35 protein-coding genes and 1 tRNA gene are annotated in these 43,259 nt (G+C 72.0%); 29 read left to right on the top strand and 7 right to left on the bottom strand.

The genetic code is table 11. The features are described 5' to 3' along the window. On the bottom strand, positions 1-1,808 hold a 1,808-nt coding region (locus LEL83_RS16040), incomplete at its 3' end, for a TPM domain-containing protein (protein ID WP_308009916.1). 284 nt (positions 1,809-2,092) lie between these two features. On the opposite strand from LEL83_RS16040, the gene LEL83_RS13745 reads away from it, so the two are divergent. Both LEL83_RS13745 and LEL83_RS13740 read left to right on the top strand, forming a co-directional pair. Beyond that, complete coding sequence (locus LEL83_RS13745; protein WP_198656034.1) at positions 2,093-2,296, top strand: hypothetical protein; 204 nt, start codon at positions 2,093-2,095, stop codon at positions 2,294-2,296. A 72-nt stretch (positions 2,297-2,368) separates the two neighbouring features. Continuing rightward, positions 2,369-2,905: a 4'-phosphopantetheinyl transferase family protein gene (locus LEL83_RS13740; RefSeq protein WP_225559231.1), complete on the top strand. Its 537-nt coding sequence runs from the start codon at positions 2,369-2,371 to the stop codon at positions 2,903-2,905. On the opposite strand, the gene map is transcribed toward LEL83_RS13740, so the two are convergent. Continuing rightward, the gene (gene map / locus LEL83_RS13735) at positions 2,889-3,656 is read right to left on the bottom strand and encodes a type I methionyl aminopeptidase (protein WP_225559230.1); all 768 of its coding nucleotides are present in this window, start codon (positions 3,654-3,656) and stop codon (positions 2,889-2,891) included. The genes LEL83_RS13740 and map overlap by 17 nt on opposite strands. A 32-nt stretch (positions 3,657-3,688) precedes the next feature. Between map and LEL83_RS13730 the strand changes: the two genes are divergently transcribed. Further along, positions 3,689-3,958 carry a helix-turn-helix domain-containing protein gene (locus tag LEL83_RS13730; RefSeq protein WP_225559229.1) on the top strand — a complete coding sequence of 90 codons (270 nt, stop codon included), beginning with the start codon at positions 3,689-3,691 and terminating at the stop codon, positions 3,956-3,958. On the opposite strand, the gene LEL83_RS13725 is transcribed toward LEL83_RS13730, so the two are convergent. The 4 genes from LEL83_RS13725 to LEL83_RS13710 all read right to left on the bottom strand — a co-directional run bounded on the left by LEL83_RS13725 (position 3,955) and on the right by LEL83_RS13710 (position 10,283). Further along, a complete protein-coding gene (locus LEL83_RS13725) occupies positions 3,955-5,298 on the bottom strand; it encodes a M1 family metallopeptidase (protein WP_225559228.1) in 1,344 nt (447 codons plus the stop codon). The genes LEL83_RS13730 and LEL83_RS13725 overlap by 4 nt on opposite strands. Before the next feature lie 26 nt (positions 5,299-5,324). After that, a complete protein-coding gene (locus LEL83_RS13720) occupies positions 5,325-9,209 on the bottom strand; it encodes a Pls/PosA family non-ribosomal peptide synthetase (RefSeq protein ID WP_225559227.1) in 3,885 nt (1,294 codons plus the stop codon). Positions 9,210-9,486: 277 nt separating this feature from the next. Beyond that, positions 9,487-9,558, bottom strand: a tRNA-Arg gene (locus tag LEL83_RS13715). Positions 9,559-9,713: 155 nt separating this feature from the next. Beyond that, on the bottom strand, positions 9,714-10,283 hold the full coding sequence (locus tag LEL83_RS13710) for a hypothetical protein (RefSeq protein WP_225559226.1): 570 nt from the start codon (positions 10,281-10,283) through the stop codon (positions 9,714-9,716). Positions 10,284-10,390: 107 nt separating this feature from the next. On the opposite strand from LEL83_RS13710, the gene argS reads away from it, so the two are divergent. The 9 genes from argS (at position 10,391) to prmC (ending at position 22,554) form a co-directional block, all read left to right on the top strand. Continuing rightward, positions 10,391-12,013: an arginine--tRNA ligase gene (gene argS, locus LEL83_RS13705; RefSeq protein ID WP_372454464.1), complete on the top strand. Its 1,623-nt coding sequence runs from the start codon at positions 10,391-10,393 to the stop codon at positions 12,011-12,013. Positions 12,014-12,293: 280 nt separating this feature from the next. Further along, positions 12,294-13,052: a DUF2993 domain-containing protein gene (locus tag LEL83_RS13700; RefSeq protein WP_225559225.1), complete on the top strand. Its 759-nt coding sequence runs from the start codon at positions 12,294-12,296 to the stop codon at positions 13,050-13,052. 55 nt (positions 13,053-13,107) lie between these two features. Continuing rightward, on the top strand, positions 13,108-14,598 hold the full coding sequence (locus tag LEL83_RS13695; RefSeq protein ID WP_225559224.1) for a diaminopimelate decarboxylase family protein: 1,491 nt from the start codon (positions 13,108-13,110) through the stop codon (positions 14,596-14,598). A 42-nt stretch (positions 14,599-14,640) separates the two neighbouring features. Continuing rightward, positions 14,641-15,948 carry a homoserine dehydrogenase gene (locus LEL83_RS13690; protein ID WP_225559223.1) on the top strand — a complete coding sequence of 436 codons (1,308 nt, stop codon included), beginning with the start codon at positions 14,641-14,643 and terminating at the stop codon, positions 15,946-15,948. 72 nt (positions 15,949-16,020) lie between these two features. Next, complete coding sequence (gene thrC / locus LEL83_RS13685) at positions 16,021-17,100, top strand: threonine synthase (RefSeq protein ID WP_198656024.1); 1,080 nt, start codon at positions 16,021-16,023, stop codon at positions 17,098-17,100. Between the two features lie 110 nt (positions 17,101-17,210). After that, positions 17,211-18,125 (top strand): homoserine kinase, encoded by a 915-nt coding sequence (thrB, locus tag LEL83_RS13680; RefSeq protein ID WP_225559222.1) that lies wholly within the window; start codon positions 17,211-17,213, stop codon positions 18,123-18,125. A 182-nt stretch (positions 18,126-18,307) separates the two neighbouring features. Further along, a complete protein-coding gene (gene rho / locus LEL83_RS13675; RefSeq protein WP_225559221.1) occupies positions 18,308-20,578 on the top strand; it encodes a transcription termination factor Rho in 2,271 nt (756 codons plus the stop codon). A gap of 3 nt (positions 20,579-20,581) precedes the next feature. Beyond that, on the top strand, positions 20,582-21,664 hold the full coding sequence (prfA, locus tag LEL83_RS13670; RefSeq protein WP_198656022.1) for a peptide chain release factor 1: 1,083 nt from the start codon (positions 20,582-20,584) through the stop codon (positions 21,662-21,664). Positions 21,665-21,756: 92 nt separating this feature from the next. Continuing rightward, complete coding sequence (prmC, locus tag LEL83_RS13665; protein WP_308009915.1) at positions 21,757-22,554, top strand: peptide chain release factor N(5)-glutamine methyltransferase; 798 nt, start codon at positions 21,757-21,759, stop codon at positions 22,552-22,554. Positions 22,555-22,597: 43 nt separating this feature from the next. Here prmC and LEL83_RS13660 read toward each other — a convergent pair whose 3' ends face one another. Continuing rightward, a complete protein-coding gene (locus LEL83_RS13660; RefSeq protein WP_225559220.1) occupies positions 22,598-23,260 on the bottom strand; it encodes an HAD family hydrolase in 663 nt (220 codons plus the stop codon). A gap of 25 nt (positions 23,261-23,285) precedes the next feature. Here LEL83_RS13660 and LEL83_RS13655 point away from each other — a divergent pair, with 25 nt between their 5' ends. The 17 genes from LEL83_RS13655 to LEL83_RS13575 all read left to right on the top strand — a co-directional run bounded on the left by LEL83_RS13655 (position 23,286) and on the right by LEL83_RS13575 (position 43,236). Then, positions 23,286-23,960, top strand: a complete 675-nt coding sequence (locus LEL83_RS13655) for an L-threonylcarbamoyladenylate synthase (RefSeq protein ID WP_198656020.1) — start codon at positions 23,286-23,288, stop codon at positions 23,958-23,960. After that, positions 23,957-25,183: an MraY family glycosyltransferase gene (locus LEL83_RS13650; protein WP_198656019.1), complete on the top strand. Its 1,227-nt coding sequence runs from the start codon at positions 23,957-23,959 to the stop codon at positions 25,181-25,183. The genes LEL83_RS13655 and LEL83_RS13650 overlap by 4 nt, the downstream gene beginning before the upstream one ends. Continuing rightward, on the top strand, positions 25,180-25,671 hold the full coding sequence (locus LEL83_RS13645) for a Cg1360 family ATP-synthase-associated protein (RefSeq protein WP_225559219.1): 492 nt from the start codon (positions 25,180-25,182) through the stop codon (positions 25,669-25,671). The genes LEL83_RS13650 and LEL83_RS13645 overlap by 4 nt, the downstream gene beginning before the upstream one ends. Positions 25,672-25,775: 104 nt before the next feature. Then, positions 25,776-26,636, top strand: a complete 861-nt coding sequence (gene atpB, locus LEL83_RS13640) for a F0F1 ATP synthase subunit A (RefSeq protein ID WP_225559218.1) — start codon at positions 25,776-25,778, stop codon at positions 26,634-26,636. Positions 26,637-26,697: 61 nt separating this feature from the next. Continuing rightward, positions 26,698-26,934 (top strand): ATP synthase F0 subunit C, encoded by a 237-nt coding sequence (gene atpE / locus LEL83_RS13635; protein WP_027465781.1) that lies wholly within the window; start codon positions 26,698-26,700, stop codon positions 26,932-26,934. A 9-nt stretch (positions 26,935-26,943) separates the two neighbouring features. Continuing rightward, positions 26,944-27,498, top strand: coding sequence for a F0F1 ATP synthase subunit B (locus LEL83_RS13630; protein ID WP_225559217.1), 555 nt, complete (start codon positions 26,944-26,946; stop codon positions 27,496-27,498). A 2-nt stretch (positions 27,499-27,500) separates the two neighbouring features. Next, positions 27,501-28,295 (top strand): F0F1 ATP synthase subunit delta, encoded by a 795-nt coding sequence (locus tag LEL83_RS13625; RefSeq protein WP_198656017.1) that lies wholly within the window; start codon positions 27,501-27,503, stop codon positions 28,293-28,295. A gap of 108 nt (positions 28,296-28,403) precedes the next feature. Further along, on the top strand, positions 28,404-30,032 hold the full coding sequence (gene atpA, locus LEL83_RS13620; protein ID WP_198656016.1) for a F0F1 ATP synthase subunit alpha: 1,629 nt from the start codon (positions 28,404-28,406) through the stop codon (positions 30,030-30,032). Next, on the top strand, positions 30,033-30,935 hold the full coding sequence (locus LEL83_RS13615) for a F0F1 ATP synthase subunit gamma (protein ID WP_198656015.1): 903 nt from the start codon (positions 30,033-30,035) through the stop codon (positions 30,933-30,935). Positions 30,936-30,982: 47 nt separating this feature from the next. Further along, positions 30,983-32,437, top strand: coding sequence for a F0F1 ATP synthase subunit beta (atpD, locus tag LEL83_RS13610; protein ID WP_065959250.1), 1,455 nt, complete (start codon positions 30,983-30,985; stop codon positions 32,435-32,437). A gap of 1 nt (position 32,438) precedes the next feature. After that, positions 32,439-32,702 (top strand): F0F1 ATP synthase subunit epsilon, encoded by a 264-nt coding sequence (locus LEL83_RS13605; RefSeq protein ID WP_027465776.1) that lies wholly within the window; start codon positions 32,439-32,441, stop codon positions 32,700-32,702. Next, complete coding sequence (locus LEL83_RS13600) at positions 32,699-33,469, top strand: YaaA family protein (RefSeq protein ID WP_308009917.1); 771 nt, start codon at positions 32,699-32,701, stop codon at positions 33,467-33,469. The genes LEL83_RS13605 and LEL83_RS13600 overlap by 4 nt, the downstream gene beginning before the upstream one ends. A gap of 110 nt (positions 33,470-33,579) precedes the next feature. Beyond that, positions 33,580-34,137, top strand: coding sequence for a hypothetical protein (locus LEL83_RS13595; protein ID WP_198656014.1), 558 nt, complete (start codon positions 33,580-33,582; stop codon positions 34,135-34,137). Between the two features lie 25 nt (positions 34,138-34,162). Further along, positions 34,163-34,999 (top strand): FHA domain-containing protein, encoded by an 837-nt coding sequence (locus LEL83_RS13590; RefSeq protein WP_225559216.1) that lies wholly within the window; start codon positions 34,163-34,165, stop codon positions 34,997-34,999. A 3-nt stretch (positions 35,000-35,002) separates the two neighbouring features. After that, entirely contained in the window at positions 35,003-35,824 is an 822-nt protein-coding gene (locus tag LEL83_RS13585) for a PP2C family protein-serine/threonine phosphatase (RefSeq protein ID WP_198656012.1), read from the top strand. Between the two features lie 129 nt (positions 35,825-35,953). Further along, positions 35,954-37,366 carry a serine/threonine-protein kinase gene (locus LEL83_RS13580; RefSeq protein ID WP_225559215.1) on the top strand — a complete coding sequence of 471 codons (1,413 nt, stop codon included), beginning with the start codon at positions 35,954-35,956 and terminating at the stop codon, positions 37,364-37,366. Further along, the gene (locus LEL83_RS13575) at positions 37,339-43,236 is read left to right on the top strand and encodes an Ig-like domain-containing protein (protein ID WP_225559214.1); all 5,898 of its coding nucleotides are present in this window, start codon (positions 37,339-37,341) and stop codon (positions 43,234-43,236) included. Before LEL83_RS13580 ends, LEL83_RS13575 begins: the two co-directional genes overlap by 28 nt. Positions 43,237-43,259: the final 23 nt, after the last annotated feature.

The following is a 43,259-nucleotide window of genomic DNA, read 5'->3' as shown; positions in this document are numbered from 1 at the left end:
TAGCTGCCGCCGCGGCCACCGAGGAGTCCGCCGAGGACGAGTCCGGTCACGAGGCCGCCGAGCTGCGCCCCGCCACCACCGCCGGCGCCGGGGCCACCGCCCCAGCCGCCCATGTCGTCGTTCGCCGCGTCCATCGCGGCAGCGGCGTACTGTTCGGCGGCGCGGGCCGCGTTGAGCGCCTGACCCGGGTCGGTCGCGGCGAGTTCGACGGCGTCGTCGTAGGCGCGCTGCGCCTCGGACAGCCGGGTGCGGGCGGTCGGGCCGATGCCACCGCGGTGCAGCGACACGTAGTCCCGCGCCTGGCTGATGCGGGTGCGGGCGTCGCGCAGGGTGTGGTCGAGGGCCTGGGTCGCGCGTCGGCGCTGCTCCTCGGCGCCCCGCGCGGCCGCGAGGGCCTGGTCGATCTCGGTGTTCGCACGGGTCAGGGCGTCGACGGCGGCGACCGGGTCCTGCGGATCCAGCCCCTGCCGCAGCACGGCCTCGGCCCGGGTCACCGCGGCGGCGAGGTCCGGACCGCCGCTGCGCAGGCTCCGGGCGGCGGCGACGTCGCCCTCGATGTCGATGCGCATGGCCTCGGCGCGGGCGGTGGCCTGGTCGAAGGACGCCTCGGCGGCGACGGCGCCGTCGGTCAGCTGCTGGACCTGGGCGAGTGCGTGCTGGGCGTCGCGGACGGCCACCACGGCCTCGCCCTTGTCGCCCGCTGCGATCGCGGCGGACGCGGCGTCCGAGCGCTCGGTCGCGAAGGCGAGCACCTGGTGTGCCTGGTCGACGTTGTCGGCGACGGTGGCCAGGGTCCGTCCGCGGTACCGGTTCCGGACGCGGTCGAGCGCTGCTGCGGCGGCGCCGACGGAGGCCGGGGCCTCGGCGACGGCACGGGCCAGCGACGCGGCGGCGTCCTCGACGCCGTCCTCGAGCGACCGGAGCTGGTCGAAGGCCTCGGTCTGCTCCTCGATCGCGGCGTGGGCGCGCTCGCAGATCGCGATGATCTGGTTCGCCCACTCGGCGCGCTGCTGCGGGGTGTCGGGGATCTCGTCGTCGAGCTGCTGCCGGATCGCGAACGCCTTCCGGACCTCGCGCTGCGCGGCCTGCACGGCGTCGGCGAAGGGCTTCGCGGCGTCGGGGCCGAACTGGGCGCTCGCGAAGCCGACCTCCTGCTCGGCGGTGCGGAGTTCGTCGTCGATGGTGACGAGCGCGCCGCCGGCGGTGCGTTCCAGGTCGGCGAGGGATGCCGCTCGCGCCCGGTCCGCCTCGGCGGTGCGCCGCTTGTTGCGGGTGCGGACGACGAGCACGACCACGACGAGGCCCACGACGACGACGAGCAGCAGGATCCACAGCCAGGTCAGGTCGACCGGTGCCTGCGACTGGGTCAGCCCGTCGGCGAAGGCCACGGCGGCACCGCCCCAGTCGCTCTGCTTGAGCTCGGGGAGCAGGGAGTCGTCGACGGCGCCCTGCACGTCGGACTGCGAGATCGCGGTCTCGTTCGTCTGCTGGACGTCGTAGTTGCGCTCGTCGACCGCGACCGACAGCAGGATGCCGTCGGTGTCGATCTGGTTCCGTTCGAGCACGGTCCTGCCCCACTCGGTGTGGTCGGTGGGATCGGTGAAGGACGGCACGAACACGACGAACAGCTGCGTCTGGGTCTCGGCGTACAGGTCCTGCACGGCCTGCTCGACCCGGGCCTGCTCGGACGACGACAGCGCGTCGGCCTCGTCGAGGACGTACGCGCCGCCCAGGTCGACGGGAGGCGTGGCGTGGGCGGTCGCCGCCGGAGCCAGGACGATCAGCGCCGCGACGAGGGCCGCCGTCACACGGCCCCACAGCCGTCTTGTCCCCCTGCGCCCGCTCGATCCGTCCGTGCCCGATCCGTGCTGGACCGCTCGCATCCGTCCTCCGTCCGTCGCCGGCCGGTACCCCCGCGGTACCGCCCGGACCGCACCACCAGGGCGCTGTCGCCCGGAGTCTATCCAGGCCGGACAGGGGATCGGACAGACTCCCGGGGAACCCCTGGGGCCGTGCTTCCTGTGAACGCTTTGTCCCCCGTACCGGGGTATGCTGACGGCACTGTTCGACGATGAACGGAAGGGGAACAACGATGGAGCGCACCACGAACACCGAGGTCGTCCCGCTCGAGGACGGCTACCACCGCGTGTCGACGCCCGCGACGGGAGTCATCGGCTTCGTGCGCGAGCACGACGGACGCTACGAGGTCCTGCGTGGGCGGGTGCGTCAGGCGACCCGTTCCGAGGGGAAGTACAGCACGATGAACGTCGCGCTCATCGCGCTGACGCACGCCTGATCCGCCCTGGGCGCGACCATCCGACCGGCGGGCGTGGCCCGCGGTGGTGGGCCGCGCCTCCAGACCGTCACGGTGACCCTGCGGACGCCGGGTCGCGACCGCGCCACCGACCGGGAGGCCCTGGTCGCCGCCGTCGCGTCGGCGACGGGTGTCGGGACCGACGCGGTGCGCGCGGGGCGCGTCTGTCCGCACTGCTCCGCCACCGACCACGGTCGGCCGTGGGCGACCGTGGGTGACGTCCCCGTCGAGGTGAGCCTGTCCCGCGCCCCCGGCGTGGTCGCCCTGGCGGTCGGCCCCTCGTCGCTGGGTGTCGACGTCGAGCGGGTGTCGCGGGTCGCTGCTGCCCCGCTCGACGCGTTCACCGTGCGGGAGCGGGCTCGGGCACGGGGTGACGGCACGAGGCTCGCCGCGATGTGGGCCGTCAAAGAAGCGGTGCTGAAGCGCGACGGTCGGGGGCTACGGGTGGATCCGTGCGCGGTCGAGGTGGACCTGGACCGCGCCGTCGCGGTGTTCGAGGGGACCGAGCACCCGGTGATCGTGCTGTTCCCCGCCGCCGACACGGTGCTCGCGGTCGCTGCGGACGGGATCACGGTCACCGTGGCAGCGTGAGCACCTCGGCGCCGTCGTCGGTGATCGCGATGGTGTGCTCCGTGTGGGCCGTGCGTGCTCCGGTGGCGCTCCGCAGCGTCCAGCCGTCGGCGTCGGTGACCAGGACGTCGGTGTCCGCCATCACCCACGGTTCGAGGGCGAGCAGGAGTCCGGGCCGGAGCGTGTAGCCCCGACCGGGCCGACCGGTGTTCGACACGTGCGGGTCCTGGTGCATCGTCGAGCCGATGCCGTGCCCGCCGAACTCGACGTTGACGGGGTAGCCGGCCGCCTCGAGCACGGTGCCGATCGCGTGCGACAGGTCACCGATGCGCGCACCGGGGCCCGCGGCGGCGATGCCGGCGGCGAGGGCGCGTTCGGTGGCGTCGATGAGGGCGGTGTCCTCGGGCCGCGGGGTGCCGACCACGAAGCTGATCGCGGCGTCGGCGGCGATGCCGTCGAGCGACACCGCGAGGTCGAGGGTGAGCAGGTCGCCGTCCGCCAGGACCCGGTCGTGGGGGAGCCCGTGCAGCACGGCGTCGTTCACGGCCGTGCAGATGTGGTGGCCGAACGGGCCGCGGCCGAACGAGGGGGCGTAGTCCACGTAGCAGGAGTCGGCGCCGGCGGCCTCGATCATCTGCTCCGCCCAGCGGTCGATCTCGAGCAGGTTCGTGCCGACCCGGGTGCGCTCGCGCAGGGTCTGCAGGATCGTGCCGACGAGGGCACCGGTGGCGCGGGCCCTGTCGACCTCGGCCGGGGTCAGGATCTCGATCACGCGGATGATCATACCGGTATTACTATGTGGTCATGGTCCGTCTCCCGCTCCGCCCCGACGAACTCGCGCGGGGTCGTCGCCTCGGCGCAGTGCTCCGCCGTGCCCGGGGTCCGCGGTCGATCGTCGACACCGCCCTGGCGGCGGGGATCTCGCCGGAGACGCTGCGGAAGATCGAGACCGGACGCATCGCGACGCCGGCGTTCTCGACGATCGCGTCGGTGGCCGGTGTGGTCGGACTGTCGCTCGACGCGGTGTGGACCGAGGTCAGCTGCGAGCCGGCCGACGGCGAACTGGCGGGCTAGCCGGCCGGCGGCGCAGACTGCTGGCCAGCGGGCAGCGTCGGCACAGCGGCCTCGTCGATCCACGGCCCGGTGACGGCGCGGACGGCCTCCACGGACCGGCCGGACGCGTCCGCGAAGGCGCCGAGCACGTCGGGCACGGTGACCGACCCGTGCCGGTGCTCCTCGGTGATGCGCCGGAGTCCGGCGAAGAAGGCGTCGTCGCCGACGGTGCGGCGGACGGCGTGCAGGGCGAGCGCACCGCGCTTGTAGACGCGGTCGTCGAACATGTCCCGCGCGCCCGGGTCGCCGACCACCAGGTCCTCCGGCTGGTCGAGCAGCCCCTGCCGGTACCGATCCGCCAGGGCGTCGGCGGTGTCGGCGCCGCGCTCCTCGGACCACAGCCACTCCGCGTAGCAGGCGAAGCCCTCGTGCAGCCAGATGTCCCGCCAGCGGGTGACGGTGACGGAGTTGCCGAACCACTGGTGCGCCAGCTCGTGGGCGATGAGCCGGTCGGTGCCGTGCTCGCCGTCGACGTGGTTGCGCCCGAACACCGCCAGGCCGTGGGCCTCGAGCGGGATCTCGAGCTCGTCGTCGGTCACGACGACCCCGTAGGCGGCGAAGGGGTACGGGCCGAACCGGTCGCCGAACAGCGCGAGCATCGCCGGCACCTGCCCGAAGTCGGTCTTCGCGGCCGCGGCGAGGTCGGCGGGGTGGTGCAGCGTGACGGGGACGTCGCCCGACCGGAGCTTCGTGGTGCGGTACCGGCCGATCTGCACCGTCGCCAGGTACGTCGCCATCGGTTCGGTCGTGGCGTAGGTCCACCGGGTGCCGACGCGGTCGCGTTCCTTCGCGAGCAGCTCGCCGTTCGCCAGGACGTCGTAGGCCGCCTCGGTCGCGATCTCGACCCGGTAGGTGGCCTTGTCGTCGGGTCGGTCGTTGCAGGGGAACCACGAGGGCGCCCCGGTCGGCTGCGCGGCGACGATGACGCCGTCGGTCAGTTCCTCCCAGCCGAGCGGTCCCCAGGGGCTCCGCACCGGCCGTGGGCTGCCGCGGTACCGCAGGTGCACCGTGAACACGGTGTCGGCGGCGATGGTCGCGGCCGGGGTGACCGTCACCTTGTGCGTCGACGAGGACACCTTCTTGGCGCGGTGCCCGTCGACGTCGACCCGGTCGACCGTCAGCCCGTGCAGGTCGAGCACGACCCGGTCGAGCGGTTCGAGGGCCCGGGCGGTGATCGTCGCCGTGCCGTCCAGGCGGTTCGTGGCGACCCGGTAGTCGAGCCGGAGGTCGTAGTGCTCGGCGCTCCACCGTCGGTCGCCGCTGTGCGGGGTGTACGGGTCGTCGTCGTCGGTGGTCGGCACGGAACCAGTCAACCGCATGGGGCCGGTCAGTCCGTCGAGGCGGTCGGACCGGCTGTCCACGGAGCGATCGGGTTGCCCGACCACCGGGACCCGGGCGGCACCTGTTCGCCGCGCATCACGAGCGACGACGGTCCGACGGTGCCGCCGGCGCCGATGCCCGCCGCGGGCAGGACGACACTGTGCGGGCCGAGGGTCGCGCCGGCGTCGAGCCGCACGGTGTCGAGCTGCATCACCCGGTCGTGGAACAGGTGCGTCTGCACGACGGTGCCCCGCGCGACCGAGGCGCCCGGCCCGATCGTGACGAGGTCGGCCTCGGGCAGCCAGTACGTCTCGAGCCAGGTGCCGCGGCCGATCGTCGCGCCGAGGCTCCGCAGCCAGACGGCCAGTGCGGGGGTGCCGGTGGCCTGCTCGGCGAACCACGGCCGGGCGACGGTCTCGACGAAGGTGTCCTGCACCTCGTTGCGCCACACGAACGACGACCAGAGCGGGTGCTCCCGAGCGGTGATCCGGCCGACGAACGCCCACTTCGCGATCGTCGACACCACGGCCGCGACGGCCCCGGCGGCGATGAGCACCGGCCCGGCGAGGAGCACCGTCCACCCGATCCCGACCGCCGACCACAGCGCAAGCAGTGCTCCGGCGACGCCGAGGGCGACGGCGCCGGAGACCATCGGCGCGACCAGGCGGAGCAGCTCCCAGCAGCCGCGGGCGACCTTGAGCCGCCGGGACGGGCGGAACGTGCGCGCCTCGTCGAACTCGGTCGTCGCGCGCCGCAGCCGCACCGGGGGCGACCCCAGCCACGACGACCCGCGCTTGGCCTTCTTCGGCACGGCGGACAGCACCGCGACCAGGGCCTCGCGCGGCACCGAGCGTCCCGCGCCCGTCATGCCGCTGTTGCCGAGGAACGCGCGGCGACCGACCTTGGACCGGCCGATCCGCACCCGTCCGCCACCGAGCTCGTACGTGGCGACCATGGTGTCGTCGGCCAGGAACGCCCCCGATGCGATCTGCGTCAGTGCCGGGATGAGCAGGACCGTCGAGATCTCGGTGTCCCGACCCACCCGGGCACCGAGCAGCCGCAGCCACACCGGCGTCACGAGCGAGGCGTACAGCGGGAACAGCAGCGTGCGCGCCGCGTCGAGCACCCGCTCGGTCGACCACACCTGCCACCCGATCCGCGACCGCACCGGGTGTCGGCCCTCGTGCAGACCGATGCCGAGCAACCGCACCGACGCCACCACGAGCAGGGCGTACACCGCGCCGGCGACGACCGTCGCCAGGGGGACGGTCGCGAGCGCACGGAGCACCGCGTCACCCAGCGTCGGTGCCCGCCCGACCAGGGCGACCGCCACCAGCAGCCCGACCGCGACCCCGACCACCGGCAGGCCGGCCACGGCCAGGGACCCGGCCCCGTACGCCAGCAGCCAGCGCCGACGGGCCGGGGGACGGGCCTCCCGGTCGTCACGAGCCGACCCGATGCGTTCCGCAGGCGCACCCGCCCACCGCTCGCCCGCGGTGACCGGCCCGCCGACGGCGGAACCCGCGGTGACCTCGGCACCCGCACCGACGTGCGCGCCGGGCAGCAGCGTCGTGCGGCTGCGCACCACGGCGTCGTCGTCGATCCGCACGTGCCCCAGGTGGAAGACGTCACCGTCGAGCCAGTGCCCGGCCAGGTCGACCTCCGGCTCGATCGACGCCCGCTTGCCGATGGTGAGCATGCCCGTCACCGGGGGCAGGGTGTGCAGGTCGACGTCCTTGCCGATCCGCGCCCCGAGCGCCCGCGCGTAGTAGCTGATCCACGGCGCACCCGCCGTCGAGGGGCCGTCGACCGCCTCGGCGATCCGCTCCGCTAGCCACACCCGCAGGTGCACCGGACCACCCCGGGGGTACGACCCCGGCCGCACCCCGGCGAGCAGCAGACGCGCGAGGACCACCGTCAGCGCCATCTTGCCGATCGGCGTCACGAACACCAGCACCGCGAGCACGAGCACCGGCCAGGGCAGCACCGGCAGGAACGGCAGCGTCGTCGCCTGCAGCACCGCAGCCACGACGGCCGTCCACGTCAGGACCCGCAGCCCCCGGAGCACCTGCACGGGCAACCCGAGCAGCGTCATGAGCAGCCCCGTCGCCGGGGGGACCGGAGCGACGTCCCGCGCCGACGCCGCCACCGGACCCGACTCGTCGAGCGCCGCCGCCAGCGCACCGATCCGCGGGTGGTCGTACACGTCCGCCACGGTCGTCGACGGGAACCGCTCCCGGATGGCCGACACCAGCTGCGCCGCCGTCAACGACCCACCACCGTGGGCGAAGAAGTCGTCGTCGACGCTCGCCACCGGCACCCCGAGGATCGCCGACCACCGCTCGGCGATCCACGCCACCGTGTCCGGCAGCATCGCCGCGTCCGACGCGCCGGGCAACGGCCACGGCAACGCCGCACGGTCGACCTTGCCCGACGTCCGCGTCGGCAGGGCGTCCACCACCGCGACGAGCGGCACCAGCGCCGCCGGCAGCTCCTCGCGCAACCGCGCGTTCGCCGCCGCCACGTCCACCGTCGCCCCGGCCACGGGGGCCACGTACCCCACGAGCACCTGGTTGCCCGCCGGGGTCCGCTGCACCACCGCCGCACCACCGGCGACGTCGTCCAACGCCTGCAGTGCAGCGTCGATCTCCCCGAGCTCGATCCGACGGCCGCCGAGCTTCACCTGGTCGTCCGCACGCCCCTGGAACACCAGCCCCTCCGGCTCGTACCGCACCAGGTCCCCGCTCCGGTACGCCCGCTCCCACCCGAGCTCGGGGAACGGCGCGTACTTCTCGGCGTCCTTCGCCGGGTCCAGGTACCGCCCCAGCCCGACACCACCGATCACCAGCTCACCGACACCCCCGGGGGCGACGCGGTTCCCCGACGCGTCGACGACCGCCAGGTCCCACCCGTCCAAGGGCAGCCCGATGCGCACCGGCTGGCTCCCGTCGAGCAGGGACCCGCACGCCACCACCGTCGCCTCGGTCGGCCCGTACGTGTTCCACACCTCACGGTCACGACTCGCGATGCGCGCCGCCAGCTCGGGCGGGCACGCCTCGCCACCGAAGATCACCAGGCGCACCTGCTCCAACGCGTCGTCCGGCCACAGCGCCGCGAGCGTCGGCACCGTCGAGACCACCGTGATCGTGTGCGCGATGAGCCACGGTCCCAGGTCCACCCCCGTCCGCACCAGCGACCGGGGAGCGGGCACCAGCGCCGCACCGTGCCCCCACGCCAGCCACATCTCCTCGCACGACGCGTCGAACGCCACGCTCAACCCCGCCAGCACCCGGTCGCCCGGCCCGATCGGCGCGGCCTGCAGGAACATCCGCGCCTCGGCGTCCACGAACGCGGCAGCGGACCGGTGCGTCACCGCGACGCCCTTCGGCACACCCGTCGACCCGGACGTGAAGATGATCCACGCGTCGTCGGTCTCGCGGGGGACCTCGGCGCTCGCCGCAGGGTCCGTCACCGGGAGTTCCGCACCGTCGCGGTCCCGCAGGACCCCGCCGGCACCGATCACGCCGACCACACCGGCCTCGCCGAACACCAGGGTGGCGCGTTCCTCGGGGTCGTCGGCGTCGACGGGCACGTAGGCGGCCCCGGCGGCCAGCACGGCGAGGATCGACAGGTACAGGTCGGGTCCGCCGGAGGGGATCCGCACGCCGACCCGGTCACCCCGCCGGACGCCGCGTCGGGCGAGGTCGTCGGCCTGCGCCCGCACCAGGTCGAGCAGGGCCGCGTAGTCGACGGTGCCGGCGGGGTCCTCGAGTGCGGTCGCGTCCGGGTGCGTCGCGGCGGTGGCTGCCAGCACGTCGAACAGGGTCCGTGGTGCGGGGGCGTGCCCGCCGCGCGCGAGTTCGTGCTGCGGGTTCCCGGTGGCGGTGGTCATCGAGGCCTCTTCCCGGTCGCGTGCGGGACGACCGGCCCGTGATCCTAGGGGGTGCACGTGACGTGTCGGGAAACTCCGGCGGCTCGGCAGCGGGGCACACTCCGTGCGCAGCTCGCCACCCGACCAGACGCGCCCACGAAACGCGCGACGATCCACATCGTCCACGACCCACGCCACGATCCCGGAGAAGCCTCAACGGGAGAAAGTCGCCGCAGGCGACATCGCGCGCAGCTGACTGAGCGAAGCGAAGACAACTGCTTGCGCGGAAGTGTGACAGTGCCCCCAGGAGGATTCGAACCTCCGCCCCTGCCTCCGGAGGGCAGTGCTCTATCCCCTGAGCTATGGGGGCCGAGGGGTGTCACCAACCGTAGCAGGTCCGGCGGGCGGTGCCGGACAGCGCGTGTCGCGCTGTGGAGGCGGCCGCCTGCGGACGGGAGGCCCGGGACGGCCCCGCACCGTGCCTCCCGTCCGTCTCGGCGCGTCCCGTGCGCCGGAGCGCCGGTGTCAGCCCGTCGGCGTGGCGGAGGCGGTCGGCTGCACCGCGGCGCGCACCGCGTCGACCACGGGCTGCGCGCCGCCCGGCTCGGTGAAGAGCGTCGACTCGGCGGTGATCCAGTACGGGTCGGCGAAGGCGTCGGCGCGACCCTGCTCGCCGTCCAGCGCGAAGTACCCCTCGACGTCGTACGTGGGGACGGACCCGCCCCGCTCGTACAGGGCGTCCTTCAGGTTGGTGAGCGACTTCTCAGGCAGGTGGGCGACGGCGACCGTGACGGTGGTGGCGTCGGCGTCGGTGCTCACGTACCGGCAGACACGGCCCCGCTGGTCGGCGATCGTGGCGGCGGGGGAGCCCTCCGCCGGGGTGAACGCGTCGTCGAGCGCGAACGTCTGCCCGTACACCGACAGGGCGTCGGGGGGCAGGAGTTCGGCGCAGCGCTGCGACACGGGGGTGCCGGCGGGGGTCGGGCTCGCCGAGGGCGTCCGGTCCCCGCCGCCCGCGCACCCGGTGAGCGCGAGGGCTGCTGCGGTGGCGAGTGTGGCGACGGTGCGCGCCCGGGTCCGGCTGCGTGGGGGCATCACGACATGATCCAGCACCGACCGGAAGGGACCTGAGCGTCCCGGTAGACTCGTTCCCCGTGACTCCTGCCGAACTCTCCGCTGCGTACCTGTCGATCCTGACCGGGATCGTCGAGCGACGAGGCGCGTCCGACACCGTGACGATCGGGGAGTCCCACGTGGCGCTCGAGCGGCCGAAGAACCGCGCGCACGGCGACTGGGCCTCGAACGCCGCGATGCAGCTGGCGAAGCGGCTCGGCACGAACCCGCGCGAACTCGCGACCGAGATCGCCGGCGAGCTGACCGAGCTCGACGGCGTGGCGTCGGTCGACGTCGCCGGCCCCGGCTTCATCAACATCACGCTCGAGGCCGCCGCCGCCGGCGAGATCGCGCGGACCATCGTCGAGTCGGGCAGTGCCTTCGGCGCCGGCGACCTGTACGACGGCGTGCGGATCAACCTGGAGTTCGTGTCCGCGAACCCGACCGGACCGATCCACATGGGCGGTGTCCGCTGGGCGGCCGTGGGGGACAGCCTGGCCCGCGTGTTCCAGACGCAGGGCGCCCTGGTGACCCGCGAGTACTACTTCAACGACCACGGCGCGCAGATCGACCGCTTCGCCCGGTCCCTGGTGGCGAGCGCCCTCGGTGAGCCCACGCCGGAGGACGGCTACGGCGGCGCCTACATCGCCGAGATCGCCGCCCGGGTCATCGCGACCCTGCCCGCGACGACGGACGTGCGCGACCTGCCCCGCGACGAGGCGCAGGAGCTGTTCCGCCGCGAGGGCGTCGACTTCATGTTCGCCGACATCAAGGCGTCGCTGCACGACTTCGGCGTCGACTTCGACGTCTACTTCCACGAGAACGCGCTGCACGAGTCGAAGGCCGTCGAGCGCGCCATCGACCGGCTGCGGTCGGCCGGCGTGATGTACGAGGCCGAGGGTGCCGAGTGGCTCCGCACCACCGACTTCGGCGACGACCGCGACCGCGTCGTCATCAAGTCCGACGGGGAGCCCGCGTACATCGCCGGCGACCTGGCGTACTACCTGGACAAGCGCGAGCGCGGGTTCGAGCGCAACCTCATCATGCTCGGCGCGGACCACCACGGCTACGTCGGCCGCATGATGGCGATGTGCGCGGCCTTCGGCGACGAGCCGGGCACGAACCTCGAGATCCTGATCGGGCAGATGGTCAACCTGCTCAAGGACGGCGAGCCGATGCGCATGTCGAAGCGCGCCGGCACGATCGTCACGATGGAGGACCTGGTCGACGCCGTCGGCGTCGACGCCGGGCGGTACTCGCTCGTCCGGTTCGCCAGCGACACCGCGATCGACATCGACCTCGACCTGCTCGTCAAGCGCACGAACGACAACCCCGTGTTCTACGTGCAGTACGCCCACGCCCGCACGCAGTCGGTGGCCCGCAACGCCGAGGCCGCCGGGGTCGACCGGTCGGTGTTCGACGCCTCGCTGCTGACGCACGACTCCGAGGGCGCGCTCCTCGGGGCCCTCGCCGAGTACCCGCGCGTGGTGCGCCAGGCCGCCGAGCTACGCGAGCCGCACCGCATCGCCCGGTACATCGAGCAGCTGGCGGGGCTGTACCACCGCTGGTACGACTCCTGCCGCGTCACGCCCCTCGGCGACGAGCCCGTGACCGACCTGCACCGCACCCGCCTGTGGCTGAACGACGCCACGGGGCAGGTCGTCCGCAACGGCCTGGGTCTGCTCGGCGTGAGCGCCCCCGCCCGCATGTAGCCGAGCCCGCTCGAGCGGCGCGGAACACCCCCGCACAACCGGAGTGAGCCCGAGCCGCGCAATCGCGCGGTTCGGGCTCACTCCGGTTGTGCGCAGGGCGCCGTCGCGCCCCCGCACGGTCATCGCGCCCCGGTGAGCCGGGGCGCAACGACCGTGACGGGGCGCGACCGAGCGCGCGCGCCCGCCGTCGCGCGCCTCGACCCCGGCGCGACCGAGCGCGCGCGCCTCGGCGCCCGCGCCTCCAGGCGGCCTGCCGGGACGGGCTGGCAGGGTGGGACGCATGTCCCTCGCCGCCGACCGCCCCCGCGCCCGCCGCCGCCGCTGGCCCGTCGTCCTGCTCGTGGTCGTCGTCGTGTTCGCCGCCCTCGTCGTGATCGCCGAGTTCGTGCTGCGCGGCGTCGTCGACCGGGTCATCACCCAGCAGGTCGAGCAGTCGCTGCCGGACGGCACGACCGGGCAGGTCGACGCCCACGCCGAGGGCGTCGTCATCCCGCAGCTCGTCAGCGGCACGCTCGACCGCGTCGAGATCTCCTCGGCCGAGCTCACGGTCGACGGCATCCCGCTCGCCGCCGACGTCACCGCGCGAGACGTCCCGGTCGACGGCCAGGGCGAGGTCCGCGACGTCGAGGGCACCGTCACCCTGGCGTCCACGAGCGTGAAGGACCTGGCGAAGTACAGCCCGCTGTTCGACCGGCTGACCCTCGTCGACGACGGCGTCGAGCTGTCCGGCTCGACCGCCGTGCTCGGGTACGACATCACCTACGCGGCGAAGGGCGGCGTGGTCGCACAGGACGACGGCCGCGGCATCACGATCACCCCGGAGAGCGTCCGGATCACCAACTCGGACCTCGGGCTCAAGGTCGACTCGATCCCCGGCGTCACGGGCGTCCCGGTGCAGGTCTGCACGGCGCAGTTCCTGCCCGAGGCGCTGCGCGTGCGCTCGCTCGACGTCTCGAGGTCGGACGCGACGGTCCGCATCACGGCCGACTCGCTGCCGCTCACCGAGGACGGCCTGCGCACCGTCGGCAGCTGCGGGTGACCCCGTCGCGTCACACGGCCGGGAGGCGCGGCTCGCGTCGGTAGGATCGGGTCCCGTGAGCGAGAACCCCCTTGCACCGCCGCGGCTGCGGTTCCCGACGGACGCCTCCGGACTGGTGGACCGCATCTGGCCCGCGTCCGCGACGCGGACCGACGACGGCACGATGGCGATCGGCGGCGTCAGCGCGACGGACCTCGTCGCGCAGTTCGGCACGCCGCTGTACGTCGTCGACGAGCGCGACGTGCAGTCCCGCGCCGTCCGCGTGCGGAACGCGTTCGCCGAGGCGTTCGAGCGCATCGGCAGCCACGCGCACGTCTACTACGCCGGCAAGGCCTTCCTGACGACGCAGGTCGTGGCGTGGATGGCCGAGGCGGGCCTGCGCGTCGACGTCTGCACCGGTGGCGAACTCGCGGTCGCCCTGGCCGGCGGGATGGACCCGGGCCGGCTCGGGTTCCACGGCAACGACAAGTCCGACGCCGAGATCGCCCGCGCGGTCAAGGTCGGGGTCGGCACGCTCGTGCTGGACAGCCACGAAGAGGTGGGGCGCGTCGCCCGGGCAGCGGCCGAGGCCGGTGTGGTGCAGCGGGTGCGCATCCGCATCAACAGCGGCGTGCACGCATCGACCCACGAGTACCTCGCCACGGCGCGCGAGGACCAGAAGTTCGGCATCCCGCTCACCGAGGCCGTGGCGGTGGCCGAAGCCGTGCGCGCGGAGCCCTCGCTCGCCTTCGTCGGACTGCACTCGCACATCGGCTCGCAGATCTTCGACGAGTCCGGGTTCCGCGAGGCGGCTCGGCGCCTGATGGACGTGCACGCGACCCTCGTGGCCGCCGGCCCGGTGCCGGAGCTCAACCTCGGCGGTGGCTGGGGCATCGACTACACCGAGGCCGACTCGGCGTTCGAACCCGAGGACGTCGCCGAGGCCCTCGCCACGATCGTCGCCGAGGCCTGCGCGGAGCGTGGCATCCCGGTGCCCGACATCGCGGTGGAGCCCGGCCGGTACATCGTCGGTCCGGCCGGCATCACGCTGTACTCGGTCGGCACGATCAAGCCCGTGACGCTGGAACTCGACCCGCCCGTGTCCGACGGGACCGAGCAGGTGCTCGCGACCGAGGACCACGCCCTCGCCGCCGACGCGCCGACCGCGAAGGCCGCCACCCGCACCTACGTGTCCGTCGACGGCGGCATGAGCGACAACGCCCGCCCGGCGCTGTACGGCGCCGACTACACGGCACGGCTCGCCCGGACCTCCGACGCCCCCGCGGTGCTGACCCGCGTCGTCGGCAAGCACTGCGAGAGCGGCGACGTCGTCGTGAACGACGAGTACCTGCCCGGCGACGTGCAGCGCGGCGACCTGCTCGCCGTGGCCGCGACCGGTGCCTACTGCTGGAGTCTCGCGAGCAACTACAACCACGTCGGTCGCCCGCCGGTCGTCGCGGTGGCCGACGGCGCAGCCCGTATCCTCGTGCGGGGCGAGTCGATCGACGACCTCCTCGCCCGTGACACCGGGGTCGTGCCCGTGCCCCTCGACGGCAGCGGCCACTGACCCCCGACCCGACGGGCCCGGCCCGATGACAGGAACCACCAGATGATCGAATACCGCAACGTCCGCGTCGCGCTGCTCGGGGCCGGCTCGGTCGGATCCCAGGTCGCGCGGCTCCTCCTCGAGCACGGCGACGAACTGGCCTCGCGAGCCGGTGCCGGCCTCGAGCTGGTCGGGATCGCCGTGCGCGACGTCGACGCGCCCCGCGACGTCGAGCTGCCGAAGGAGCTCTTCACCACGGACGCCGAGTCGCTCATCCTCGGCGCGGACATCGTGGTCGAGCTCATCGGCGGCATCGAGCCGGCGCGCACCCTGGTGCTGCAGGCGCTGCAGTCCGGTGCGGACGTCGTCACCGGCAACAAGGCCCTGCTCGCGACCCACGGCCCGGAGCTCTTCGCCGCCGCCGAGCAGGTCGGCGCGCAGCTGTACTACGAGGCCGCCGTCGCCGGTGCGATCCCGATCATCCGCCCCCTGCACGACTCGCTCGCGGGGGACCGCATCGTGCGGATCATGGGCATCGTCAACGGAACCACGAACTTCATCCTCGACCTGATGGACCGCGAGGGGGCCACGTTCGAGGACGCCCTGGCGACCGCGACCGAACTCGGGTACGCCGAGGCCGACCCGACCGCCGACGTCGAGGGCTACGACGCCGCGCAGAAGGCCGCGATCCTGGCCTCGCTGGCGTTCCACACCTCGGTGCCGCTCAGCGCCGTGCACCGCGAGGGCATCACGTCGGTCACGATCGACCAGGTCCGCGCCGCACGCAAGGCCGGCTACGTCGTGAAGATCCTGGCGACCGCCGAGCGGCTGACCGACGACGACGGCCGTGAGGGCGTCAGCGCCCGCGTCTACCCGGCACTCGTGCCCGAGGCACACCCGCTCGCGAGCGTGCACGGCGCGAAGAACGCCGTCTTCGTCGAGGCCGAGGCCGCTGGCGACCTCATGTTCTACGGCGCCGGCGCCGGCGGCGTCGAGACGGCCTCCGCGGTGCTCGGCGACCTGGTGTCCGCCGCCCGTCGCCACGTCATCGGCGGTCCCGGCGTCGCCGAGTCGACGCAGTCGGAACTGCCCGTCTTCCCGATCGGCGCGGTGCGCACGAGCTACCAGATCACGCTGCACGTCGCGGACGCCCCCGGCGTGCTGTCGACGGTGGCCGGCGTGCTCGCGAAGCACGGCGTCAGCGTCGAGACGGTGGAGCAGACGACCACCGGCACCGCCGAGGGCACGGCCACGCTCGTCATCGGCACGCACCTGGCGCGCGAGGCGGACCTCGCGGACACGGTCGTCGCCCTCGGCGACGAGGACGTCGTCCTGGACGTCACCAGCGTCCTGCGGATCGTCGGCGCCTGACGCGCCCACGGGCCTCCAGACCGCACACCGAGCCCCACCCAGACCGAACCACCGGACAGAGAGAGAAGCCTGATGGCCCACCAGTGGCAGGGAGTCCTGCGCGAGTACGCCGACCGACTCGACGTGACCGAGGCGACGCCCGTCGTCACGCTCGGTGAGGGCGGCACGCCGCTCATCCCCGCCCGGCGCCTGTCCGAGCGCACCGGCGCGGACGTCTACGTCAAGTTCGAGGGCATGAACCCGACCGGGTCCTTCAAGGACCGCGGCATGACGATGGCGATCTCGAAGGCCGTGGAGCACGGCGCGAAGGCCGTCATCTGCGCCTCGACCGGCAACACCAGCGCCTCGGCCGCCGCGTACGCCACGCACGCCGGCATCACCGCCGCGGTGCTCGTGCCCGAGGGCAAGATCGCGATGGGCAAGCTCAGCCAGGCCGTCGCCCACGACGCCCAGCTGCTGCAGGTGCAGGGCAACTTCGACGACTGCCTCGACATCGCCCGCGACCTGGCGGCGAACTACCCGGTGCACCTCGTCAACTCGGTCAACAACGACCGCATCGAGGGGCAGAAGACCGCCGCGTTCGAGGTCGTCGACGTGCTCGGGGACGCCCCGGACTTCCACTTCCTGCCGGTCGGCAACGCGGGCAACTACACCGCGTACTCCCGCGGGTACCGCGAGGACGTCGCCGCCGGGCGCAGCACCAAGCTGCCCCGGATGTTCGGGTTCCAGGCCGCCGGCTCCGCGCCGATCGTGCGCGGCGAGGTCGTCCGCCACCCGGACACCATCGCCTCCGCGATCCGCATCGGCAACCCGGCGTCGTGGCAGTTCGCCCTCGAGGCCCGCGACGAGACCGACGGGTACTTCGGCGCGATCTCCGACGAGGCGATCCTCGCCGCGCACCACATCCTGTCGGCCGAGGTCGGCGTCTTCGTCGAGCCCGCGTCGGCCATCGGTGTCGCCGGTCTGCTCGAGCGCGCCGACGCCGGCATCGTGCCGAAGGGCGCGACGGTCGTCATCACCGTCACCGGCCACGGCTTGAAGGACCCGCAGTGGGCCCTCCGCACGCAGGACGGCGGCGAGGTCACCCCGACGAGCGTGCCGGTCGACACGAAGTCGATCGCCGACGTGCTCGGACTGGTCAGCGAGCAGTGAGCGCCGACCGCTCGTCCGGACCGGGGGAGGGCATCACCGCCCACAGTGCTGTACCGGCCGGACGGGCGGTCCACGCTGACCGGGCGCTCCCGTCGGGGAAGGCGGTGCGCGTGCGCGTCCCGGCGACCTCGGCGAACCTCGGCCCGGGCTTCGACTCCCTCGGCCTTGCGCTGTCGCTGTACGACGAGGTCCTGGTGCGCGTGCGCCCGGAGCCCGGCGCGACGGTGACCGTCGACGGCGTCGGTGCCGGCGAGGTCGCCACCGACGACACGAACCTGGTCGTGCGGGCGATCCGTCACGGCCTCGAGCACGCCGGCGTCCCGCAGCCCGGGCTCGAGCTGCACGCCACCAACGCGATCCCGCACGGTCGGGGCCTCGGGTCGTCCGCGGCGGCGATCGTGGCCGGCCTGATGGCGGCGCGCGGACTGCTCGACGGTGTCGCGGACCTCGACGCCTCGACGCTGCTGACCCTGGCCACCGAGATGGAGGGGCACCCCGACAACGTCGCCCCGGCGCTGTTCGGCGGCCTGACGATCGCGTGGATGACGGCGGACGGCCCCGCGTACAAGCGGCTGCTGGTGCACCGCGGTGTCGCGCCCGTGGTGTTCGTGCCGACCTCGACCCTGTCGACGAAGCTCGCCCGCTCCCTGCAGCCCGAGCAGGTCCCGCACGCCGACGCCGCGTTCAACGTCTCCCGGTCCGCCCTGCTCGTCGCGGCGCTCATCCAGAGCCCCGAGCTGCTGCTGGCCGCCACCGAGGACCGCCTGCACCAGGCGTACCGCGCGAGCGCCATGCCGGAGACCGACGGCCTGATCCGACTGCTCCGACAGCACGGGCTCGCCGCTGTCGTGTCCGGTGCTGGGCCGAGCCTGCTCGTGCTCGGCAGCGACCCGGCGCAGCGCCTGACCGCGGCCGACCTGGTGCAGCGACACGCCGAATCCGACTGGCGGCCCCTCATGCTGGCCGTCGATCTCGGTGGTGCTACAGTGGCAGCGCACTCGGCGCTCGAAGCCGAACCCGCGTAACCGTACGGATTGCTCGTCCTCCAGGACCGCTCCGACGACGTCGCAGGGTCCGGTGCGCGAGTGTGCATCTCTTTCTGATCACCGAATCCCGATCCGTCGTCTGAACGGCGGTCGATGCTCACCGGAGCATCCGGGACGGTGGAAACTCTCCGCGTTCTGCGGTTCGAAAGGAAACACCGACCTTGACCGACAACAACTCCGCCCAGGTGGAGATCCCCAGCGATCTGCGCGCCCTCCGTCTGCCGGAGCTCCAGCGCATCGCCTCCTCGCTCGGCATCACCGGGCTCTCGAAGCTCCGCAAGGGCGACCTGATCGCCTCCATCGAGGACAAGCGCCCCGTCGCCGACGAGACCCCGGCACCCGTCGCCGAGAGCCCCGCCGAGCCGGCCGCCACCGCGCAGCCGACCCTGCCGGAGCCCGCCGAGACCCCCGCGCAGCCCGCTGCCGAGGCACCCGTCGCCGACCCCGAGGCACCCGCCGAGTCCGCAGCCCCCAGCCGTGCCCGTCGTTCGCGCCGCGCGTCGTCCGGTGGCACCGTGAACGCCGCGCCGACCTCGGCCGCCGAGCACACCAACCACGGTCAGACCGGCACCGAGGACCTGCTCGCCGGGCTCGACCAGGTCCGCGCCGAGAAGGACGCGCAGGAGGCCGCCCAGACCGGTTCCCAGCGTCGCGGCCGCGGTCGTGGCAACGCCGACCAGCAGGCCCAGCAGGCCCAGCAGTCGCAGCAGGCCCAGCAGTCGCAGGCGCCGGCCCAGGCCGAGCAGCAGGACGCGCAGGCCCCGACCTCCGCTGCCCAGTCCGACCAGTCCGAGCAGGACCAGAACGACTCGGGCGACCAGAACGCCGAGCAGGGCGAGGGCGGCTCGCGCCGCGGTCGCCGCAGCCGCGGTCGCGGTCGTGGTCGTGGGCAGAACGCCGAGAACGGCGAGCAGCAGAACGGCGACCAGAACGCCGGTCAGCAGAACGCCCAGCAGAACGGCGGCCAGCAGAACGGCGGCCAGAAGCAGAACGGCCAGCAGAACCAGCAGAACCAGCAGAACGGCCAGCAGAACCAGCAGGCCGAGCAGCAGAACGGCCAGGCCAAGCAGGCCGAGGCGAAGCAGGACGACAAGGCCGACCAGAAGCAGAACGGCGGCCAGAAGCAGCAGCAGACCAGCGGTCAGCAGAAGCAGCAGCAGCAACAGCACGCCGACGAGGCCGAGAGCGGCCGCAGCCGTCGTCAGCGCGACCGCAAGCGCGGCCGTGGCGGCCAGAACGACGACTTCGAGCCCGAGGTCACCGAGGACGACGTCCTGATCCCGATCGCGGGCATCCTCGACGTCCTCGACAACTACGCCTTCGTCCGCACCACCGGCTACCTGCCCGGCCCGAGCGACGTCTACGTGTCCCTCGGCCAGGTGAAGAAGTACCACCTGCGCAAGGGCGACGCGGTCGTCGGGTCGATCAAGCAGCCGCGCGACGGTGAGCAGCAGAGCCGCCAGAAGTACAACGCGCTCGTCGCCGTCGAGTCGATCAACGGCCAGACCGCCGACGAGGCAGCGGCCCGCGTCGACTTCACCGACCTGACCCCGCTGTACCCGAACGAGCGCCTGCGCCTCGAGACGGAGCCCGGCAAGCTGTCGACCCGCATCATCGACCTGGTGTCGCCGATCGGCAAGGGCCAGCGCGGCCTCATCGTCTCGCCGCCCAAGGCCGGCAAGACCGTCGTGCTCCAGGCCATCGCCGACGCCGTCGCCAAGAACAACCCCGAGGCGCACCTCATGGTCGTCCTCGTCGACGAGCGGCCCGAAGAGGTCACCGACATGCAGCGTTCGGTGAAGGGCGAGGTCATCGCCTCGACCTTCGACCGTCCCGCCGAGGACCACACGACGGTCGCCGAGCTCGCCATCGAGCGTGCCAAGCGCCTGGTCGAGCTGGGCCACGACGTCGTGCTGCTGCTCGACTCGATCACCCGTCTGGGCCGTGCGTACAACCTGTCCACGCCGCCGTCGGGCCGCGTGCTCTCCGGTGGCGTCGACTCCGCCGCGCTCTACCCGGCGAAGCGGTTCTTCGGCGCCGCCCGCAACATCGAGGACGGAGGCTCGCTGACCATCCTCGCCACGGCGCTCGTCGAGACCGGCTCCAAGATGGACGAGGTGATCTTCGAGGAGTTCAAGGGCACCGGCAACATGGAGCTCCGCCTGAACCGCCACCTCGCCGACAAGCGGATCTTCCCGGCGGTCGACATCAACGCCTCGGGCACCCGTCGCGAGGAGCAGCTGCTCTCCGCCGACGAGGTCACGATCACGTGGCGGCTGCGTCGTGCCCTCGCCGGGCTCGACACGCAGCAGGCGCTCGACGTCGTGCTGCGGAACCTCAAGGAGACGCAGTCGAACGTGGAGTTCCTGGTCCAGATCCAGAAGTCGGTGCCGGCGACCAACGGTCACCACGGCAACGGCCACCAGGAGTAACGCGTGTTCGAGTCGGTGGCAGGGCTGCTGGCGGAACACGAGGACCTGACGCAGCAGCTGTCGGACCCCGCGCTCCACGCCGATGCGGCCCGGGCGAAGAAGGTGAACCGGCGCTACGCCGAGCTCAACCAGATCAAGTCGGCGTACGAGTCCTGGCAGGCGGCGGGGGACGACCTCGCCGCCGCCCAGGAACTCGCACGCGAGGACGAGGCGTTCGCGGACGAGGTCCCGGCGCTCGAGGAGCAGCTGGCGGAGCGCCAGGAGCGCCTCCGGCGGTTGCTCATCCCGCGCGACCCGGACGACGGCCGTGACGTCATCATGGAGATCAAGGGCGGCGAGGGCGGCGAGGAGTCGGCGCTGTTCGCGGCCGACCTGCTGCGCATGTACTCGCACTACGCCGAGACGAAGGGCTGGAAGGTCGAGCTCCTCGAGCGCACCGAGTCCGACCTCGGCGGCTACAAGGACGTCCAGGTCGCGATCAAGTCGAACACGACCGATCCGTCGCAGGGTGTCTGGGCGCACCTGAAGTACGAGGGCGGGGTGCACCGCGTGCAGCGGGTGCCGGCGACCGAGTCGCAGGGGCGCATCCACACCTCGACCACCGGCGTGCTGGTGTTCCCCGAGGTGGACGAGCCCGAAGAGGTCCAGATCAACCAGAACGACCTGAAGATCGACGTCTACCGGTCCTCCGGGCCCGGCGGGCAGTCCGTCAACACGACGGACTCCGCGGTCCGCATCACCCACCTGCCCACGGGCATCACGGTGGCGATGCAGAACGAGAAGTCGCAGCTGCAGAACCGCGAGGCCGGCATGCGCGTCCTGCGCGCCCGCATCCTCGCGCGCCAGCAGGAGGAGCTCGACGCCATCGCCTCGGACGCGCGCAAGTCGCAGATCCGCGGCATGGACCGCTCGGAGCGCATCCGCACGTACAACTTCCCGGAGAACCGCATCGCGGACCACCGCACCGGGTACAAGGCGTACGACCTGGACCGCGTGATGAACGGTGCGCTCGAGCCCGTCGTCCAGTCCGCCATCCAGGCGGACGAAGAGGCACGTCTGGCCGCCATCGGCGACCAGGACGCCTAGGCCTGGAGGCCCGGATCACCGCCGACACGCCCGTCACCTTCGCCGCGGACCGACTCCTCAGGGAGGCGGCCGCGGCGCTCGGTGCGTCCGGGGTGCCCACCGCGCAGGTCGACGCCGAACTGCTCCTCGCCTGGGCGACCGGCACGTCGCGCGGAGCCGTCCAGGCACGCGCGCTGACGGGCGGAGCGATCGCGGGGGAGCACATCGAGCGCTTCCGGCACGCGATCGCCCGGCGCCGCACGCGTGAGCCGCTGCAGCACATCACGGGCGAGGCGTACTTCCGTGCCCTGACGCTCGCTGTGGGTCCCGGTGTGTTCGTGCCGCGGCCGGAGACCGAGGGCGTCGTGCAGTTCGGCATCGACGCGCTGCGTGCGGCCGCGGTGCCGGCGCCGGTGGCCGTCGACCTGGGGTCCGGCAGCGGGGCCATCGCCATCGCGATGGACACCGAGGTGCCGAACGCCGTGGTCTACGCCGTCGAACGCTCTCCCGAGGCCCTGCCCTGGACCCGGCGCAACGTCGAGGCCCACGGTGGCACGGTCCGGCTCGTCGAGGGCGACCTGGCCGACGCGCTGCCCGAACTCGACGGCACCGTCTCCGTCGTCGTGTCGAACCCGCCCTACGTGCCCGACGACGCGGTCCCGATCGACCCCGAGGTCCGCGACCACGACCCGGCGATGGCGCTGTACGGCGGGCCGGACGGCCTCGACGCCGTGCGAGCACTGGCCGAGACCGCCTGGCGCCTGCTCGTGCCCGGGGGAGTCCTGGTCGTCGAGCACGCCGAGCCGCAGGGCGCCGGCGTCCGACAGGTCCTGGCGCGCCGGGGGTTCCGCACCCCGGAGACGCACGTCGACCTGACGGGGCGCGACCGCACGACCACCGCGACGCGCTAGCCGGACGCGAGCCGCGCCTCCCGTCCGGCGGGTGCGGCGCTCGTCAGGCGACGGGGGAGGCCTGGCGCTGTGCCGCGACGAAGGCGCGGACGTGCTCGCGCAGGTCGGTGTCGTGCTCGACGAGGACGGCGTGGATCCCGACGCTCCGGGCGCCGGCCACGTTCTCGGGCATGTCGTCGGCGAAGAAGGTGCGCTCGGCCGGGACGCCGTGGTGCTCGACCGCGCGCAGGAAGACCTCGGGTTCGGGCTTCCGGGCGCCGAAGTTGCTCGTGGTGTCCAGGTGCTCGCCGAACACCGCGGGCAGGGACGGCGCCCACTGGTGGATCCAGCGTCCGGCGAGCGGACCGTTGTTCGTGAGCAGGCCGACACGCCCGTGCTCCGCGGCGATGCGGACGGCCTCGATGCGCTCGGGCAGCTCCGTCATCGCGGAACCCCTGATCCGGGCCCACTCGGCCTCGGGGACCTCGCACTCCATGGCCTCGGCGAAGGCCGCCAGGTAGGTGTCGCCGTCGGTGAACCCACCGGCCTCGGCACGCATCTCGTGGCCGCAGTCCCACCACCGCCGACGGAGCTCCTGGAACGGGTGGCCGGTGAGCTCGGAGAGTGCCGCCATGCGCACCCGCCAGTCGTACCGGACCAGGACGTCGTCCATGTCGAAGAGGAACAGGAGCGGGGGTGCGGGCGTCTCGTTCACGATGTCCTCCATTGTGGCGCACTATCATCGTCGAGTCATGGCCTCCCGATACGACTGCACCGACTCCGACGGGCTCCTGACCGGGATGCGGCTCGCGCGAGCCGCCCTCGGGCGCGGAGAGCTCGTCGTCGTCCCCACCGACACGGTCTACGGCCTCGCCGCCGACGCCTTCAGCGCGACGGCCGTGCAGCGCCTGCTCGACGCGAAGGGGCGGACGCGCCAGTCGCCGCCGCCGGTGCTCATCCCCGGACCGCCCACGCTCGACGCCCTCGCCAGCGAGGTGCCGCAGGCGGTGCGCGACCTGGTCGCGGAGTTCTGGCCGGGTGGCCTGACCGTCATCCTGCGCGCCCAGCCCTCGCTCGACTGGGACCTCGGCGAGACCCGGGGCACGGTCGCCCTGCGGATGCCGGACTCGCGGATCGCGCTCGAGCTGCTGCAGGAGGTCGGGCCGCTCGCGGTCTCCTCCGCGAACTCGACCGGTGACCCGGCCGCCATGGACGTCGACGCGGCCGAGGGCATGCTCGGCGACAGCGTCGCGATCTACCTGGACGGCGGGCCGATCGGCGCGCACGACGGCTTCGCGGCCAGCACCGGGTCGACGATCGTCGACGCGACCGGCTTGTCGGAGGGCGGGACGCTCCGCATCGTCCGGCACGGGGTGATCCCCGACGAGGAGATCATCCGGGTCGTCGGAGCCGACCTCGTCACATGAAGTACTACCTGCTCGCGGGGGCCATCGCCGCGGCCGTCAGCTTCGTGATGAGCCTGATCGTCTGGAAGCTCGGGCTGAAGTACAAGTGGTACCCGCAGGTCCGCGAACGCGACGTGCACCGCACGCCCACGCCGCGGCTCGGCGGGATCGCGATGTACATCGGCGTCATCGTCTCGCTGCTCGCCGCCTGGTTCCTGTTCCCCTCGATCGCCGGGACCGACTACTTCCGGTTGGTGTTCTCCGAACCGGGCCGGGTGCTCGCGGTGCTCGGGGGAGCGACCATCATCGTGGTGCTCGGTGTCGCCGACGACATCTGGGACCTCGACTGGATGACGAAGCTCGCGGGGCAGATCATCGCCGCGGGCATCCTCGCGTGGCAGGGCGTGGCGATCGTCTCGTTGCCCATCGGCAACACGCTGGGCGTCGGGTCGTCCTACATGAGCCTGATCTTCACCGTGTTGGCGGTGGTGCTCGTGATGAACGCGGTGAACTTCATCGACGGGCTCGACGGGCTGGTGGCCGGCGTCGCGATCATCGCCGGCGGGGTCTTCTTCCTCTACACGTTCTTCATCAACCGCGTGGTCGTGCAGACCGAGTTCTTCTTCAATCTGCCGTCGCTGCTGACGGCGGTCCTGGTCGGTGCGTGCTTCGGCTTCCTCATCCTCAACTGGCACCCCGCCAAGCTGTTCATGGGCGACGCCGGTGCCCTGCTCGTCGGGTTCCTCATGGCGACGAGCGCGGTGTCGGTCACGGGCAACATCGACCCGGCGGCGGTGCAGACACGCCAGGCGCTCCTGCCGGCGTTCATCCCGATCCTGCTGCCGTTCGCGATCCTCATCGTGCCGATCCTGGACTTCGGGCTCGCCGTCACCCGACGGCTCAGCGCGGGGAAGTCGCCGTTCTCGGCCGACCGGAAGCACCTGCACCACCGTCTGCTCGACATGGGGCACTCGCACTTCCACGCCGTGCTCATCTTCTACGCGTGGACGGCCACCGTCGCCGTCGGGTGCCTGCTGTTCCTGTTCGTCGACTGGTACTGGGTCGCCGTGTTCGTGTCGGTCGGGTTCGTCGTGTGCGGCGTCTTCACCTTCGCGCCGCTCGGCCGGAAGCGCACCGAGATCGCCGCCCAGACCGCCGACCGGTCCGCCGCCGTGGTGGACGCCAGCCTCGACCCGCTCGACCGGGCCGCCAACGACCGAACGATCCCTGGAGACATCACGTGACCGCACCGAACGCGCTCGACCACGTCCGGCCGGTGTTCCGCCGCATCATCACCTGGGGAGCGGTCCTCGCCGTCGCCCTGGCGGTGGTCGGCGGGCTCATCGGGTTCCTCGTCGCGGACGGCCCCGGGCTCGTCGGCGGCCTGCTCGGCGCGGTGCTCAGCGTCGTGTTCCTCGGGCTCACCGCGGTGAGCGTCCTCGTGGCGCTGCGCGTGTCGAAGGGGCAGATGATCTCCGGAGCGTTCTTCGGCATCGTGATGGGCACCTGGCTGCTGAAGTTCATCGTCTTCATCGTCCTGCTCGTCCTGCTCAAGGACCGCGAGTGGGTCGACTTCCCGGTGCTGGCCATCGTCATCATCGCCGGCGTCGTTGGCTCCCTGGTCATCGACGTCGTCGCCGTCGCGAAGGCCCGCATCCCGATCGGCGTGCGCCTGCCCGGCGACGACGGCGTCGGCTCAGCGGACGCTGGGAACGCGACCCCCCGCAACTGAGAAGCCGGGAAGCCTCTCGCACCTGATAGGCTTCTCGACGTCCGCTTCCGGAGCCTCGCTCGGGCGGACAAGCCTCCACAACGTCCACCATCGCGTGCCATGATGTGCGCGCGCCGACACAGGAGACAGCGCTGCTATCCCACGCTCTTCCCCTGTCCCTCTCCGCTGCGGTTGACACCGTCGCGGCGGGGAGCAGCAAGGCCGCCGAGTTCCATGGTCCGTCGATCAACGAGTTCTTCCCGGATGCCCTCATCTGGGCCGGGACGCCGTTCGAGATCGATCGAGTCGTCCTCATCCGCTTCTTCGCCGTCGCCGTGCTCCTGGTGTTCGCCTTCGTGGGCACCCGTGCACTGAAGCTCGTCCCGAACCGCGGACAGGCGTTCATCGAGTACGCGTTCGACGTCGTCCGTCGCAACACCTTCGACAACCTCGGAGAGAAGGACGGCAAGCGCTTCCTGCCGCTCCTGGCGACGATCTTCTTCGGCGTGCTGTTCATGAACCTGACGGGTCTCATCCCGGGCATGAACCTCGCCGGCACCAGCCGCATCGCGATGCCGATGATCCTGGCGATCGTCGCGTACGTCGCGTTCATCTACGCCGGTCTCCGCAAGCACCCGGGCACGTTCCTCCGGAACTCGCTCTTCCCGCCCGGGGTGCCGTGGTTCCTCTACATCATCGTGACGCCGATCGAGCTCGTCTCCACCTTCGTGCTCCGTCCCGTCACGCTGACGCTGCGACTCCTGATGAACATGGTCGTGGGGCACCTGCTCCTGGTGCTGTTCTTCTCGGCCACGCAGTTCTTCTTCTTCGACGCATCGCTCGGCTTCAAGGCCTTCGGCGTCGGGACCATCGCGTTCGGCATCGCGTTCAGCTTCTTCGAGATCCTCGTCGCGCTGCTGCAGGCCTACGTCTTCATGCTCCTCACCGCCGTCTACATCCAGCTGGCGCTGGCCGACGAGCACTGATTCCTCACTGACCCCCTACGGGACCGGCGACCGTCGGACCCGCACCTCGAAAGGAAAACACGTGGACGCAACGACCGTTCTCGCGGAGATCAACGGCAACATCGCGACGGTTGGCTACGGCCTCGCAGCGATCGGCCCGGCCATCGGCGTCGGCATCGTCGTCGGCAAGACGATCGAGTCCGTCGCTCGCCAGCCCGAGCTCCAGGGCCGCCTGACGACCCTCATGTACATCGGTATCGCCTTCACCGAGGCCCTGGCCTTCATCGGTATCGCCACGTACTTCATCTTCACCAACTAAGGTTCCTCGATGCAGAACGCACTCATCATCGCAGCGGAGGAAGCGCACAACCCGCTGATCCCGCCGCTGTACGACATCGTGTGGTCGGCGCTCGCATTCGTCATCATCTTCGTGGTGATGTGGCGTGTCGTCACGCCGCGCATCACGAAGATGCTCGATGAGCGCACCGAGGCCATCGAGGGCGGCATCAAGAAGGCCGAGGCCGCTCAGGAGCAGGCCGCTGCTGCGCTCGACGAGTACAACAAGCAGCTCGCCGATGCACGCGCCGAGGCGTCCCGCATCCGTGAGCAGGCCCGCGCCGACGCAACGGCGATCGGCAACGAGGTCCGCGAGCAGGCGGCCGCCGATGCAGCACGCATCACGGCCAACGCCCAGGCGCAGATCGAGGCCGAGCGGCAGACCGCCGTCCAGGCCCTCCGCGCCGAGGTCGGCACCCTCGCACTGGACCTCGCGTCCGGTGTGATCGGTGAGTCCCTCAAGGACGACGCCAAGTCGACCGCCGTGGTCGACCGCTTCCTCTCCGACCTCGAGGCCTCGCAGGCCACGAAGACGGGGGAGCACTGAGCATGCGCAGCGCTACCAGGGAAGCACTCGCGTCCACCAGGGCGGTGCTCTCGGACCTCGGTCCGAGCGCCGACCTGGGCGTGGGTGCCGAGATCCTCGCCTCCGGGCGTGCGATCGCCGGTGCGCCGCAGCTGCTCGGGCTGCTGTCCGACCCGACGGCCGACCCGGCCGGCAAGAAGGTCCTCATCGACCGTGTCTTCGCCGGACAGTCGGACGCGACGCGTGCGGTCCTGACCGCGGTGGCCGGCTCGCGCTGGTCCTCGCAGCAGGACCTGCTCGCCGGCATCGAGGACGCGGGCATCCGCGCCGTCGCCGCCACCGCGGGTCCGGACTCGCCGATCGAGTCGGAGCTGTTCGCCTTCGAGACCGCCGTCCGCTCGGACGCCGGCCTCGAGCTCGCACTCGGCACGAAGCTCGGCAGCCCGGAGCAGAAGGGCGCGCTCGTCGAGCGGCTGCTCGGTGCCAAGGCATCGCAGCAGACGATCACGATCGTGTCGGCCCTGGTGCAGCAGCCTCGCGGCCGTCGCATCGGTGAGATCGTCCGCGACGCCTCGCGCATCGTGGCCGACCAGTCCGGCAAGCTCGTCGCGACCGTGGTCACCGCCACCGCGCTCACCCCCGCCCAGTCGGCCCGCGTCACGCGCGGTCTGTCCGAGCGGTACGGCAAGGACATCAGCATCAACCAGGTCGTCGACCCCACCGTCGTCGGCGGGGTCCGGGTGCAGATCGGCGGCGACGTCATCGACGGCACCGTGTCCACGCGACTCTCGGAGCTCCGGCTCCAGCTCGCCGGCTAGGCGTACGGTCGAAGCCGCTCCTCCCCAAGTCCACAACGGGAACTGCCGAGTCCGGCAGCGTCACCCTCTCGGAGCCGAAGGGCCCCGGAAAACCACAAGGAAAATCCCATGGCAGACATCACCATCAGCCCCGATGAGATCCGTGATGCCCTGAAGGACTTCGTCTCGAACTACGAGCCGACGAAGGCCTCCACGGCCGAGGTCGGGCACGTCACCGACGCCGGTGACGGCATCGCCCACGTCGAGGGTCTCCCCGGCGTCATGGCGAACGAGCTCATCCGGTTCCAGGACGGCACCCTCGGCCTCGCGCAGAACCTCGACGAAGACGAGGTCGGCGCCATCGTGCTCGGCGAGTTCGGCGGCATCGAGGAGGGCATGGAGGTCACCCGTACGGGTGAGGTCCTCTCCGCCCCCGTCGGCGACGCCTTCCTCGGTCGCGTCGTCGACCCGCTCGGCGCCCCGATCGACGGTCTCGGCGAGATCGCCGCAGAGGGCCGTCGTGCCCTCGAGCTCCAGGCCCCCGGCGTCATGGCTCGCAAGTCGGTCCACCAGCCGCTGCAGACCGGCATCAAGGCCATCGACGCGATGATCCCCGTCGGCCGCGGCCAGCGTCAGCTGATCATCGGCGACCGCCAGACCGGCAAGACGGCCATCGCGATCGACACGATCATCAACCAGAAGGCCAACTGGGAGTCGGGCGACGAGGACAAGCAGGTCCGCTGCATCTACGTCGCGATCGGCCAGAAGGGTTCCACGATCGCCTCCGTCAAGGGTGCGCTCGAGGACGCCGGTGCGATGGAGTACACCACCATCGTCGCCGCCCCGGCCTCCGACCCGGCCGGCTTCAAGTACCTCGCCCCGTACACCGGCTCGGCCATCGGTCAGCACTGGATGTACCAGGGCAAGCACGTCCTCATCATCTTCGATGACCTGTCGAAGCAGGCCGAGGCCTACCGTGCGGTGTCGCTCCTCCTCCGTCGTCCGCCGGGCCGCGAGGCCTACCCGGGTGACGTCTTCTACCTGCACTCCCGCCTGCTGGAGCGTTGCGCGAAGCTGTCCGACGAGCTCGGCGCCGGCTCGATGACGGGTCTCCCGATCATCGAGACCAAGGCGAACGACGTCTCGGCGTACATCCCGACCAACGTCATCTCCATCACCGACGGCCAGATCTTCCTGCAGTCGGACCTCTTCAACGCGAACCAGCGTCCGGCCGTCGACGTGGGCATCTCGGTGTCCCGCGTCGGTGGTGACGCCCAGGTGAAGTCGATCAAGAAGGTCTCCGGCACGCTGAAGCTGGAGCTGGCGCAGTACCGCTCGCTCGAGGCCTTCGCGATGTTCGCGTCCGACCTCGACCAGGCGTCGCGTCGTCAGCTGGAGCGCGGTGCGCGTCTGACCGAGCTCCTCAAGCAGCCGCAGTACTCGCCGTACCCCGTCGAGGAGCAGGTCGTCTCGATCTGGGCCGGCACGAACGGCAAGCTCGACACCGTCCCGGTGCCGGACGTGCTCCGCTTCGAGTCCGAGCTGCTCGACCACCTGCGTCGCAACTCCGACGTCCTCACGACCCTGCGCGAGACGAACCAGCTCAGCGACGAGACCGTCGCCGAGATGGACAAGCAGATCGACGAGTTCACGAAGAGCTTCCAGACGAGCGACGGCAAGACCCTCGGCTCCGAGCAGTTCGACGCGGCCGAGGCCGAGGACGTCGACCAGGAGCAGATCGTCAAGGGTCGTCGCTAGATGGCAGCGCAGGTCCGGGTCTACCGCCAGCGGATCAAGTCGGCGAAGACCACGAAGAAGGTCACGCGCGCCATGGAGCTGATCTCGGCGTCGCGGATCCAGAAGGCGCAGGCCCGCATGGCTGCGTCCGGTCCGTACTCGCGGGCCGTCACGCGCGCGGTGTCGGCCGTGGCGACGTTCTCGAACGTCGACCACGTGCTGACCACCGAGCCGGAGTCGTCGACCCGCGCCGCCGTGGTGCTCTTCACCTCGGACCGCGGCCTGAACGGCGCGTTCAGCACGAACGTCCTCAAGCAGGGCGAGGAGCTCGCCTCCCTGCTCCGCAGCGAGGGCAAGGACGTCGTCTACTACCTGGTCGGCCGCAAGTCCGTCGGGTACTTCGCGTTCCGTGAGCGTCCGTCCGAGCAGCAGTGGGTCGGCAACACCGACCAGCCGGAGTTCTCGACGGCCAAGGAGATCGGCGACGCCGTCGTGGCGAAGTTCCTCCAGGACACCGCCGACGGCGGCGTGGACGAGATCCACATCGTGTTCAACCGGTTCATCAGCCTGGCGACCCAGGAGCCGCAGGTGGTCCGCCTGCTGCCCCTCGAGGTCGTCGAGGGCATCGACGAGCCCGAGGGCAACGAGCCGCTGCCGCTGTACGAGTTCGAGCCGGACGCCGATGCGGTGCTCGACTCGCTGCTCCCGGTCTACATCGAGAGCCGGATCTTCAACGCCATGCTGCAATCGGCTGCTTCCGAGCACGCCGCACGACAGAAGGCGATGAAGGCGGCCAGCGACAACGCCGACGCGCTGATCCGTGACTTCACCCGACTCGCGAACAACGCGCGTCAGGCGGAGATCACCCAGCAGATCTCCGAGATCGTCGGCGGCGCCGACGCCCTCTCGTCGAAGAAGAAGTAGTCCGCGTCGTTCGCGGACAGATACCCACCCTCAGGAAGGCACCAGCCATGACCGACACCGCAACCACCGCGGTCGAGACGTCGTCGGCGCCCGGTGTCGGCCGGATCGCCCGTGTCACGGGCCCCGTCGTCGACATCGAGTTCCCCCACGACGCAATCCCGGAGATGTACAACCTCCTGTTCACGACCATCACCATCGGTGACTCGTCGCAGGAGATCGGCCTCGAGGTCGCCCAGCACCTCGGTGACGACCTCGTCCGCGCCATCTCCCTGAAGCCGACCGACGGCCTGGTCCGTGGCCAGGAGGTCCGTGACTCGGGCGCTCCGATCTCGGTCCCCGTCGGCGACGTCACCAAGGGCAAGGTCTTCGACGTCCTGGGCAACGTGCTCAACACGGACGAGAAGCTCGAGATCACCGAGCGCTGGCCGATCCACCGCAAGGCCCCGGCCTTCGACCAGCTCGAGTCGAAGACGTCGATGTTCGAGACCGGCATCAAGTCCATCGACCTCCTCACCCCGTACGTGCAGGGTGGCAAGATCGGCCTCTTCGGTGGTGCGGGCGTCGGCAAGACCGTCCTCATCCAGGAGATGATCCAGCGCGTCGCGCAGGACCACGGCGGTGTGTCGGTGTTCGCCGGTGTCGGTGAGCGCACCCGTGAGGGCAACGACCTCATCGGTGAGATGGAAGAGGCGGGGGTCTTCGACAAGACGGCCCTCGTGTTCGGCCAGATGGACGAGCCGCCGGGAACGCGTCTGCGCGTGGCCCTGTCGGCGCTGACGATGGCGGAGTACTTCCGCGATGTCCAGAAGCAGGACGTGCTCCTCTTCATCGACAACATCTTCCGCTTCACGCAGGCCGGTTCCGAGGTCTCCACGCTGCTCGGCCGCATGCCGTCCGCGGTGGGGTACCAGCCGAACCTCGCCGACGAGATGGGTGTGCTCCAGGAGCGCATCACCTCGACGCGTGGTCACTCGATCACCTCGCTGCAGGCGATCTACGTGCCGGCCGACGACTACACCGACCCGGCTCCGGCCACCACGTTCGCGCACCTCGACGCGACGACCGAGCTCTCGCGTGAGATCGCGTCGCAGGGTCTGTACCCGGCGATCGACCCGCTGACCTCGACGTCCCGCATCATGGACCCGCGGTACCTGGGCGCCGACCACTACGAGACGGCCACGCGCGTCAAGCAGATCCTCCAGAAGAACAAGGAACTGCAGGAGATCATCGCCATCCTCGGTGTCGACGAGCTCTCCGAGGAGGACAAGATCACGGTCGAGCGCGCTCGTCGTATCCAGCAGTTCCTCTCGCAGAACACGTACATGGCGAAGAAGTTCACGGGTGTCGAGGGCTCCACGGTGCCGCTCAAGGACACCATCGAGTCCTTCCGCGCCATCGCCGACGGCGAGTTCGACCACGTCGCGACGCAGGCGTTCTTCAACGTCGGTGGCATCAACGACGTGGAAGAGAAGTGGGCACAGATCCAGAAGGAGAACCGCTGACATGGCGGGTCTCAGCGTGAGCGTCGTCTCGGCCGACCGTGAGGTCTGGTCGGGCGACACCACCATGGTCGTCGCACGCACGACGGAGGGCCAGATCGGCATCCTCGCCGGACACGAGCCGATGCTCGCGATCCTGGCGCAGGGTCAGGTCCGCATCACGCGGGCCGACGGGTCGACCGTCGCGGTCGACGCCGAGGACGGCTTCCTGTCGGTCGAGCACGACACGGTGACGATCGTCGCGCGGCAGGCCGCGCTGGCGTCCTGACCGGACTGACCGTCCTCCTCCCGCCTTCGGAGACGAAGCGGGAGGGCGGGGACACGGACCGCACGCTCGACCTGCGTGCGCTGTCCTTCCCGGAACTGGCCGATGAGCGGGCCGCGGTGATCACCGCGGCCCGCTCCGTCAGTTCCGAGGAGTCCACGGCCCGGACGGCCCTGAAGCTCGGTCCGAAGTCGATCGCCGAGCGGTTCCGGAACCTCGAGCTCGAGACGTCGGCCACGATGCCGGCGATCGAGCGCTACACGGGCGTGCTCTACGATCCGCTGGCGGCACAGGACGCCGACGACGCGACCCGTTCGTGGTGGGCACGGCACGTGGTGGTCCAGTCGGCGATGTTCGGCCCGATCGGTGCCGCCGACCCCATCCCGGCGTACCGGTTGTCGCACGACTCCCGGCTCGGAGCGGTGCGTCTGGCGTCGCACTGGCCGGGTGCCTCGGCGCGTGCGCTCGCGTCGCGGCCGGCAGGGCTGGTGCTCGACCTGCGCTCTGAGGGGTACCGGCAGCTCGGACCCGTCCCGGACGCCGTCGCGCCGCGCGTCGTGAGCGTCGACGGTTCCGGTCGTCGCCGTGCGCTGAACCACTGGAACAAGACGGCGAAGGGGCGCCTGGTCGCGTTGCTCGCGCGCACGGGCGCGTCCGTCGGGTCGATGGACGAGCTGGTCGGCTGGGCTGCGACCCACGGCGTCGTCGTGGAGCGCACCGACGCCGGCTGGGACCTGGTCGCGGAGAGCCTGCAACCCGTCCCCGCCTGACGGCGGCGGGCAGGTGGTCCGTCCTGCACAGCGCCGGCAGGACGGCGGCGCTTCCACAGATGGCCCGGTCCGCCCTGCCTGGAGGCTCGCACTGCGTTTCGATGGCGTGCATGATCCCTCGCACCGCCCGATCCGCTCCCGGCTCCGCAGTCCGCTACCCCCGCGAGATCGCCGCCGCGATCACGCTCCCCGCAGCGGCGGCCGCGCTCGTCGCGCCCGGCGGTGGGCCGCCGAGCACCGCTGCCGCGGTGGCCGTCACCACCGCGTGCGGCGCCCTCGCCACGCGCATCGCCCTGGTGCGGTTCATCGCCGACCGAGACGCCCCGGACCCGCGGTCGATCCGGGCCTTCGACCCGTTCAGCGACCCGACCCCGCCGGAGCTCCGCGGGTGCGGCGTCGAGCCGGACCGGTCCCGGGTGCGGACCGCCGGCGACCGGTGCGCGGATGCCTGGCGGTCCTGGCGGGCGCAGGGGAGCGCGGCCGACAGTGCGGCCGGGGCCGCCGGCGCCCTCGCGCTGGGCTCCTGGTGCTCCTGGGCGCTCGGTTCCCCGGCGCGCGCCGAGACCCGCGCCCGGTACGCACTGGAGACCTGCGCGGACGACCCGCTCGCCGGCCTCGTGCTGCGTTCGGTCCTGGCCGGCAGCGCACCCTCGTGGGTGCGGCCGTGACGAGGGGTCGACAGGATCGTCTACGGTGGGGGAGACCACCCTGGGAGGACTCCGGTTGCGCGACGACGACATCGAGGACATCGAGGACACCGTCATCCGTGGGCCCCGGCAGCGGGTCCGCGACGATCGCCAGGACGACGCACTCGGCGACACCGTCATCGGTCGTCCGCCCCGCAGCGCCGCCGGTGACACGGCGGGCGCGCTCGACGACACCGTCATCCGCCGCCCTCCGCTGGTGGAGGCGCCCCCGCTCGTCCAGGCCGGCACCGCTGAAACGGCCAGCACCGCCGAACCGGACGGCACCGCCGCACCGGACGACACCGTGGTCCGCGTCTCAGGGCGACCCGGCGCCGACCGCCACCTGGTCGCCGGGGCCGGTGCGGGCCTCCCGGCCGTGCCCGCGCCGACGACTGCTCCGTCGGCGCACGTGCCGTCGGTCCGCATCGGCGACCAGACCTTCCGACTCGACCGTCCGGTCGTCATCGGTCGCCGTCCGTCGCTGCCGCGCGTCTCGCGCGGTCCCGCGCCGGAACTCGTCACCGTGCGCTCCGTGTACGGGCAGGTCTCCTCGTCGCACGTCCGGCTGCACGCCGAGGGCGAGGCGGTCGTCGTCGAGGACCTCCGCTCGACGAACGGCACGGTGGTGCGGCCGGCCGGTGCGCCGCCCTACCGGATGCCGTCGGGTGCGTCGGTCGTCGCGCTGACGGGTACGGTAGTCGAGATCGGTGACGGCAACGCCATCGAGGTGCTCTCGCCGTACCTCCGCGTCGCACCGACGGCACCGGGGCCGTCAGCGGTCCCCGCCCGGCCCACCGATCCACCAGCACACGGCACGCCCCGACCCACCAGAGAGCGATCCTGACACGTGACCGAACTCGGCCGAGCAGCCACTGCGCACGCCATCGACATCCCCGGTGCCGACGGCGCCACCCTGACCCTGTCGTGGGGTGCCGCGACCGACGTCGGGCGGCGACGCGACCACAACGAGGACAGCTACATCGTCGGCGCACCGTTCTTCGTCGTGGCGGACGGCATGGGTGGCCACTTGGCCGGTGACCGCGCGAGCGACGCCGTCGTGCGCCGCCTGGAGCAGGTGACGCCCGAGTCCTTCACCACCCGTCAGGGCATCCAGCGGGCGCTGCTGCTCGCGACCGCCGACATCGAGCGCGCCGCCGGGGGGAACGCGATCGGTGCGGGGACCACCGTCACCGGCATCGCCCTCGTGGCCTCGCTCGGGCAGCCCGCCGCGCTCGTCTTCAACGTCGGCGACTCCCGCACCTACCGCATCGAGGACGGCGTGCTCCGACGCGTCACCGTCGACCACTCGGTCGTGCAGGAGATGGTGGACGCCGGTCTGCTGCGCGCGGAGGACGCCGAGCAGCACCCGGACAGCAACGTGATCACGCGGGCGGTCGGCTTCGGGGAGCCGCCGGCGCCCGACTGGTGGACGCTGCCCCTGCGGGCCGGAGACCGCTACATCGTGTGCTCCGACGGGTTGACGAAGGAGCTCGGCGACGCCGGGATCGGGCGGATCGCCGCTCGGGAGCCCGGAGCCCAGGAGCTCGCCGAACGCCTCGTCGGCGATGCCGTGGTGGCGGGCGGGCGCGACAACGTCACCGTGGTGGTCCTGCAGGTCGACGCGGCACCGGACGACGGCGACCTCGAGGACACGCTGCCCCGTCACTGACCCCCCCCGAACTGGGGGAGTGCACCCGACCGTGGGGGATCGGTGCGCGGAGAGCCCGTCGCCCACGCTTCGTACAATGACAAGGCCACGACGAGCAAGCTGGCCGCTCGGCCGGGGGAGGAGAGGACCATGGCGCGACGCCTGCCGTCCACCCCGCCGGTGATCCCGGGCTTCAGCCCCGTGCACGTCCTCGGGTCCGGCGGGTTCGCCGACGTCTTCCTCTACGAGCAGGACATGCCGCGCCGGCAGGTCGCCGTGAAGGTGCTCCTCGACGAGGTCGTGGACGACCGCGTGCGGCAGATGTTCCAGGCCGAGGCGAACCTCATGGCGCGGCTCAGTACGCACCCGTCGATCCTCACCGTCCTGCAGGCGAGCGTCGCCGCGGACGGGCGCCCGTACCTGGTGATGGAGCTGTGCTCCTCGTCGTTGAGCGAGCGCTACCGCCGCGAGCCGATCCCGGTGTCCGAGGTGCTGTCGATCGGCATCCGCATCGGTTCCGCACTCGAGACCGCGCACCGCGAGGGCGTGCTCCACCGTGACATCAAGCCGTCCAACATCCTGCTGACCGCGTACGGCAACCCCGTGCTGTCCGACTTCGGCATCGCGGCCACCATCGGCGGCACGGACCCGGACGAACCGATCGGCATGTCGATCCCGTGGTCCGCGCCCGAGGTGCTCATCGACGAGTCCCGCGGCACGATCCAGTCCGAGGTCTACTCCCTCGCCGCCACCGTGTACTCGCTGCTCGCCGGCCGCAGCCCCTTCGAGGTCCGCGGCGGGAAGAACGGCGCCAGCGACCTGATGCACCGCATCGACAAGGGCGGTCCGAAGCCGACCGGTCGCACCGACGTCCCGCCGACGCTGGAGCGCCTGCTCGCCACTGCGCTGTCCCGTCGCCCGCAGGCCCGACCGGCGACGGTGATCGAACTCGTCCGCGGCTTCCAGCAGGTCGAGGCCGAGCTCGGCATCCCGCAGACCTCCGCCGACGTCGCGGTCGAGGCGTGGGCGATCTCGACCCCCACGGCGGACGGCGAACGGACGATGATCCGCGAGCTCCAGCCGCCCACGCGGGTCGGGGGCCGACGCCGCACCCGCCGTGCCGTGCAGGGCGGCGTGGTCGCAGCCGGGTCGCAGAGCGTCGGCACCGTGCACCGGACCGGTTCGGTCACACGCACCCGCCGTCGGAACCGTTCCACGCTCGTGTGGGCCGGCTCGCTGACCCTGGTGGTCGTCGCAGCCCTCACGATCGCGACGGTCGTGGTGGTGGGGCGGCTCGGTACCGGAGCCGTCCCGACCGTGGAGGACGTCCGGGCCGACCCGTCAGCCGAGTCGGTGTCGTTCAGCTGGGTCGACCCGGGCCTGCGCAGCGGTGACACCTACGTCATCTCGTCGAACGGATCGTCGAGCCAGCAGACCGGCACGACCTTCGTGGTCTCCGGGGAGCGCGGCGACGAGGAGTGCATCGCCGTCGCCGTGAACCGCGACGGCAAGACCGGGGCGGCGAGCGCGCAGAAGTGCGCGACGATCGGGAGCGCCGGGTGATCCGCGCCTTCCTGTCGAAGCACCGGTCGGCCGCCGTCACGACCGGCGCATCCGTGCTCGTCGCCGCCGTCGTCGCGACCACGGCCATCGTCTCCACCGGGTACCACACGCAGCGCGTCGACCTGGGGGACGGCACCGTCTGGGTGCCCTCCGCCGAGTACGGAGCGGTCGGCCGGGCCAACACCGGCGTCCTGCAGCTCAACACCGCGGTCGAGACGACCAGCGACGACGTGTCCGTCCTGCAGCGTGGCTCGATGGTCTACAGCGTCGACGAGACGAAGGGCACGGTCGCGCAGGTCGACGTCGCCCACGCCACGGTCGGCGACCCGGTCACGCTGCCCGCCGGGACCCCGCGCGTCTTCCTCGCCGGCGACACGGCGGTCATCGGGAACGCCGACACCGGCGAGCTGTGGGCCACACCGGCCGCCGACCTCGCCGAGTTCGACGCCTCGACCAAGGCCGACCTGACCCTCGGCGCGGACACGGTGTTCGACGCCTCGGACGACCACGTGGCGGTCTACTCGGCGAAGACCGGCACCGCGTCGCTCGTCGACGTCGGGACGACCCTCACCGTCGACCAACGCTGGAAGGTCGACGCGGACGGCGGTGACGACTTCCAGGTCGCGACCGCCGACGGACACCTCGCCGTGCTCGACCGCACCAGCGGGGCGCTCTCGGTCGACGGCCGGACGGTGGAACTCGGCGACCGCATCGGGTCGTCGCCGGCCCTGCAGCGGTCCTCCGACTCCAGCGACCGGTTCACGGTCGCCGGGACCGCCGGGCTCGTGCGCGTCGGTGCGTCGGGCGCCGTCGACGCGACCGCCATGCAGGTGTCCGGGCGGGCGGCGCGGCCGCTCGTGGACGGCTCGTGCACGTACGCCGCGTGGGCCGGTGGCCAGGCCGTCGACACCTGCGACGGCAGTGCCCTGCAGCGGCTGGCGAGCACCGGCGGCACCAGCGAGCTGCAGATCCTGCACAACGGTGAGACGGTCGTCGCGAACGACCCGCGCAGCGGGCGCTCGTGGGCGATCGACCGCAGCGGGCAGCTCATCGACAACTGGGCCGACCTGATCGACCAGGACGACGAGCAGCAGCAGGAACAGGTGTCCGACGACGACCCCGAGGTCGACAAGGACCAGAAGCCGCCGGTGGCGGTCGACGACGAGCTGGGCGCTCGTCCGGGACGCACCACGAGCCTCCCGGTCCTGCTCAACGACTACGACCCCAACGGCGACCCGATCATCGTGAGCGAGGTCGGCGACCTGCCCGGCTCCGCAGGCCGGGTCACCATCGTCGGCGACGGCCAACGGCTGCAGGTGACCCTGTCGTCCCGCGCGACGGGCGTGCTCTCGTTCCCGTACACGATCACCGACGGCAACGGCGGATCGGACACCGCGACGGTCCGCGTGACCGTCCGCCCCGACAGTCGGAACGACGCGCCGCGACAGGTCCGCGACACCTCTGCCGACGTCGTGCAGAACGGCCACGTCGTGACGAACGTGCTCGCCGACTGGGTGGACCCCGACGGCGACCCGGTCTACCTGGTGTCCGCCACGGCCTCCGACGGCGACCGCGTGTCGACCACGCCGGACGGGTTGCTCGACTACCGCAACGACAGCGGCCGGACCGGCGAACGGTCCGTGCAGCTCGTCGTGAGCGACGGCCGGGCCGACGGTCGCGGAGCCGCCACGCTCCGCGTCGCGAAGCAGGGCAGCGTGCCGCTGCGCGCCGACCCGTTCCCGGTGTCGGGGTACGCGGGCAAGGCGTTCACGGTCGAACCGCTCGACCACGTCCGCGGCGGCAACGGCACCGTGACCCTGACGAGCGTGTCGTCGGCGTCGGGCCTCACCGTCACCCCGAGCTACGACGCCGGCACCTTCCGGGTGCAGGGGGAGCGCGCGGGGGACCACCAGCTCGAGTACACGGTGACGGACGGCGTGAAGACGTCGAGCGGCATCGTCCGCGTCACCGTCCTCGCACCGCCGGACGCCTCGACGGCGCCGATCACGACCCCGAAGACGGTCTTCGTCGACACCCTGTCGACCAAGGACACCGACGTGACCGCGACGGACATCGACCCCGCGGGTGGCGTCCTGCTCGTGACCGCCCTGGACGGGCCCGGCCGCGGCAGCGGGGTGCAGGCCAGCATCCTCGACCAGCACACGGTCCGGGTGACGCTCACCGCGCCGCTCGACGGCCCGGTGTCGTTCGGCTACACCGTGACCAACGGCCTCGCGTCGTCGCCCGGCACGATCACAGTGGTCGAGATCCCGCGTCCCGACCGCATCCAGCCCCCGGTCGCACAGCCCGACTCGGCGACGGTGCGCGTGGGTGACGTCGCGAACATCGACGTCCTCGACAACGACACGCAGCCGGAGGGCGAGCCGCTGACCCTGCGCCCGGACCTGGTGCAGAACGTGCCCGGCGACGGCGGGCTCCTGTTCGCATCCGGCGACCACCTGCGGTACCTCGCGCCGGAGACGCCGGGCAACCACACCGCCGTGTACCGCGTCGCCGGTCCGGACGGGCAGTACGCCGATGCCACGGTGTCGATCTCGGTGCGCGAGCGCGACACGGCGACGAACAACCCGCCGGTGCCGCAGACGGTCACGGCCCGGGTCGTCGCGGGCTCGTCCGTGCGCGTCACCGTGCCGCTCAACGGCATCGACCCGGACGGCGACTCGGTGCAGCTCGTCGGCGTCGCGTCGAACCCCGACAAGGGGTCCGTGACGGACGTCGCCGCCGACGCTCTCACCTACGAGGCCGGCGACTACTCGGCCGGCACCGACGAGTTCACCTACACGGTCGTCGATGCACTCGGGGCACGCGCCACCGGGACCGTCCGCGTCGGCATCGCGCCCCGCGCGGAACAGGCGTCGAACCCCGTCGCCGAGGCCGACCACGTCACCATCCGGCCCGGGGGCTCCGTCACCGTGCGGGTCCTGCAGAACGACTCCGACCCGCAGGGCGGCCAGCTCACGGTCGCGCGTGCGGAACCGACCGACGACGACGTGACGGCCAAGGTCCTGCGGAAGCAGCAGATCCGCGTCACGCCGCCGAAGTCCGCGAAGCAGGGCGACTACGCGGTGCTGTACACGGTCGCGAACGCCAGCGGGGGATCGAGCACGACCTTCCTCACCGTGACCGTCGACGAGGACGCCCAACCGCTGCGTCCCGAGGTCGACGACACCACCCTGGACCTGCAGGACATCCTGCGCCGCCAGAGCGTGACCGTCGACGTGCTCGACAACGTCTTCTTCGCCGAGGGCACGGCAGCCGACCTGCGTGTCGGGGTCGTGGACGGCTACGGCGACACCGCTCGCACCACCGACGACGGCCGGATCACGGTGCGCCTGACCGACGAGTCGCAGGTGATCCCGTTCTCGGTGGCACGCCTGGACCACCCGGACGTCGTCTCGTACGGCTTCATCAACGTGCCCGGTTTCGACGACGCGCTGCCGCAGATCAACCGCAGTGCTGGGGCGGTCACGGTGAAGAGCGAGGCCACGGTCCGGATCCCGCTCGAGGACTTCGTCGTCACCGCGAACGGCGAGACGGCGAGGATCACCGACCGCGGCACGGTCAAGGCGACCCACGCGAACGGGCAGAGCCTGGTCGTCGACTCGTCCACCCTGCAGTTCACGTCGTCGAAGCTCTACTACGGCAAGGCGTCGATCTCGTTCGAGGTCACCGACGGGTCGGCGGCCAACGGCGGGAAGGGGCGCGTCGCGACCCTCGTGCTGCCGGTGACCGTGACGCCCCGCTCCAACCAGCCGCCGGCGTTCACCGGCTCGTCGGTCGAGATGCAGCCCGGCGAGACGCGGCGCATCGACCTCACCAAGCTGACCGACTACCCGTACCCGAAGGACCTCCCGGAGCTGCGGTACTCGGTGGTGGGCCGCCCGTCCGCGGGCACGACCGCGTCGATCGCGAAGCAGCAGCTCACGATCACCCTCGCCGACACCGTCAAGAAGAACACCACCGCGTCGATCGGGATCGGCGTCGCCGACGACGCCAACAGCGGGCGTGCCGGAACGATCACCGTCGGTGTCGTCGCCTCGACGCGGCCGCTCGTGCAGCCCGGGGCGGACCGCGCGGTCGCCGAGCGCGGCCAGACCACCACCATCGACGTGCTCGCGAACGACCGGCCGACCAACCCGTTCCCCGGTCAGCGTCTGCGCGTGGTGAACATCCGCGGACTCGCCGGTGGCCTGCCGAGCGGTGTGACCGTGACGCCGAGCGGTGACCGCAGCCGGCTGCAGGTCCGCGTGGCGGACAGCGCGAAGCCCGTCGACGCGCACCTGCAGTACCAGGTCGCCGACGCCACGAACGACCCGGACCGGTACGTCTGGGGCGACGTCACGATCGCCGTGCAGGACGTCCCGGACGCACCGGGTGCGCCGACCCGCACCGGTTCCTACGAGGGTGGCCGCGCCACGCTCACGTGGTCGACGCCGCAGGCCAACAACTCGCCGATCACCGGCTACCGACTCGTCGGGACGAACGGTGTCGCGAAGAACTGCGGCACCGCGACCGTGTGCACCATCACCGGGCTCGACCCCAAGGGTTCCTACCGGTTCCAGGTCGTCGCGACGAACGCCGTCGGCGACTCGAAGCCCTCGCCCCGCTCCGGGACCGTGAGTGCCGACTTCGTGCCCGCGCCGCCGAAGGGCATCACGGTCTCGCCCAGCCGGTCCACGCCGAACCAGCTCGACGTCAAGTGGGGCAAGGTGTCCGCGCCGAACGGCGGCAGCCCGGTCGACGACCACATCGTCACGATCGAGGGCCCCGGCCTGTCGACGACCCGTCACACCGGCACGGCCACCAGCACCTCGTTCACCGGTGCCCAGAGCGCGGCCCAGTACAAGGTCACCGTCTCGGCCCGCAACGCGGCGGACCGCAACGGCACCGTCGTGCAGTGGAACGCGGCGTCGGCGACCGGGACCGCCGTCGGGACGCCGGCGACACCGACCCTCGACGCCAAGCGTGACGCCTCGCCCGGACGGACGACGGTGACCCTGAGCGCCGCGGAGACCGACTGGGCCGGGAGCGGCCGGTCGCTGCGGATCGTGCGCTACGCGCCGCGGGTCGACATCCCGGCCGGTTGCTCGACGGCCGGCGCGGACAAGACGTGGAACGGCGCGAACGCGACCGACACCCTGAACTCGAACGGCAACTTCCAGTACGTCGCACTCGCCGACAACGGCCTGTTCTGCACGCCGAGCCGGGCGGCCTCGGTGCAGGGGTACGCGGCGCCGGGGACCGCGTCGGCGGACATCGCGGTCGAGGAGTTCCGCGGCGACGAGGGAACCTTCGCGATCCGCATCCGGAACCCGCGAGCGCAGCCGAGTGCGAACGGCTCGATCGACCACTTCGAGTACTCGGTGAACGGTGGCGGCTCCGTGCCGTTCGGCGGCAACGGGTCGTGGGTGACGGGAGCTGCGTACGGCTCCACGGTGAGCGTCACGGTGGTGGCCTGCGCCGACGGGACGTCGAACTTCTGCGGCGACGGCACGACCGTCGGCGGGCTCCGTCCGGTGCAGACGAGGGCGACACTGCCCCCGACCATGACCGCCGGGACACAGGTGACCGTCGCCGCACCGCCGCAGAACGCCGGGCTCCAGCCGACGGGCTACGTCGTGCGGATCTGCCAGCCTCGTCTGCTCACCGACCGGTGCACGCCGGCTCAGCAGTACGCCCCTGGAGACCTTCCCGTGATCGACAGCACCCTGCGCGAGGGCTACGTGTCCGTCGCCGCGATCGTCGACGGGCACGAGGACCCGAACCCTCCGAGCGCGTCGATCGAGCCGGCTCCCGAACCCGAGCCGTCACCCGAGCAGCCCGCCCCCGAGCCCGCACCCGCCGGCTGACGCCGCGGCCCACCGCCCGCCCG

The sequence above is a fragment of the Curtobacterium oceanosedimentum genome (genome assembly GCF_020297365.1).
Classification (GTDB): domain Bacteria; phylum Actinomycetota; class Actinomycetes; order Actinomycetales; family Microbacteriaceae; genus Curtobacterium.
The sequence above is the reverse complement of the archived record's forward strand: the minus strand, read 5'-3'. Positions and strand labels throughout refer to the sequence as shown.

Bases quoted from the DNA above. Each gene is read 5' to 3' on its own strand.
- LEL83_RS13745 (WP_198656034.1), top strand. From the start codon at position 2,093: ATGGAGCGCACCACGAACACCGAGGTCGTCCCGCTCGAGGACGGCTAC.
- LEL83_RS13730 (WP_225559229.1), top strand. From the start codon at position 3,689: ATGGTCCGTCTCCCGCTCCGCCCCGACGAACTCGCGCGGGGTCGTCGC.
- LEL83_RS13720 (WP_225559227.1), bottom strand. From the start codon at position 9,209: ATGACCACCGCCACCGGGAACCCGCAGCACGAACTCGCGCGCGGCGGG.
- LEL83_RS13710 (WP_225559226.1), bottom strand. From the start codon at position 10,283: ATGCCCCCACGCAGCCGGACCCGGGCGCGCACCGTCGCCACACTCGCC.
- LEL83_RS13700 (WP_225559225.1), top strand. From the start codon at position 12,294: ATGTCCCTCGCCGCCGACCGCCCCCGCGCCCGCCGCCGCCGCTGGCCC.
- LEL83_RS13690 (WP_225559223.1), top strand. From the start codon at position 14,641: ATGATCGAATACCGCAACGTCCGCGTCGCGCTGCTCGGGGCCGGCTCG.
- thrC (WP_198656024.1), top strand. From the start codon at position 16,021: ATGGCCCACCAGTGGCAGGGAGTCCTGCGCGAGTACGCCGACCGACTC.
- LEL83_RS13660 (WP_225559220.1), bottom strand. From the start codon at position 23,260: ATGGAGGACATCGTGAACGAGACGCCCGCACCCCCGCTCCTGTTCCTC.
- LEL83_RS13655 (WP_198656020.1), top strand. From the start codon at position 23,286: ATGGCCTCCCGATACGACTGCACCGACTCCGACGGGCTCCTGACCGGG.
- LEL83_RS13650 (WP_198656019.1), top strand. From the start codon at position 23,957: ATGAAGTACTACCTGCTCGCGGGGGCCATCGCCGCGGCCGTCAGCTTC.
- LEL83_RS13630 (WP_225559217.1), top strand. From the start codon at position 26,944: ATGCAGAACGCACTCATCATCGCAGCGGAGGAAGCGCACAACCCGCTG.
- LEL83_RS13625 (WP_198656017.1), top strand. From the start codon at position 27,501: ATGCGCAGCGCTACCAGGGAAGCACTCGCGTCCACCAGGGCGGTGCTC.
- atpA (WP_198656016.1), top strand. From the start codon at position 28,404: ATGGCAGACATCACCATCAGCCCCGATGAGATCCGTGATGCCCTGAAG.
- LEL83_RS13615 (WP_198656015.1), top strand. From the start codon at position 30,033: ATGGCAGCGCAGGTCCGGGTCTACCGCCAGCGGATCAAGTCGGCGAAG.
- atpD (WP_065959250.1), top strand. From the start codon at position 30,983: ATGACCGACACCGCAACCACCGCGGTCGAGACGTCGTCGGCGCCCGGT.
- LEL83_RS13605 (WP_027465776.1), top strand. From the start codon at position 32,439: ATGGCGGGTCTCAGCGTGAGCGTCGTCTCGGCCGACCGTGAGGTCTGG.
- LEL83_RS13595 (WP_198656014.1), top strand. From the start codon at position 33,580: ATGATCCCTCGCACCGCCCGATCCGCTCCCGGCTCCGCAGTCCGCTAC.
- LEL83_RS13580 (WP_225559215.1), top strand. From the start codon at position 35,954: ATGGCGCGACGCCTGCCGTCCACCCCGCCGGTGATCCCGGGCTTCAGC.